The 54,759-nt window shown below is 59.9% G+C and carries 57 protein-coding genes and 1 riboswitch (1 of these 58 only partly in view); of the genes, 27 read left to right on the forward strand and 30 right to left on the reverse strand.

Translation table 11 applies throughout. The features are described from left to right. The 5 genes from AC13RM_RS20930 to AC13RM_RS20950 all read left to right on the forward strand — a co-directional run. Positions 1-844: branched-chain amino acid ABC transporter permease (locus AC13RM_RS20930; protein WP_488555489.1), on the forward strand; the 844-nt coding region annotated here is incomplete at its 5' end. Then, complete coding sequence (locus AC13RM_RS20935) at positions 841-1,878, forward strand: branched-chain amino acid ABC transporter permease (RefSeq protein ID WP_488555490.1); 1,038 nt, start codon at positions 841-843, stop codon at positions 1,876-1,878. The genes AC13RM_RS20930 and AC13RM_RS20935, both read left to right, overlap by 4 nt. Then, a complete protein-coding gene (locus tag AC13RM_RS20940) occupies positions 1,875-2,579 on the forward strand; it encodes an ABC transporter ATP-binding protein (protein WP_374819942.1) in 705 nt (234 codons plus the stop codon). Before AC13RM_RS20935 ends, AC13RM_RS20940 begins: the two co-directional genes overlap by 4 nt. A 1-nt stretch (position 2,580) precedes the next feature. Continuing rightward, entirely contained in the window at positions 2,581-3,297 is a 717-nt protein-coding gene (locus AC13RM_RS20945; RefSeq protein WP_374819940.1) for an ABC transporter ATP-binding protein, read from the forward strand. 37 nt (positions 3,298-3,334) lie between these two features. Continuing rightward, a complete protein-coding gene (locus AC13RM_RS20950) occupies positions 3,335-4,279 on the forward strand; it encodes an AraC-like ligand-binding domain-containing protein (RefSeq protein WP_374819938.1) in 945 nt (314 codons plus the stop codon). Positions 4,280-4,321: 42 nt separating this feature from the next. Here AC13RM_RS20950 and AC13RM_RS20955 read toward each other — a convergent pair whose 3' ends face one another. The 16 genes from AC13RM_RS20955 to AC13RM_RS21030 all read right to left on the reverse strand — a co-directional run bounded on the left by AC13RM_RS20955 (position 4,322) and on the right by AC13RM_RS21030 (position 19,898). Next, positions 4,322-4,711 (reverse strand): nuclear transport factor 2 family protein, encoded by a 390-nt coding sequence (locus AC13RM_RS20955; protein WP_374819936.1) that lies wholly within the window; start codon positions 4,709-4,711, stop codon positions 4,322-4,324. Between the two features lie 7 nt (positions 4,712-4,718). Continuing rightward, positions 4,719-5,498, reverse strand: coding sequence for a MoaF C-terminal domain-containing protein (locus tag AC13RM_RS20960; RefSeq protein ID WP_374819934.1), 780 nt, complete (start codon positions 5,496-5,498; stop codon positions 4,719-4,721). Positions 5,499-5,513: 15 nt separating this feature from the next. Continuing rightward, complete coding sequence (locus AC13RM_RS20965) at positions 5,514-6,302, reverse strand: SDR family NAD(P)-dependent oxidoreductase (protein ID WP_374819932.1); 789 nt, start codon at positions 6,300-6,302, stop codon at positions 5,514-5,516. 164 nt (positions 6,303-6,466) lie between these two features. Continuing rightward, complete coding sequence (gene hpaI, locus AC13RM_RS20970) at positions 6,467-7,273, reverse strand: 4-hydroxy-2-oxoheptanedioate aldolase (RefSeq protein WP_374819930.1); 807 nt, start codon at positions 7,271-7,273, stop codon at positions 6,467-6,469. Positions 7,274-7,284: 11 nt separating this feature from the next. Then, positions 7,285-8,088, reverse strand: a complete 804-nt coding sequence (gene hpaH / locus AC13RM_RS20975) for a 2-oxo-hept-4-ene-1,7-dioate hydratase (protein WP_113228678.1) — start codon at positions 8,086-8,088, stop codon at positions 7,285-7,287. Continuing rightward, on the reverse strand, positions 8,088-8,960 hold the full coding sequence (locus AC13RM_RS20980; RefSeq protein WP_374819928.1) for a fumarylacetoacetate hydrolase family protein: 873 nt from the start codon (positions 8,958-8,960) through the stop codon (positions 8,088-8,090). Before AC13RM_RS20980 ends, hpaH begins: the two co-directional genes overlap by 1 nt. Before the next feature lie 23 nt (positions 8,961-8,983). Beyond that, the gene (gene gabD / locus AC13RM_RS20985) at positions 8,984-10,438 is read right to left on the reverse strand and encodes an NADP-dependent succinate-semialdehyde dehydrogenase (RefSeq protein ID WP_374819926.1); all 1,455 of its coding nucleotides are present in this window, start codon (positions 10,436-10,438) and stop codon (positions 8,984-8,986) included. Positions 10,439-10,507: 69 nt separating this feature from the next. Next, the gene (gene hpaD / locus AC13RM_RS20990; protein WP_374819924.1) at positions 10,508-11,488 is read right to left on the reverse strand and encodes a 3,4-dihydroxyphenylacetate 2,3-dioxygenase; all 981 of its coding nucleotides are present in this window, start codon (positions 11,486-11,488) and stop codon (positions 10,508-10,510) included. A gap of 39 nt (positions 11,489-11,527) precedes the next feature. After that, a complete protein-coding gene (gene hpaE / locus AC13RM_RS20995) occupies positions 11,528-13,045 on the reverse strand; it encodes a 5-carboxymethyl-2-hydroxymuconate semialdehyde dehydrogenase (protein WP_488555491.1) in 1,518 nt (505 codons plus the stop codon). Positions 13,046-13,086: 41 nt separating this feature from the next. Further along, the gene (locus AC13RM_RS21000) at positions 13,087-13,473 is read right to left on the reverse strand and encodes a 5-carboxymethyl-2-hydroxymuconate isomerase (RefSeq protein ID WP_488555492.1); all 387 of its coding nucleotides are present in this window, start codon (positions 13,471-13,473) and stop codon (positions 13,087-13,089) included. 54 nt (positions 13,474-13,527) lie between these two features. Continuing rightward, on the reverse strand, positions 13,528-14,547 hold the full coding sequence (locus AC13RM_RS21005) for a phosphotransferase (protein ID WP_488555493.1): 1,020 nt from the start codon (positions 14,545-14,547) through the stop codon (positions 13,528-13,530). 6 nt (positions 14,548-14,553) lie between these two features. Further along, entirely contained in the window at positions 14,554-15,837 is a 1,284-nt protein-coding gene (locus tag AC13RM_RS21010; protein WP_488555494.1) for an aspartate aminotransferase family protein, read from the reverse strand. A gap of 2 nt (positions 15,838-15,839) precedes the next feature. Continuing rightward, positions 15,840-17,195, reverse strand: a complete 1,356-nt coding sequence (locus tag AC13RM_RS21015) for an aminotransferase class III-fold pyridoxal phosphate-dependent enzyme (protein ID WP_488555495.1) — start codon at positions 17,193-17,195, stop codon at positions 15,840-15,842. A gap of 17 nt (positions 17,196-17,212) precedes the next feature. Next, positions 17,213-17,863: an HAD family hydrolase gene (locus tag AC13RM_RS21020; RefSeq protein ID WP_488555496.1), complete on the reverse strand. Its 651-nt coding sequence runs from the start codon at positions 17,861-17,863 to the stop codon at positions 17,213-17,215. After that, positions 17,860-19,113: a Tm-1-like ATP-binding domain-containing protein gene (locus AC13RM_RS21025; protein WP_488555497.1), complete on the reverse strand. Its 1,254-nt coding sequence runs from the start codon at positions 19,111-19,113 to the stop codon at positions 17,860-17,862. The genes AC13RM_RS21020 and AC13RM_RS21025 overlap by 4 nt, the downstream gene beginning before the upstream one ends. Continuing rightward, positions 19,113-19,898, reverse strand: coding sequence for an IclR family transcriptional regulator (locus AC13RM_RS21030; RefSeq protein ID WP_488555498.1), 786 nt, complete (start codon positions 19,896-19,898; stop codon positions 19,113-19,115). Before AC13RM_RS21030 ends, AC13RM_RS21025 begins: the two co-directional genes overlap by 1 nt. 318 nt (positions 19,899-20,216) lie before the next feature. On the opposite strand from AC13RM_RS21030, the gene AC13RM_RS21035 reads away from it, so the two are divergent. After that, on the forward strand, positions 20,217-21,671 hold the full coding sequence (locus AC13RM_RS21035) for an APC family permease (RefSeq protein WP_488555499.1): 1,455 nt from the start codon (positions 20,217-20,219) through the stop codon (positions 21,669-21,671). Between the two features lie 56 nt (positions 21,672-21,727). Then, positions 21,728-23,206, forward strand: coding sequence for an aldehyde dehydrogenase (locus AC13RM_RS21040; protein WP_488555500.1), 1,479 nt, complete (start codon positions 21,728-21,730; stop codon positions 23,204-23,206). An 88-nt stretch (positions 23,207-23,294) separates the two neighbouring features. Here the strand turns inward: AC13RM_RS21040 and AC13RM_RS21045 are convergent, their stop codons facing one another. Then, entirely contained in the window at positions 23,295-23,807 is a 513-nt protein-coding gene (locus tag AC13RM_RS21045; RefSeq protein ID WP_015342805.1) for a flavin reductase, read from the reverse strand. Positions 23,808-23,817: 10 nt separating this feature from the next. Further along, positions 23,818-25,380, reverse strand: coding sequence for a 4-hydroxyphenylacetate 3-hydroxylase N-terminal domain-containing protein (locus AC13RM_RS21050; RefSeq protein ID WP_374819903.1), 1,563 nt, complete (start codon positions 25,378-25,380; stop codon positions 23,818-23,820). Between the two features lie 95 nt (positions 25,381-25,475). Here AC13RM_RS21050 and AC13RM_RS21055 point away from each other — a divergent pair, with 95 nt between their 5' ends. After that, a complete protein-coding gene (locus tag AC13RM_RS21055) occupies positions 25,476-26,369 on the forward strand; it encodes a helix-turn-helix domain-containing protein (RefSeq protein ID WP_374819901.1) in 894 nt (297 codons plus the stop codon). A 42-nt stretch (positions 26,370-26,411) separates the two neighbouring features. Here the strand turns inward: AC13RM_RS21055 and AC13RM_RS21060 are convergent, their stop codons facing one another. Next, positions 26,412-27,239, reverse strand: a complete 828-nt coding sequence (locus AC13RM_RS21060; protein WP_374819899.1) for a helix-turn-helix transcriptional regulator — start codon at positions 27,237-27,239, stop codon at positions 26,412-26,414. Positions 27,240-27,336: 97 nt separating this feature from the next. On the opposite strand from AC13RM_RS21060, the gene AC13RM_RS21065 reads away from it, so the two are divergent. Beyond that, the gene (locus AC13RM_RS21065; protein ID WP_374819897.1) at positions 27,337-28,266 is read left to right on the forward strand and encodes a phytanoyl-CoA dioxygenase family protein; all 930 of its coding nucleotides are present in this window, start codon (positions 27,337-27,339) and stop codon (positions 28,264-28,266) included. A 1-nt stretch (position 28,267) separates the two neighbouring features. Here AC13RM_RS21065 and AC13RM_RS21070 read toward each other — a convergent pair whose 3' ends face one another. Continuing rightward, complete coding sequence (locus AC13RM_RS21070) at positions 28,268-28,900, reverse strand: putative nucleotide-diphospho-sugar transferase (protein ID WP_374819895.1); 633 nt, start codon at positions 28,898-28,900, stop codon at positions 28,268-28,270. Between AC13RM_RS21070 and AC13RM_RS21075 the strand changes: the two genes are divergently transcribed. The 3 genes from AC13RM_RS21075 to AC13RM_RS21085 all read left to right on the forward strand — a co-directional run bounded on the left by AC13RM_RS21075 (position 28,892) and on the right by AC13RM_RS21085 (position 30,023). Beyond that, entirely contained in the window at positions 28,892-29,236 is a 345-nt protein-coding gene (locus AC13RM_RS21075) for a hypothetical protein (RefSeq protein ID WP_374819893.1), read from the forward strand. The two genes, AC13RM_RS21070 and AC13RM_RS21075, sit on opposite strands and share 9 nt — an antisense overlap. A gap of 9 nt (positions 29,237-29,245) precedes the next feature. Beyond that, positions 29,246-29,413: a hypothetical protein gene (locus tag AC13RM_RS21080; protein WP_167078018.1), complete on the forward strand. Its 168-nt coding sequence runs from the start codon at positions 29,246-29,248 to the stop codon at positions 29,411-29,413. A 385-nt stretch (positions 29,414-29,798) separates the two neighbouring features. Next, positions 29,799-30,023, forward strand: a complete 225-nt coding sequence (locus tag AC13RM_RS21085) for a hypothetical protein (RefSeq protein ID WP_113228697.1) — start codon at positions 29,799-29,801, stop codon at positions 30,021-30,023. Between the two features lie 72 nt (positions 30,024-30,095). Here AC13RM_RS21085 and AC13RM_RS21090 read toward each other — a convergent pair whose 3' ends face one another. Beyond that, positions 30,096-30,575, reverse strand: coding sequence for a pyridoxamine 5'-phosphate oxidase family protein (locus AC13RM_RS21090; protein ID WP_113228698.1), 480 nt, complete (start codon positions 30,573-30,575; stop codon positions 30,096-30,098). 60 nt (positions 30,576-30,635) lie between these two features. Continuing rightward, the gene (locus AC13RM_RS21095) at positions 30,636-30,902 is read right to left on the reverse strand and encodes a hypothetical protein (protein ID WP_113228699.1); all 267 of its coding nucleotides are present in this window, start codon (positions 30,900-30,902) and stop codon (positions 30,636-30,638) included. A 257-nt stretch (positions 30,903-31,159) separates the two neighbouring features. On the opposite strand from AC13RM_RS21095, the gene AC13RM_RS21100 reads away from it, so the two are divergent. The 3 genes from AC13RM_RS21100 (at position 31,160) to AC13RM_RS21110 (ending at position 33,361) form a co-directional block, all read left to right on the forward strand. Then, complete coding sequence (locus AC13RM_RS21100; protein ID WP_113228700.1) at positions 31,160-31,450, forward strand: hypothetical protein; 291 nt, start codon at positions 31,160-31,162, stop codon at positions 31,448-31,450. A 51-nt stretch (positions 31,451-31,501) separates the two neighbouring features. Next, the gene (locus tag AC13RM_RS21105; RefSeq protein WP_113228701.1) at positions 31,502-32,044 is read left to right on the forward strand and encodes a DUF1269 domain-containing protein; all 543 of its coding nucleotides are present in this window, start codon (positions 31,502-31,504) and stop codon (positions 32,042-32,044) included. A gap of 219 nt (positions 32,045-32,263) precedes the next feature. Continuing rightward, on the forward strand, positions 32,264-33,361 hold the full coding sequence (locus AC13RM_RS21110) for an FUSC family protein (RefSeq protein ID WP_113228702.1): 1,098 nt from the start codon (positions 32,264-32,266) through the stop codon (positions 33,359-33,361). A gap of 72 nt (positions 33,362-33,433) precedes the next feature. On the opposite strand, the gene AC13RM_RS21115 is transcribed toward AC13RM_RS21110, so the two are convergent. From AC13RM_RS21115 to AC13RM_RS21140, 6 genes are read right to left on the reverse strand one after another with little or no spacing between them, the layout of a single operon-like run. Then, entirely contained in the window at positions 33,434-34,537 is a 1,104-nt protein-coding gene (locus AC13RM_RS21115) for an ABC transporter ATP-binding protein (RefSeq protein WP_374819889.1), read from the reverse strand. Beyond that, entirely contained in the window at positions 34,537-36,645 is a 2,109-nt protein-coding gene (locus tag AC13RM_RS21120) for an ADP-ribosylglycohydrolase family protein (protein ID WP_488555501.1), read from the reverse strand. The genes AC13RM_RS21115 and AC13RM_RS21120 overlap by 1 nt, the downstream gene beginning before the upstream one ends. 32 nt (positions 36,646-36,677) lie before the next feature. Then, positions 36,678-37,511: a carbohydrate ABC transporter permease gene (locus AC13RM_RS21125; RefSeq protein ID WP_488555502.1), complete on the reverse strand. Its 834-nt coding sequence runs from the start codon at positions 37,509-37,511 to the stop codon at positions 36,678-36,680. After that, a complete protein-coding gene (locus AC13RM_RS21130; protein ID WP_488555503.1) occupies positions 37,508-38,353 on the reverse strand; it encodes a carbohydrate ABC transporter permease in 846 nt (281 codons plus the stop codon). The genes AC13RM_RS21125 and AC13RM_RS21130 overlap by 4 nt, the downstream gene beginning before the upstream one ends. Positions 38,354-38,404: 51 nt before the next feature. Then, positions 38,405-39,724: an ABC transporter substrate-binding protein gene (locus AC13RM_RS21135; RefSeq protein WP_488555504.1), complete on the reverse strand. Its 1,320-nt coding sequence runs from the start codon at positions 39,722-39,724 to the stop codon at positions 38,405-38,407. A gap of 24 nt (positions 39,725-39,748) precedes the next feature. Further along, positions 39,749-40,762 carry a LacI family DNA-binding transcriptional regulator gene (locus tag AC13RM_RS21140; RefSeq protein WP_488555505.1) on the reverse strand — a complete coding sequence of 338 codons (1,014 nt, stop codon included), beginning with the start codon at positions 40,760-40,762 and terminating at the stop codon, positions 39,749-39,751. A gap of 254 nt (positions 40,763-41,016) precedes the next feature. On the opposite strand from AC13RM_RS21140, the gene AC13RM_RS21145 reads away from it, so the two are divergent. Then, complete coding sequence (locus AC13RM_RS21145; protein WP_488555506.1) at positions 41,017-42,153, forward strand: acyltransferase family protein; 1,137 nt, start codon at positions 41,017-41,019, stop codon at positions 42,151-42,153. 209 nt (positions 42,154-42,362) lie between these two features. On the opposite strand, the gene AC13RM_RS21150 is transcribed toward AC13RM_RS21145, so the two are convergent. Continuing rightward, positions 42,363-43,601, reverse strand: a complete 1,239-nt coding sequence (locus AC13RM_RS21150; RefSeq protein ID WP_488555507.1) for a hypothetical protein — start codon at positions 43,599-43,601, stop codon at positions 42,363-42,365. Between the two features lie 159 nt (positions 43,602-43,760). Beyond that, positions 43,761-43,978: riboswitch (cobalamin riboswitch) on the forward strand. 246 nt (positions 43,979-44,224) lie between these two features. Between AC13RM_RS21150 and nrdH the strand changes: the two genes are divergently transcribed. The 4 genes from nrdH to nrdF are packed head-to-tail and all read left to right on the forward strand — an operon-like array spanning position 44,225 to position 48,046. Beyond that, a complete protein-coding gene (gene nrdH, locus AC13RM_RS21155; protein ID WP_095437442.1) occupies positions 44,225-44,446 on the forward strand; it encodes a glutaredoxin-like protein NrdH in 222 nt (73 codons plus the stop codon). A gap of 11 nt (positions 44,447-44,457) precedes the next feature. After that, positions 44,458-44,853, forward strand: a complete 396-nt coding sequence (gene nrdI / locus AC13RM_RS21160) for a class Ib ribonucleoside-diphosphate reductase assembly flavoprotein NrdI (RefSeq protein WP_488555508.1) — start codon at positions 44,458-44,460, stop codon at positions 44,851-44,853. 8 nt (positions 44,854-44,861) lie between these two features. After that, complete coding sequence (gene nrdE, locus AC13RM_RS21165; RefSeq protein ID WP_488555540.1) at positions 44,862-47,051, forward strand: class 1b ribonucleoside-diphosphate reductase subunit alpha; 2,190 nt, start codon at positions 44,862-44,864, stop codon at positions 47,049-47,051. A 20-nt stretch (positions 47,052-47,071) separates the two neighbouring features. Beyond that, complete coding sequence (nrdF, locus tag AC13RM_RS21170) at positions 47,072-48,046, forward strand: class 1b ribonucleoside-diphosphate reductase subunit beta (RefSeq protein WP_488555509.1); 975 nt, start codon at positions 47,072-47,074, stop codon at positions 48,044-48,046. A 162-nt stretch (positions 48,047-48,208) separates the two neighbouring features. Here nrdF and AC13RM_RS21175 read toward each other — a convergent pair whose 3' ends face one another. After that, positions 48,209-48,487 carry an HU family DNA-binding protein gene (locus AC13RM_RS21175; RefSeq protein WP_069609985.1) on the reverse strand — a complete coding sequence of 93 codons (279 nt, stop codon included), beginning with the start codon at positions 48,485-48,487 and terminating at the stop codon, positions 48,209-48,211. 351 nt (positions 48,488-48,838) lie between these two features. On the opposite strand from AC13RM_RS21175, the gene AC13RM_RS21180 reads away from it, so the two are divergent. The 7 genes from AC13RM_RS21180 to AC13RM_RS21210 form a co-directional block, all read left to right on the forward strand. Then, positions 48,839-49,060: a hypothetical protein gene (locus AC13RM_RS21180; RefSeq protein ID WP_285173784.1), complete on the forward strand. Its 222-nt coding sequence runs from the start codon at positions 48,839-48,841 to the stop codon at positions 49,058-49,060. A gap of 165 nt (positions 49,061-49,225) precedes the next feature. Beyond that, entirely contained in the window at positions 49,226-50,224 is a 999-nt protein-coding gene (locus AC13RM_RS21185) for a Tim44 domain-containing protein (RefSeq protein ID WP_285173785.1), read from the forward strand. A 194-nt stretch (positions 50,225-50,418) separates the two neighbouring features. Next, a complete protein-coding gene (locus tag AC13RM_RS21190) occupies positions 50,419-51,243 on the forward strand; it encodes a class I fructose-bisphosphate aldolase (protein ID WP_285173786.1) in 825 nt (274 codons plus the stop codon). Between the two features lie 21 nt (positions 51,244-51,264). After that, positions 51,265-52,422 (forward strand): Gfo/Idh/MocA family protein, encoded by a 1,158-nt coding sequence (locus tag AC13RM_RS21195; protein WP_285173787.1) that lies wholly within the window; start codon positions 51,265-51,267, stop codon positions 52,420-52,422. Then, positions 52,419-53,090 (forward strand): D-lyxose/D-mannose family sugar isomerase, encoded by a 672-nt coding sequence (locus AC13RM_RS21200; RefSeq protein ID WP_285173788.1) that lies wholly within the window; start codon positions 52,419-52,421, stop codon positions 53,088-53,090. The genes AC13RM_RS21195 and AC13RM_RS21200 overlap by 4 nt, the downstream gene beginning before the upstream one ends. After that, positions 53,090-54,148 carry a carbohydrate kinase family protein gene (locus AC13RM_RS21205; protein ID WP_488555510.1) on the forward strand — a complete coding sequence of 353 codons (1,059 nt, stop codon included), beginning with the start codon at positions 53,090-53,092 and terminating at the stop codon, positions 54,146-54,148. The genes AC13RM_RS21200 and AC13RM_RS21205 overlap by 1 nt, the downstream gene beginning before the upstream one ends. 99 nt (positions 54,149-54,247) lie before the next feature. Beyond that, on the forward strand, positions 54,248-54,759 hold the 5' portion of the coding sequence (locus AC13RM_RS21210; protein WP_440480318.1) for a zinc-dependent alcohol dehydrogenase family protein. Its footprint extends 499 nt past the window's final position; 512 of the gene's 1,011 nt are visible here — the first part of the coding sequence; its start codon is at positions 54,248-54,250; its stop codon lies beyond the right edge, outside the window.

The raw sequence follows: 54,759 nt of genomic DNA on the forward strand, positions 1-54,759 counted from the left end.
TTCCGGCCTGGGCATCGGCGCAGTCTATGCGCTCTCCGGCGTCGGTCTTGTCGTCCTGTTTCGAGCGACCGGCGTTCTCAACTTCGCATTCGGTGCCTTCGGCGCGATCGGTGCGCACTGCGCCTGGCAACTGCTGGAGTGGAAGATGCCGCTTGCCGCCGCCATCCTCGCCGCCGTTGCCGTCTCGACGGTGATCAGCTTTCTCTATGGCCGGATCTTCGCCCCCCTGCTATCGCATCGTGATATCGTCGTGCGCGCCGTTGGGACGCTGGCGCCGGCGCTGATTTTGATTGCGATCATGGGCGTCATCTGGGGTGAGCTGCCGCGCCGCCTGCAGTTCCCGACCGACCAGATGTTCGTTTCTCTCTTTGCCGTGCGCCTGACCTTCACGCGTATCATCGCCATCATTCTCGCCGTCGTCATGGTCATTGCCATCACGCTGCTTCTGACCCGCACGCGCCTTGGCTTGGATATGCGCGCCCTTGCCAATGATCGCGATCTCAGCGCGGTCCTCGGCGTGCGCATCCTTTATACGGAAACCGCTGCCTGGATCATGACCGGCATCTTCTCCGGTTTTGCCGGTCTTTTGTTGGCTGATCTCGTCCGGCTGCAAGGCACCTTTCTCACCTTGCTGGTGATCCCGGCGATCGCCGCGGCGATCCTCGGCCAGTTGCAGTCGCTCTGGCAAACGGCCGTTGCCGGCTTACTGATCGGCATCGCCGAGGCCGTGCTGACGCCCGTCGCCTGGATCTCGCCCTATCGAGCAGCAGCACCCTTCATCATCGCGCTTGTCGCGGTCACTATCTTGGGAGGCACCGCGAAAGTCGCGTTGAAGGACCGATGACCGTTCAGGAGCAAACAATCGCCCCAACAGCCGAGGGCATACCGATGGTGCGTCTGCCCAAGCAGCTTATTCATGTGCCTGTGACGATGGCGATCTTTTCTATCGTTGTTGCCTGCCTTGCCAATTCCTTCTGGCTCTCTGCAGCAACCTCCGCTGTCGCACTCTCTCTATCGGTCGCCGGGCTTGCCATCCTCTATGGTCAGCTCGGTCTCGTCTCGCTTTGCCAGTTCGCGCTTGTCGGCGTCGGCGGCTGGGTGACGCTTCGCGTCGGCCATGCCTTTCATCCGCCTTTTGAGCTTAGTCTGCTTGCCGGCGGTATCGTCGCTTCTGTGGTGGGATTGGCGTTCGGCGTGCCCGCCTTGCGCCTGCGCGGTCTTTATCTCGCGCTCGTGACGCTGATGTTGGCGGGCGCCTTCCAGATCGTTATCAGCGCCTGGGGTTTTCCGGATGGCGGTCCTGGCTTCCTGGGTCGGGCGGATGGTGCCGGCCGCGCCATGCTCGCAAGACCGGCAATCGCCGATGGCGAAGTCTCCTATTTCCTCTATGTCTGTGTCGTGGCAGCGATCGGCCTGCTGATCGCGCAATGGCACAAACTTGCCCGTCCCGGACGGGCGTGGGCGCTGATCCGCAAGGGCGAGACGGTTGCGGTTGCCAGCGGCGTCAATGTGCTGATCTACAAGGCTTGGGCCTTCGCGTTGAGCGGCTTTCTGGCCGGTCTCGCAGGTGGATTGCTCGCGGGCAATGTCGGTCAGCTCGACGGGCGTGCCTTCGGCGCCTTCGAGAGCCTCAACCTCTTCGCACTTGCCATCGTCGGCGGTGTCTTCAACTGGTACGGCGCCGTCATCGCCGGCCTGCTGCTGCGTGCCGTGCCGGCCCTCCTCACTGATCTCGGCATTGACGGCTATGTCACGATCGGGATCTTCGGCGTCGCCCTATTCCATGCGCTGGCGACCGCGCCTACGGGCATTGCCGGCCAAATATCTGCGCTGATCGCCTGGTTGAATGCGGCACTTTCCGGGGGGAAAGCGCGATGATCAAGATCGACAATCTTATCGTGCAGTTCGGCGGTATCAGGCCGATCAACGAGCTCAGCGCCGTGCTGACGGCGCCTATCGCCGGTCTCATCGGCCCGAATGGCGCAGGCAAGACCACGTTGCTCAATGTGCTCTCCGGCTTCGTGAAACCGATCCAGGGCTCGGTTTCCCTCGGCGAGCGACCTCTGCTGCCGATGATGCCGCTGCAGCGGGTGCGTGCGGGCTTGCGACGCTCATTCCAGACGGAGCAGGTGGTGGAGGATCTGACGGTTGCCGGCAATATTGCCGCGATCGCCGATCATGTCGTCGGCGCTGGGCATCATGCCTTTGCGGTCGAGCACGCGCTTGCCTTCGTTGGTCTCACTGAGGTTGCCGATCGGCTCGGCCAATCCCTCAATCTCTTCCAGCGCCGTCTCGTCGAGCTGGCAAAATGCGTTGTTGGCGAGCCGAAGCTTATCCTGCTCGATGAACCAGCCGCCGGCCTGACCGAAGACGAGGGCAAGGTTTTTCGTGAAATGGTGCTGCGTATCCCGGCGGAGTTCCGCGCACAGGTGCTGATCATCGACCATGATGTCGATCTCATCCGCTCCATGTGCAGCGAAACCATGGTGCTCGACTACGGCAAGCTTCTGGCGCTCGGCCCGACGCAGACCGTGCTGGCCGATCCCAATGTGCGACGCGCCTATCTAGGGGAGTTCTGATATGGACGCCACGTCGGAAATCAGCGTCGAGAATCTCGTCGTCGAGCGCGGCGGCAAGCGTGTTATTCATGACATTTCCTTTTCAGTCGCGGCTGGGAAGATCACGACGCTTCTCGGCGCCAATGGGGCGGGCAAGTCGAGCACAGTCATGGCTATGGCCGGCGTCCTGCCATGCGGCGGTTCGGTACGTCTTGGCGGTATCACGCTCGAAGGCTTCTCGCCCGACCGCATTCGTCGCGCCGGGCTTGCGCTCGTGCCGGAGGGACATCGCGTACTCGGCCAGCTTTCCGTCGAGGACAATATTCTCGTGGCCGCGCTGGAGGGATCGACGGCGGCTCGGCTAGAAGGGCTGGCCCATGCCTATGAGATATTTCCCGAGCTTTTGGAGCGTCGGCGCCAATCGGCATCGGACCTTTCCGGCGGCCAGAAGCAGATGGTGGCGATGGCGCAGGCCTTCGTCGCCAAGCCGCGCTTCATGATCGTCGACGAGCTGTCACTCGGCCTGGCGCCGGCCGTCGTCAAGCGGTTGGCCGAGGCATTGAAAATTGCCGCCGCGCGCGGCATCGGCGTTTTGTTGATCGAGCAGTTCGCCAATCTTGCACTCGATCTTGCGGACCAGGCTCTCGTGTTGGAACGCGGCCACCTGGTCTTTTCGGGCGCTGCCGCCACGCTCAAGGCCCAGCCGGACATTCTGCACGGCGCCTATCTGGCAAGCTGACGCGAAGGAAATATCTCACCTCTTGAGGACATCGATCATGGCCGCAGCACTTCACCGACATGTCGACAGCGCCAGGGGCCGAGCGTTCGCGGGGCTTGCGCGCGATCTCTTCGGCAATGTCCGGCTCGATTTCGGCACCGCGGATGAAGAAAAGAGCCGGATGATATCCGCCATGCTGGGCACATGCCGGCTGACGCGGCTGGAGGCGGACCGGCATGTCGTCTTCGGTGATTGTGTGACGGCAGCGCCGGAAGATCCTGACGCCATCAAGCTGATCGTGCAGACGGAGGGCAGCGCCTCGCTGACGCAGGGCGGCTTGCGCGCGCCCGTCTCGCGGAATGCAGTCGTCATCTACGATCCAAGCCGCCCCTATATGCTGACGAACAGCACGCCGGTCCGCCAGTTGCTGCTGCAATTGCCGCGCCACGCGCTGCCTCATGCGGTCGTCGAACGATTGGCGCAGCCCTTCACGGCCCGTGCCGAGCAGGACGGAATGTGCCGGATCCTTCTATCCCTGATGGACTCGACCATTCATGAGATCGATCATCTTGACGAGGCCCGGCGCTTGAGTGTCGGCCAGACCATGATCGGGCTCGTGCGCACCATGATTGGTGCCGACCTACAGCAGGCAAGGCCTGTCGCAAATCCACTCTATGTGCTGCTGCACCGGATCAAGGACTTCATCGAGATCAATCTCGAACGGCCGGACCTGACCGTCACCTTGATCGCGCGCCGTATGGGCTGCTCGGTGCGTTACGTCTACCGTGCATTTGAGGTCGAGCGCTTGACGCCCTCGGATTACATATGGGACCTGCGTGTGCAGAAGGCTGCGGCAAAGCTGCGGGAAGGCGGCGGTCATGCCGGAGAAATAGCCGAGATCGCGTTCGCACTCGGTTTTTCCTCCAGCGCGCATTTCTCGCGGGCCTTCCGCCATCGCTATGGCGTTTCGCCGTCGCAATGGCGCAAGGCCGGGATGTCCTAGGCGGACAAGGCGGCCCGGCCGGAGCCGAGCCGCCTCAATTGCTCATCGCATGGATTCAGCCACTCTCAGCGTATCGGTGAACTGCTCAAAACGCCGGATCTTGTCGTCTGCAACGCCCCAGACATGCACGACGCGGGCCTTGAAGGCTTTCCCGGTCTGCTTGTTTGTGCCGCTATAGTCCCCCACGCCAACGACCTCGTCACCGGCGTCGAGCAGACGTTCGAGCTTGAAGGTATATCCATCGAAGGCCTGTCCGAGCGCCTGGAAGACGTTCTTGAAGATTTCCTGCGGTCCGACATAGGTGCCGGCGCAGGGAAATCCGTCCATCTCGGTCCAGCGGCAATCGGGGGCGATGTCGGCAAGCATGCCATCCATGTCGCGGCGGTCATTGGCGTCGTAATGCGCCTTTACGATATCGAATGCTTTGCGCATGGGATCCTCACACTGGTTCCTGGCCGGGCAGATAATAGGTCATCGAGGCCTTGCGGATGAAGGCGCCGGCCGGGCTGTTCTGGATGCGCCCGTCGCCGGTGATGCCGAGGAACTTGCCGGTCGAGCGCATGTCGTTGAAATTGTAGAAGAAGGTGGATGCGACCGCGATCTTGAACTCGCGGAACGTAAATATGTAGAGATTGTCGTCGAACTTGTAGGTGGTGGTGAGGTCGACATCGCCGTGGCCGCGCTGCACGCCGACGAGGCATTGCCAGGCATAGCGCTGCGAGGAGAGATAGGTGTGCTCGTAGACGTGGTTGGGGCTATAAGTGAAGTGCGCCCTGAGCCCGATCAGGTCACGGCTCTCATGCGGTACCGGCCCGCTTGCGGCGCCACCTTCAATGACACCCGGCCGGAAGATCTGCGCGACCTGCGGCTCGCCGACGGAATCCTTCAGCTCGCGAACGACGGAGTAGATGGAAAGCACGCGGCGCGTTTCGGTGTTGAGGATCAGCGTCTCGGCTTCCTTGGGCCGGCCGGCAAAGATGATCTCGACGAAATAGGTCTTCGGCGCGACTTCGATCATCTCGGATAAATCGTTTCCGCTGTCCTTGGCATCCGACCATTTGACCTCGCCTTTGGCGAAGGCAAGCTCCAGGGTGCGGCCGTCGTCGAACGCGATCTTGTGAGACGTGCCGGTCAAAGCCTCCGTTGCGGGCAGTCGATTCGTATCGATGCCATAGGCGAATTCGTCATAGGTTTTCCAGTCCTTAGGATTCTGGTTCATCGGTCTTCCTCTCAGTTATTCTACAAAGGCCAGTGTCGGCAGGTCGACGGTGCCGGCACCGCCGTCGACGGTCAGGACCGCGCCGTTGATCATCGATGCTTCGCCCGAGGCGAGGAAGCAGACGGCACTGGCGACATCTTCGGCGGTCGCGGGGCGGCCAAGCGGCACGTCCTTGGTGACGAGCGCATAGGCTTCCTCGATGCTCTTCAGTTTGTACTTCTCGACGATGAATTCCATCTGCTCGTCCGCCATCGCGGTCGTGACCCAGCCGGGGCAGACGGTGTTGGTGCGCACGCCCTTGCGGCCGTAATCGCGCGCCAGCGATTTCGCAAGCCCGATGCAGCCATGCTTCATCGTGACGTAGCCAGCCGCATCCGGACCGGCAAAAAGCCCGGCGATCGAGGCGAGAACGACGATATTTCCCTGGTTCTTGATGAGATGCGGTAGGGATTCGCGAGCGCTGACGAAGGCGGTGTTGAGGTTGAGACGGACGGCGAGATCCCACGTCTCGTCCGACATGCTGACCGTCGGCCCGACGCCATGGCCGCCGGCATTGGCAATGAGAATGTCGAGGCCGCCATAGATATCGACAACCTTCTCGACGGCGCCCTTCATCGCTGCACCATCGGCGGCATCGGCCGCGACGATGGTCGCGCCGATTTCATCGGCAACACTTCTCAGCGGCTCGGGACGACGGCCGATGAGCGCGACATTGCCGCCCTCCTGCCGGATGCGGCGCGCAACTGCCGCGCCGATGCCCGTACCGCCGCCGGTAATCAGAGCGGTCTTGTTCTTGAAACGCATGTTCCCTCCTCTTCGCTTTCGGGTTCATCATGACCGATGCTTGCAGAGGCGTCGCGTCCAGCTGTGCAGTCCGTTTTGACTGAGCGTGCACAAGGCTTTGTCTACGCCGAAATCTGCGTGATGAGGCGCAAGGTCAAGCGATGCCGGGAGGGCGGCGTCGGCGCTCAATAGACCTTGACGTCTTGAGGCGGCTTGGCGGCATCCGCCTTCTTGAAATCGTCAAGGAGCTTGACCGTGGCATTGGCAAGCAGGGTGACGTCGTTGCCGATCGCGACGAAGGTGGCGCCAAGCTCGAGATAGCGTTTTGCCAGCGAGAGATCGCCGATCAAAATGCCGGCGGCCTTGCCATGCGACTGGATTTTTGCGAGCGCCTTTTCGACTTCTGCCTGCACTTCAGGGGCACCCGGCTTGCCGAGATAGCCCATGTCGGCCGCGAGATCGGATGGTCCGATAAAGACGCCGTCAACTCCTTCGGTCGAGGCGATGTCGTCGAGCGCCGCAAGTCCGGCGCGGCTTTCCACCTGCAGAAGCAAGCAGATCTCGTCATTGGCCGTAGCAAGGTAGTCCGGAATGCGGTTGAAGGCGGAGGCGCGGGCAAGGGCTGCGCCGACGCCGCGCACGCCATGCGGTGGGTACCGAACAGCCTTGACCATGGTCTCGGCCATCTCTTTGCTGTCGACCATCGGGATGAGCAGGGTCTGCGCGCCGATGTCGAGCATCTGCTTGATGATCCAGGTCTCGCCGATCGGCGGACGGATCACCGCATGGCTAGCCGCGCCCTTCATCGCCTGCAGCTGCGAGACGAGAAGCGGCACGTCGTTCGGTGCATGCTCGGCATCAAGCAGCAACCAGTCGTAGCCGGCGCCGGCGCAGATTTCGACCGTGTAGGCATTAGCGAGCGCTTGCCAGAGGCCGATCTGCGTCCGCTCTTCCTTCAGGGCCTGTTTGAAGAGATTTTTGGGCGCCGGCATGGTTCACTCCTTCATGCAAAGAACAGGCTGACCGATCCGTAAGGGCCAAAATCGGCGTTGATCGTATCGCCATGCCGCGCCTCGATCGGGCGGATGAACGAACCGGCAAGCACGATCTGGCCGGCTTCGATGCCATCGCCATATTGCGATAGGCGATTGGCAAGCCAGGCGATGCCGCGTGCGGGCTGGTTGAGCACGCCCGCGCCAAGGCCCGTTTCCTCGACCTCGGCATTGCGGCTGACGATCGCACCCATCCAGCGCATGTCGATCTCACCGGGCCGCACGGCGCGGCCGCCGGTGACGATGCCGGCATTGGCGGCATTATCGGAGATGGTATCGACGATGGTGCGCGCCTTTTTCGTGTCGGGATCGACGCGAAGGATGCGCGTGTCGAGGATTTCAAGGGCCGGTGTCACATAGTCGGTGGCATTCAGCACATCGAAGATCGAAACGTTCGGGCCCTTGAGCGGCGCCTTCATGACGAAGGCGATCTCGGCCTCGATGCGCGGCTGAATGAAGCGGTCGGCCGGCACGGTCGCGCCGTCTTCGAAGACCATGTCGTCGAAGAGCACGCCGGAATCCGGGATGTTGATGTTGAGGGCATATTGCATTGCCTTCGATGTCAGCCCGATCTTCCAGCCGATCGGCTTGCGGCCGCTCGCGATCTTCTTTTTGACCCAGGCGCCTTGAACGGCATAGGAATCGTCCATCGTCATCTGGGGATGCTTGAGGGAGAGGAGTCCGGTCTGGACGCGCGTCCGCTCTGCTTGATCTAGGCTTTCGGCCGCAGCCTGGATTTCATCTTGCGACAGCATCAGCGCACCTCGTCGGCAATGGTATTTTTCAGGATGCCGAGGCCATCGGCTTCGACCTCGACGACATCGCCCGGCTCTAGCCAGATCGGCGGATCGAAGCGGGCGCCGGCGCCCGTCGGCGTGCCCGTGACGATGACGTCGCCGGGAACGAGCGTAGTGAAGGTGGAGATGTAGTTGATGATCTTGCGGAAGGAGAAGATCATTCGGCTGGTGCGGTCGCTCTGGCGCACTTCGCCATTGACGCGGGTCGTGAGCACTATGTCTTCAAGCTGGGCCGCATCCGTGAAGGGGATCAGCCACGGACCGATCGAGCCGGTATTATCGAAGTTCTTGCCCTGGGTGACGTTGAATTTCGCGTGACGCACCCAGTCGCGGATCGTGCCCTCGTTGCAGAGCGACAGGGCCGCGATATGAGAGAAGGCGTCGGCCTCGGTGATCCGGCGGCCAACCTTGCCGATGACGATGACGACCTCGCCTTCATAATCGAGCTGCGGGCTTTCCGGTGGACGGATCAGGGGCTGATCATGCCCGGTGAACGACCGCGGAAAGCGGATGAAAAGCGAGGGATTGGAAGGGGCAGCCTGCCCATCCTTATATTCCTCATTGCGGTCGGGGAAATTGACCCCGACGCAAATGATCTTTTCCGGCGCCGGAATGGGAATCTGGAAGCGAACCTCGTCGAGCGTAAAATCCGGCTTCAACGTCTTGGCTTCCTCCGCAAGTTCAACGAGGCGACCGGCCTCGATCACTTCGCGCAGCGTCGGCCATGTCGCGCCATGTCGCGCAGAGAGGTCGACGACACCGCCGTCGACCGCAAGCCCGTAGCCATGACGGCCGTTTCTCGAAAAGGATAGGAATCTGGGATGGGTCATGCTTTCACGGCCTTCTCTTGACCTCAGACGACGCCGCCGAGGCAGACATATTTGATTTCGGTGAATTCCTCGATGCCGTAGCGCGAACCCTCACGGCCGAGGCCGGAAAGCTTGACGCCGCCGAACGGCGCTTCGGCCGTCGAGATCAGGCCGGTATTGACGCCAACCATGCCGTATTCCAGGGCTTCGGCAACGCGGAAGACGCGCGCGAGATCCTTGGAATAGAAATAGGAGGCAAGGCCGAACTCGGTGTCATTGGCCTGTGCAATGACATCGGCCTCGTCCTTGAAGCGGAAGAGGGGAGCGACCGGCCCGAAGGTCTCTTCCTTGGCGACGGCCATGGCAGGGGTCACGTCGGCAAGCACCGTCGCCTCATAGAAGCGTCCGCCGAGCTGATGGCGATGCCCGCCAGCAACGATACGGCCGCCCTTGGAAAGGGCATCGGCGACATGCTCTTCGACCTTGGCGAGGGCGGCCTCATCGATCAGTGGGCCGAGATTGATGCCTTCGTCGAAGCCATTGCCTGTTTTCAGCGAACCAACAGCCTTGGAGAGCTTCTCGGCAAAGGCATCATAGACGCCATCCTGCACGTAGAGACGATTGGCGCAGACGCAGGTCTGGCCATTGTTGCGGAACTTGGCGATCATCGCGCCTTCAACGGCGGCATCGAGATCGGCATCGTCGAACACGATGAAGGGCGCGTTGCCGCCGAGCTCCAGCCCGAGTTTCTTGATGGTCGGCGCGCTCTGCTTATAGAGCTCGGCGCCTACTTCGGTCGAGCCGGTGAAGGTGAGCTTGCGCACGACAGGGCTTGCGGTCATCTCGCCGCCGATGGCACGGGCCGAGCCTGTCAGCACGCTGAAAAGGCCTTTGGGCAGGCCGGCGCGTTCGGCAAGGATCGCAATCGCAATCGCCGAAAACGGCGTCTGCGAGGCGGGCTTTAGCACCATGGCGCAGCCGGCGGCAAAGGCCGGGCCGGCCTTGCGGGTGATCATCGCATTCGGGAAATTCCAGGGCGTGATCGCCGCGACGACGCCGATCGGCTGCTTCATGACCAGAATGCGCTTGTCCTTCTGATGGCCGGGAATGATGTCGCCATAGACGCGGCGGGCTGCCTCGGCAAACCATTCGACGAAGCTTGCGCCATAGGCGATCTCGCCCTTGGCTTCCGGCAGCGGCTTACCCTGTTCGGCCGTCAGGATGCGTCCGAGATCGTCCTGATTTTCCATCATCAGCTCGAACCAGCGGCGCAAGATGCCGGAGCGCTCCTTGGCGGTGCGGCCGGCCCATTCCTTCTGCGCGGCTTCGGCTGCGGCAATCGCCTTCTTGGTCTCGGCGGCGCCCAGATTGGGAACGAGGCCGATGATCTCGCCCGTTGCTGGGTTGTCGACCTTGATCGCATTGGATGGATCGGCCTCGATCCACTCGCCGCCGACCAATGCGGCCTGCCGGAACAATGTTGCGTCTTTCAAATTCATGACGGACTCCTCGCGCTTTCGAACGTTGATGAGGAGCGGGCGTTTTTCGCCCGCTCTCAAGGGTAACGCTTAAGGCGCGATAATCGGCTGTGCCTTCAAGTCGGGCTCGGCCACTTCCGCACCGGCAAACAGGCTACCATGTTCGAACCAGGATTTGGGAGCCGGTGCACCCCACAATGTCTGACGCTGCGGGTCCTTGAGATCCCACTTGATCGGCTCCAGATCGGGATCGACGGTTTGATAGTCCGAGCAATAGATTTCGATTCGGTGGCCATCCGGATCGAGAATATAGAGGAAGAAGGCGTTGGAGATGCCGTGGCGTCCGGGACCGCGCTCGATATTGGCGACCCAGCCGGTTGTCGCCATCAGGTCGAGCAGGTCGATGATGTTGAGCGGCGTCGGCACCCAGAAGGCAGTGTGGTGCAGGCGCGGGCCACGGCCGTTGGTGAAAGCGATGTCGTGGACGCCGCCTTTGCGATGCGTCCAGGCAGCCCAGAGGCGGCCGGTCTCCTCGTCCTCGGTATATTCGGTCACGCGGAAGCCGAGCTCGTTATAGAAGGCGACGCTCTCGTCGACATTGGTCGAGAAGCAATTGAAGTGGTCGATGCGCAGCGGCTTCACGCCCTTGTAGAGCGCGTATTTCTGGTGGATCGGCGGCAGGCGGTCCATCTTCGAATAGAATTCAAGAGGAATGCCATGCGGGTCGCGCGTGCGGAAGGTGCGCGCCTGGTAGGGGCGCTCGATCCATTCGACCGGCAGGTCCTTGCCCTTGAAGAAATACGCCGCCTTGTCGAGATCCTCTTCGCTGAAGACCTTGAAGCCGAGATCGCGGGCTTCGGCCCTGTCGGATTTCTTCAGCACGATGCAGTGGTGACCGCGCTCCTCCATCGCCCTGAGATAGATCGTATCAGCCGTTTCATCCGTCACCTGCAGGCCGAGCGTATCGACATAGAAGGCACGGGACTTGGCAAGATCGGTGACGCCAAATTCGATATGGCTGAGGCGAACGATGTTGAAGGGCGGATAGAGATTAGGTTTCGGCAGGCGCATTTGTTCCTCCTCTTATGCGTACTTATAGATATTGGCGGCTCAGCCGCCGAGTTTCTGGATGGCGTGCGGCTTGGTGGCGAAAGCGATGTTCTTGGTTTCCATGTAGAAATCGAAGGACCAGTCGCCGCCGTCGCGGCCGATGCCGGAGTTCTTGACCCCACCGAAGGGTGTCGGCAGATGGCGGACGTTTTCCGAGTTCACCCAGATCATGCCGGCTTCGAGGTGATCGGTGAAACGGAAGGCCCGGGTGACGTCCGAGGTCCAGAGATAGCCGGTCAGGCCGTATTGCACGTCGTTGGCAAGCGCCAGCGCGTCGGCTTCGTCCTTGAAGGGGATGGCGGTCAGCACTGGCCCGAAGATTTCTTCCTGGGCGATGCGCATCCGGTTGTTGGCGCCGGTGAAGAGTGTAGGCGAGACATAGCAGCCACCGCCAGGACCGTTGAGTTTCTCGCCGCCGGCAGCAAGGGTCGCACCTTCGGAACGGCCGATCTGAATATATTCGAGTACCTTCTTTTCATGCACGGGATGGACGAGCGGGCCGACGACGGTTTCCGGATCAAGAGGATGGCCGACCTTGATGCGTTTCGCCTTCTCGGCGACGATCGCGGTGAACTTGTCGTAGACGCTTTCCTCGACCAGCAGGCGCGAGGACGAAGTGCAGCGCTCGCCGTTCAGCGAATAGATCATGAAGACGGCGGCGTCGGCAGCGCGCTCGAGATCGGCATCGGCAAAGACGATGACCGGGTTCTTGCCGCCAAGCTCGAAATGCACCCGCTTCAGCGTATCGGCGCCCTGTTTCATGATCATCGAGCCGGTGCGGCTTTCGCCGACGAAACCGATCGCCTTGATCAGGGGATGTTCCGTGAGAGCCTTACCGGCGTCTTCGCCCAGACCGTTGACGAGATTCCATACCCCCTTCGGGAGACCAGCGTCTTCGGCGATCTCCACCAGCAGGCGGGCCGTCAACGGTGAGAATTCTGCCGGCTTGTGAACAATGGTGCAGCCCGCAGCGAGAGCCGGCGCGATCTTCCAGGTCGACAGCATGAAGGGCGTGTTCCAGGGCGTGATGATGCCGACCGGGCCGATCGGCACGCGTGTCGTCAGGTTCATTTGGCCTTCGGCGCGCAGCGCCTTGCCATCACGGGCTTCTGGGGCGCGATCGGCGAAGAAGCGGAAGTTTTCCGCGCCGCGCAGGGCGGCCTTGGCCATGAATTTCAGGGACTGTCCGGTATCCATGCATTCGACGAAGGCGATTTCTTCGGCGCGGGCCACGATCGCATCGGCGATCTTATGCAGGAGCTTCTTGCGCGCTTCACCCGGCATCGCTGCCCACTCGGCGAAGGCAGCCTTTGCGGCCTTTGCGGCGCGATCGATATCGGCTGTCTTGCCGTGAGCGACGGTGGCGAGAGGCTTCAGATCGACAGGCGAGATGGTCTCGAAGGTCGAACCGTCATCGGCTGGAACATCCTCTCCATTGATGCGGTTGAGAACGCCGCGATCCTTGAAACGGGCGAGAAAGCCTTCCGCCTTTGCGATGTTTTCCTGCAGTTTGGACATCGTCTATTCCTTTGGTGTTATGTCGTCCCGCGAAGGGAATGTCACTTGCCGCGCAGCCGCGGGTGGATGGCGTTCTTCTTCCAGCTGAGTTCGGCATCGATCTCGCGGATCTCAAGCGAAAGGGCGAAATGCGGCGTCTCGAAAAGCGGGCCGAGAACATCGATCGCCGCGGCGAAGATTGCTTCGCCAGTGCGTTTCTTTTCGTCCTCCGTGCGGCCTTTACCGATGCGGAAGTTCAGATCGACGAAAGCGTTTTCTGGTAGCATGTCGGCGATGGCATAGTGATCGGCGCGAAAGGCGCGCACCCGCACAGCCCCGACCTCGAAAAGCCCGGTGTCGAGAACTGTCTTCAGCAGCCGCTCGCAGAGCGCGCCGATATCGGCGCGGCCCTCCAGATTGGCCGAATATTCGATGGCGAGATGCGGCATCAAGTCCTCCCGAGACCTCAATTACTTAACACGTTAATAAATATCTCGCGGATGTCAAGCGACAAAGTCGAGCCGTCTTGCCATCTCCAGACTCTCGTGGACGTAACGCGACAGACGTTCGACATTGTCCGGAATTTCCGGACGTTCCGCGAGCCATCCAATATATGTAAGGTTCCTCAGCACCATGAATAGGGGCAGGGCCGCCAGAGCCGCTTCGGAGAGCGCGCGCCGGCTGCGATAGCCTGATATCAGCGCTTTCTCGATCACTGGATAGGCGGGTTCGTTACGGTTCTTGAGCAGGGTGGTCGCAAGATCGAACAGGCGGAAGCCGTGTCCCGCATCGTCGAAATCGATGAAGGCGACATTGCTGTCGGCTCCCGTCAGAAAGATGTTTTCTCGCACGAGATCGGCATGGATCAGCCCATAGTCGAGGCTTTGGCTGCCCGCATTCGCGAGGGTACGGCGCAGCTCGTGGCGTAATGCCGAGAGGGCGATAGTGCTCTCAGATGAAAGGCCGCGACAATCCCAGAAGCGGCCCCAGAGCGGCGTTTCGCCGACCAGCCCATCAATGTCCCAAACCGGGCGGCGAAAACGTTCCGGTGGTTTCCACGCATCGGCAAGCGCGTGCATGGTGGCCATGTTCTGTCCGATACGGAAGAAGATTGCTTCCTGCATTTCAATCGATTGGGAAAGGGGCGTACCACTTTGGCCAAGCGGCACGCCATCGATCCAGCTCACCACGTCGGCATACTGTTCAGAAAAATGCCTGTTGGCCGGCAGTCGGATGAGGCTGTGCTTTCTGCTTGTCGGCACAGGGCTCGGCACATCCAGGCCGCCGTGCTTGAGGGCGGCCATGAAGTGCAGTTCCGAGCGCAGGCTCGTTTCGTCATGATAGCCTGGCCGATGCAGCCGGAGCGCGGCGAACTGTCCGTCTTCCAGCGTGATGCGGAAGACGGCATTCTCCCGATATTTCATCAGGATAGGTTCATGGGCCTGCACCGGCCAATGGTCGAGTGCCTCCAGCGCACGTTTCTGAAGCGCGCCGCGGATGGTCTGTGGCAACGGATCGGCCATATTGCCTCACAGGCCAGTTAATACGTCGTCGAAGATCGACAACATGAAGTCGGCATTGTCCCGGGTGAATGGCATGGGCGGGCGGATCTTCGTGGCGCATTGGTGAATGCCGATCTTGCCCATGAGCACGCCGCGCTCGCGCATGGCATTGATGATCCGGGTCGCCTCGGCAGTGCCCGGTTCCTTCGTCTGCCTGTCCAGCACGAATTCCGTACCCATGAAGAGGCCGCTGCCGCGCACATCGCCGATGATCGAGTGCTTCTCGGTCAGCTGCTTGAAGGCGTCGCGCGTGTATTCGCCGACATTGCGGGCATTCTCGACGAGGTTTTCTTCCTCGATGACATCGAGCACGGCCATGGCCGCAGCGCAGGAGACCGGATTGCCGCCGAAGGTGTTGAAATAGCGGAATGCCTTGCGGAAGGTGTTTATCGTATCGACATTGGCAATGACGCCGCCGACCGGATGGCCATTCGCCATCGGCTTGCCGAGCGTGACGATATCGGGAACGATGCCGGCGTGCTGGTGACCCCACATATGCGTGCCGGTGCGGCCGAAACCGGGCTGCACTTCGTCGGTAATGACGAGGCCGCCGGCCTTGCGGACAGCAGCAACCGTTTTGTCGAGAAAACCCGGCGGCAGATCCGGAAAGCCTTCGTTGGCGAAGAACGGATCGATGATGATGGCCGAAAAGCCATGCGGGCTATCCTGAAGCGAGGAGATCGCCTTTTCGACTTCTGCCGCGAAGGCCGTGGCAAAGGCGTCGCCGCCTTCACCGCCAAGCGGACGGTAGCTGTCAGGTGCCGGTATGTGGCGAACATGGCCGCCGAAGCCGCCAACGGGCGGCATGCGGGTCGACAGCTGCGACACGGCGGTCGTGTTGCCATGATAGGTGTGGTTCGTGGCGATGACGCCGGTCTTGCCGGTCACAGCCTGCGCCATGCGCAGGGCCACGTCGTTCGCTTCACTGCCGGTGCAGGTCAGGATCGCCGCGTTGAGGCTCTTGTCGAAGGTTGCCGTCAGCCGCTCGACGTAATCAAGTATGCCTCCGTGCAGATAGCGCGTATGCGTGTTCAGCGTCGAGGCCTGCCGCGCGATCGCTTCCACCACGCGTGGATGGCAATGGCCGACATGTGGCACATTGTTGTAACAATCGAGATATTTGCGGCCGTCGGCGTCCCAGAGCCAGACGCCTTCCCCGCGCACGAGATGCACGGGGTCGTCGTAGAAGAGAGACATGTTCCGGCCCAAAAGCCGTTCGCGGCGCGCGATAAGGGTTGCGTTGTCGGACATGATCAGCCTCTCGCTGCAGTGAGGCCGGCGTCAAGCGCGGTTAGCATGGTCTGGACATTCTCGGCCGTCACGATCAGCGGCGGCGACATGATGACATTGGTGCCCGAGGTGCGGACGAGAACGCCGGCGTCATAGGTGGCGTCCTGCACCTTTTGGATCACATCCTTGGCGGCGCCGCTCTTCTTGGCGCGGTCGCTGACGAGTTCTAGGGCACACATCAGGCCCCTGCCACGCACATCGCCCACCAGCTCATGCTTATCCTGCAGCTTCTTCAGGCCGGCAAGCAGCTCTTCGCCACGGGCGGCGGCGTTGTCGGCGACGTTGAGTCGCTTGGTTTCCTTCAAGGTGGCAAGGGCTGCGGCGGCACCAACCGGATGGCCGGAATAGGTGTAGCCGTGGCCGATGCTGCCGAGCGGCCCCTTATTGCTTTCGAAGACCTGCGCCACCTTGTCGGAGATCATGACAGCGCCGAAGGGGAAATAGCCGTTGGTGATCGCCTTGGCCGTCGACATCATGTCCGGCTGCACGCCCCAGAGGCGCGATCCAGTCCAGGCGCCGGTGCGCCCGAAAGCGGTAATGACCTCGTCAGCGATCAGCAGGATGCCGTGCCGGTCGCAAATCTCGCGCATCAGCGGCAGGAAGGTCTCGTGCGGAACGATGACGCCGCCGGCGCCGAGTACCGGCTCGACGATCAGCGCGGCGATGGTATCGGCACCCTGGAAAGCGATTTCATCCTCGAAAAGCCTACCAATGGCAGCCGCGATTTCCGCGCCGTCGGTGGTGTTGAACGGATTGCGGTAGGTGAAGGGAGCGGGCAGGTGGAAGACGCCTGGAAGCAGCGGCTCGTAGTTGCGGCGGAAGTTCTGGTTGCCGTTGACCGAGGCGCCGCCGAAATGCGTGCCGTGATAGCCCTTCTTCAGCGCGACGAACTTGGTGCGCTCCGGTTGGCCGTTGACCTTGTGGTACTGGCGCGCCAGCCGCAGGCAGGTCTCGACCGAATCCGAGCCGCCGGAGGTGAAGAAGGAACGGCTGAGCCCATCCGGCTTGAACCATTCGGCAAGCTCATAGGATAGTTCGATCAGCGGTGAGTTGGTCGTGCCACGGAAGGTCGAATAGTAGGGCAGCTCATCGAGCTGGTCGCGGATGGCCTTCTTCACCGGCTCGCAGGAATAGCCGAGATTGACGTTCCAGAGGCCGCCGACGGCATCAAGTACCTTCTGGCCGTGAATATCGACGATTTCGACGCCTTCGCCGGAATTGATGATGCGGGGCGGATTGGCCTGCATCTCGGCTGGATGGGCCATCGGGTGCCACAGGTGGCGTGCGTTATTTTCGATGATGAAATTGGTCTCACGCATGTCAAATTCCTCTTGGTTCAAAGCCCCAGCATCGCAAGTGCGCGGGCATAGCTTTCGGCAGGGCGGGTCACGTCGAAATGCACGTGAGGCAGGTTCACGGCTTCGGCGCCCTCGATGTTCTTTTTCTGGTCGTCGACGAAGATGCAGGCCTCGCGTGGCAGGTTGAGCTCGGAAAGGACGAGCTCGTAAGCGCGGGGATCCGGCTTCAGGATCTTCGTGTAGGTGGCGTCGACGATAACGTCGAAGAGCTCGATCAGCGGAAAACGCTGGCGGAACTCAACGCCATAGAAAAGGTCGAGTTCGTTCGACAGGATCGCCAGCTTGAGGCCAGCCTCCTTGGCGCGCAGGATGGCGTCGCGCGCTTCCGGCCGTAGAACCAGTTGCGGCTCAGCGCCGCGCGCCCGACGCACGAAGGTCTGCATGTCGGTCCAGTTTTCACCAACCAGCTTGCCGACTTCGCCGGCTCGGGTCAGCCAGTAGTCCCGTTCGGTGATCTCGCGATTCTGCATTGCGACCCAAAGCGGATCCGTCGCTGTGTCGAACGGGCCGAGCCAGGTCAGCGATCCCTTGGGAAGGCCAAGCGTACGCTCAGTGACGTCATGCGTTTCGAACAAGGTGCGCGTAACGACACCACCAAAGTCGAGGATAAGTGCGCGGTCTTGGGTCATGGCCGTCCCTCAGGAATAACACCTTCGGCGACCCATCGATCGAAGATGGCAAGGGCGGCGGTGGAGAAGGCGGGCGCATTGATATGGGCGTCAACTTCGTGAAGAGTGACAGAGGGCGGAACGGCGCGGCGCATCTCATCGATGAAGGCGTCGAGGCCCTCGGGGTCATGCAGCGGCTCCTCCGGCTTATCCCATTCCTGTAACCCTTCGGTCGGCAGCAGGAAGGCGACTTTCGCTTCGGCGCGCTGCAATTTCTGTCCGATCAGCCGCGCGACTTCGCGTCGGCCTTCAGGCGATGTCGTCACCGATCCGATCAGCCGGTTATGGGCGTGATAGGGACGATCCGCAAAAATCGCTGGCAAGTCCTGCCACGCCTGAAGATCGACCATGTCGACCGCACCGGGTGCGACGATCTGCGGAATGCCGGCGCGTCCTGCGTTTTCGAGCCTGTCCGGTCCGGAGGTAACGACGCTGTTATAATGATGATTGCTGACTTCCTGGATGCAGAAGTCGAAGACGGCGGCAAAGCCCCCCTTTGCAGCGATTGCTTCATAAGCACGCCCGCCCATGCCGGTCGAATGGAATACGGCAACGTCGTAACCGCGCTTTTCCAGTTCGGGCCGCAGATATTTCATATATTTGAGGCAGGACGAGCCGAGCGACGTCATGCCGACGAGGGGCCGCTCCCGATCGGGCTTGGTGCCGTGCTTGGCTGCGCCGACGACCGCGCCGCAGGCCTGTGAGAGCACGGAGCGGCAGATGCTGTTAAGGCCGTAGAGACCGCCAGCCCAAAGAATCATCATCAGGTCGGGCGCAATGCGTTCGGGCGGAATGAGATGGGAGTAGGCAATGGTCGAAACTACGAATTTCGGGACGCCGAGCGGCAGGACGGCAGCGACATCGAGCGCCAGATCCGTGCCCATGGAGCCGCCGAGCACGATGATGCCGTCGACCAGTCCATCTTCATAGAGGCGGAGGGTCAGGGCCGATGCGCCCTTTGCCATAGCAGCCATCGCGCTATTTTCATCGCCGCTTTCGGTGATGGCTTTGATTGTTGTTGCGGCAGCCTTCGCAATGTCATGCTTGGAATAATCAGGGCTGTAAGGTGGATCGCCGAGAATGCTCACATCCATCATGACCGGCTGGCCGCCGGCTTGCCGGATGACGGATGCCATGAATTGCAGTTCGTCGCATTTGGTGTCACCGGTTCCGATGACGAGTATCCGTGGTGAGGGAGCCTCCGGGCTCATCAATCCGTCCTCCTGAGTTTCGCAATGGTTCCCGTGGGTCTTTCCGACCCGTAGTATTTTTCTGAGATCGCGTTGGCTGCGGTGGCGGCCTGTGCGCCGAATTCGTGAATGGCGGCCGTGTTGGTGCGCGAGAACGGAGCGGCGATCGCCACACAGCCAATCGGTCGGCCGCCTGGCGTGCGCACCGGCGCGGCGGTGCTGATGACGCCGGCCTCCAGGCCCTGGTCAATGATGGAAAAACCCCTTGCTGCGGTTTCAGCGAGCATCTTACGCAGCAATTGGGGATCGGTGACGGTGTGATCGGTAAATTTCTCGAGCGGCTTTTTAAGCGCTGCGTCGATTTCTGCCCGTGGACAGAAGGCCAGAAAGGCGAGGCCTGATGCCGTCGCATGGAAGGGAAGGAGGCTGCCGACATCGACGATGATGCGGTGCGCGCGTGGCGAATCCTCCACGTGAATGGTCGAGAGCTGTCCGCCTGAGAACTCAGAGAGATGAACAGTCTCGGTCGAGGCTTCGGCAAGCGCCTTGACGAAAGGAATTGCGATCCGGAGGAAAGGAAAGCGCGCTTCCCGGATACGGGCGAGGCGAACGGGCGCCGAGCCGATGCGGTAGCGGCGCGTGTCCTGATCCTGCTCGACGAAGCCGTGTTTTTCCAGCTCCACGAGAAAGCGTCGTGCCGTCGCCTTGTCTAGCGCGCACAGGCGGGCGATGTCGGTCAGACCCGCCTCCTTGTCCAGCCGTGACAGGGTATCCAGCAATGCCAGCGCCTTTCCGATCGTGCTCATCATTCCTCCTCTTGGGTTGGTCAGGTTCTGATTCTGTGCGTCCAGCCTCGGCTTCCCGTCAAATCAGCTTGCTGACCCTGCGCCGCGACACGATAGCAGCGACCCAAGATACTTAACATGCGAAATAACTTGACAGAGGCCGGCAATGTTTGCAAGTCTATATTTGAAGCTGTGGTTCAAATAATGAACCATAAGCGCTGGCGGCGGCTAAATCAACAAAAGCATAAGCCCCGCTCGTCAGTCCGGTTTTTGGTGGAGGTCGCACGCGTGCAATCGCGGCGATGATCGGATGTTCTTAAACAAGGGGAACGAACGCAGATGAACACGCAAAATTCGCAAGGTGCCGCTGAAAACCAGCTGCGCAAAAACAGTCTCGGCGTCGGTGCCGTGACCTTCCTCGTCGTTTCGGCTGCCGCGCCGCTGACGGCTGTTGCCGGCGGCGTGCCGCTTTCGATGATGCTCGGCAACGGGCCAGGTATACCGCTTACTTTTCTGCTGGTGACGGGTATTCTGCTGCTGTTTGCGGTCGGTTACGTCGCCATGGCCCGCCATATAAGAAATGCCGGCGCCTTCTATGCCTATACGGCCCAGGGCCTTGGCGGCCTCATGGGCGGTGCTGCCGCGCTCATCGCCATTCTCGCCTACAATGCCATGCAGGTCGGCGTCCTCGGGCTTTTCGGGGCGGCGACCAAGGGCTTTTTTGCCGAGCAGATCGGCCTCGATCTTCCCTGGTGGGTCTGGAGCTTCATCGGCATCGCCTTCGTTGCCGTCTTCGGCTATCGGCGTGTGGATCTCTCGGCCAAGGTACTGACGGTGCTCGTCATTCTCGAATATCTGGTCGTCCTCGTCATCGATGCCGCGATCTTCGTCAAGGGCGGCGATGCTGGTCTTTCCGCAGTACCTTTCACGCCGACCGCCTTCTGGAGCGGGACGCCCGCCATCGGCCTCCTGTTCTGCTTTGCCGCCTTCATCGGCTTCGAAGCGACGACCATTTACAGCGAAGAAGCTCGCGAACCGGAAAAGACCGTACCGCGCGCGACCTATATTTCCGTTCTCATCATCGGCCTGTTCTATATGCTGACTTCCTGGCTGATGGTAACTGGCGCCGGCGTCGACAAGCTTGTTCCGACGCTGCAGGGCCTTGCCGATCCCACGACCTTCCTCTTCGGCCTTGCCGAGCGCTATGTCGGCCACTGGATTACCGTCGTGATGAGCGTGCTCTTCATCACCAGCCTGTTTGCCGGCATCCTTGCCTTCCACAATGGCGTGGCGCGCTACATGTATGTCGCCGGCCGCGAAGGCCTTCTGCCAAAGTCGGTGGGCGTCACGCATCCGGTCTTCCAGAGCCCGCATGTCGGCTCGATCATTCAGACCGTTATCGCCGTGCTCGTCGTCGCGCTCTTTGCGGTGACGGGGCAGGATCCGGTGCTGGCGCTGTTCTCCTGGCTCACCAATGTTGCGACGCTCGCAATTATCCTGCTGATGGCGTTCACCGCCTTCTCGATCGTCGTGTTCTTCAGCCGCAATCCCGGGCTTGAGCGCAATGTGCTTGCTATCAAGGTGCTGCCGATCGTGACGGGTCTCATCCTTCTGGCGCTCGTCTATTATATCTCGGCGAATTTCGGCGCGATTGCCGGCGCCAACGGCGTGCTTGCGGTAGTCTTGCCGGGCCTGGTGCTGATAGCAGGGATCATCGGGTTCATCGCGGCGGCTCGCCTGAAGTCGGCCGATGCGGCAGGCTATGCCCGCCTCGGCGCGGGCCAGGAAGCCTGAACCAGTTCCAATCATGGTGGCGGGAAAACCCCGCCACCTCTTTGTGAGAGAATGAGATGCAGGACAAGATCGACCAGCTCCGGACATTATCCGTTTCCCCGCAGGAATTGTTCATTGCAGGCGCCTGGCGCCAGCCGGTCAGCGGCGCAGCGATGGATGTCATTTCGCCAATCGACGGAACAAAGCTGACCACGATCGCCGCTGCGGGCACGGAGGATGTCGATCTCGCGGTCAAGGCCGCACGGCAGGCTTTCGAAAAGGGCAGTTGGTCGAAAGCGGCACCGGGCGAACGCAAGAAGGTACTGCTGAAGATTGCCGAACTGATCGAGAAGAACGCGCTCGAATTGGCCGTGCTCGGGGTGCGCGACAACGGCACTGAAATTTCGATGGCGCTGAAGGCCGAGCCTGGCAGCGCCGCCAGCACGTTCCGTTACTATGCCGAGGCAATCGACAAGATTTATGGCGAGATCGCGCCGACGGCTCATAATATTCTCGGTCTCGTCCACCGCGAGGCCATCGGCGTCGTTGCCGCCATCGTGCCGTGGAATTTCCCGATGATGATCGGGGCTTGGAAGATCGCGCCGGCACTTGCCGCAGGCAATTCCGTCGTGCTGAAGCCCGCCGAGGGTGCATCGCTGACGCTGTTGAAGCTTGCCGAGATTTGCGCCGAAGCGGGATTGCCCGAAGGCGTGCTCAACGTCGTTACAGGCCGCGGCTCGGTCTGCGGCGAGGCGCTCGGATTGCACATGGATATCGATGTGCTCGCTTTCACCGGCTCGGGTCCTGTCGGACGGCGGCTTCTGGAATATTCGGCGCGCTCGAATTTGAAGCGCGTCTACCTGGAACTGGGCGGCAAGTCGCCGAACATCGTCTTTGCCGATGCGCCCGATCTCGATCAGGCGGCCAAGGTCTCGGCCTATGGCATTTTCCGTAATTCCGGCCAGGTCTGTGTTGCCGGTTCCCGGCTGCTTGTGGAGAAGTCGATTCATGAGGCTTTCTCCGAGAAGGTAGCCCGTATCGCGGAGGCCATGAAGGTCGGCGATCCGCTGCAGTTGATGACGGAAGCGGGAGCTATTTCCAGCGAGATCCAGCTGAAGAAAGATCTTGGCTACGTCTCGCAGGCGGTTTCGGAGGGCGCGTCTCTGCGCACTGGCGGCTCGCGTATTCTGGAAGAGACGGGCGGTTATTATATGCGGCCCGCCGTATTCGACGTTACGCCATCCATGACCCTGGCGCGGGAAGAGGTCTTCGGGCCGATCCTGTCGATCATTGCCTTCGAGACGGAAGCGCAAGCACTTGAGATCGCCAATGCCTCGGAATACGGCCTTGCCTCGGCCGTCTGGACCTCGAACCTGTCGCGCGCCCATCGGATGGTGCGGGGCATCCGCGCCGGCGTGGTGCATGTCAACACCTATGGCGGCGCCGATAACAGCGTGCCACTCGGCGGCGTCAAGCAATCCGGCAATGGTCATGACAAATCGCTGCATGCGCTCGACAAGTATGTCGATCTGAAAACGGCTTGGATTCAGCTCTGACGGATTGCTTACTCATGCAAACAGGGTGCCGCATTATCATCGGCACCCTGTTTTCGTTTCTCGTGATCGTTAGCCATCCATGCGGCCCCTAGCCGCCGAAGCTGCCCGTCTGGGTCGGCACATGCACATAGTTGCGGTCGAAATAGAGCAGCGCGTGCCCGTCCTTGCGGCTGCGGATATCCATCACTTCACCGATGAAGATATGGTGTGTGCCGACAAGGCGCGCTTCGGTCAGGCGGCAATCGAAGGAGACGATGGCATCGGAAAGTGCCTGGCTGCCGGAGCGGAAGTTGATCCATTCCGCTGCGGCGTAGCGCTCCTCCATGTCGGCGCGCTGGCCGGCGAAATAGCCGGCCAGTTCCTTGTGCTCCTGCGTCAGGACATTGACGCAGAAGCGGCGATTATCGAGGAAGAGGCTTGTTTGCGCCGAGCGGCTGTTCATGCAGACCAGCAGTGTCGGCGGCTCGTCGGTGACGCTGCACATGGCCGTCGCGGTAAAGCCGCCACGGCCAGCGGGGCCGTTGGTGGTGATGACATTGACCGGTGCGCAGACCCTGGCCATGGCGTTGCGAAATTCGGTTTTCGAGAGTTGCTCCTCCATGGCAACGTCCTCACTCGGCGGCGTTGCGAGCAGGGGAGGTGTCACCGAGGGGTGGCAGCCAGGTGTCTCCGGTCCAGCCGTTCTCGTCGTAATCGCTCATGCACTGATCGACGAGCGCTTCCATTTCCTTCAGCCGCCCGCCGCGCTCGGCGCCCTTCAGCACCTGCAGGCGAACTTCCTCCGGCGCGCCGGCGTAGTTGAGCTCGTAAAGAGCGTGGCGTCCGCCGAATTCGGTGCCGGTGGCGTCCCAGAGCAGCTTCATGATCTTGATGCGTTCGATATGGCCCATGTCGTTGGAACCGCGCACATATTGGGCGAGATAGCGGTCGATCTCCGGATTGCCGAAATCCTTGGCCGAAGAGGGCAGATAGATCAGCCCCGACGCGATGACCTTGCGTACGGTTTCGATGACGCGCGGATAGGCCTCCGACATGAAGGTGCGATAGGAGAGGGCGGCTTCCATGTTCGGCAGTACCGCGCCATTGGCCCAGGGCTGCGGATTATAGGCCATGGCGTTGGAAAACGACCAGAACATATGGCGAAGCGCGATGATTTCGCCGAGTGCCGCCTGGTTGCCGCGGAAGGCATCGCCGCCGGTCGCGCGCAATGCCTTGGCGAGCAGCCCGGCGATGAAGTCGAGCTTCACGGCGAACCGCGTGCAGCCCTGGAAGCAATAGCCATGCATGAAGCCCGAGGCCGGGTGAAACGAGAGGATCTTTGCCGCATCACGCAGCACGAGCACGTCCTCCCAGGGCACGAAGACATTATCGAGCACGAGGATCGCGTCGTTTTCGTCGAAGCGTGACGACAGCGGATAGTCGAAGGGATGTCCCACCGTATTGGCTGTTTGCTCATAGGAGACACGGCAGAACATCTTGATCCCAGGCGCATTCATCGGAACGATGAACATGACAGAGAGAGACGGGTCTTCCGTGACGGTCGCCGAGCTCTGGGCAAGGAAATTATAGTGGGTCAGTGCTGAGGATGTCGCCACCACCTTGGCACCGGAGACATAGATGCCGGCATCGGTTTCCTTGGTGATGTGGACGAAGACGTCCTTAACGGCATCGGCCGGCTTGTGGCGGTCGATCGGCGGATTGACGATCGCGTGGTTCATGAAGAGCACGGATTCCTGCGCCCGCTTGTGCCAGGAAAGCGCATTGTCCTTGAACGGCCCATACCAGTCGGCATTGGCGCCGAGTGTGTTCATGAGCGCGGCCTTGTAATCGGCCGTGCGGCCCATCCAACCATAGGACATGCGGGCCCAATCGGCGATGGCGCCCTGCTGAGCGACAAGCTCTGCGGAAGATTTTGCCACCCGGAAGTATTTGTGGGTATAGCCGCCCGAACCGGTATCGGTCGGGGAAGTCAGGCGATCCTTGGTTTTTTCGTCGTGCAGCGCGTCGTACATGCGGGCGAGCGAGCGGACGGAATTGCGCATGGCTGGGTGCGCAGTCACATCGGCGATGCGCTCGCCATTGATATAGACTTCCCGGCCGTCGCGCAGGCTTTCCAGATATTCGGCGCCAGTAAACGGACGGGTCTTGTCGCTGCGGTGATCTTCAGCTCGCATCTCGTATTCCTCCCTTGAGATCATGATCAATGCTACGTCCGGATTCCCGTCGCGACCATGGACAAAGGGAGCAATTCGCTGGTACTTTTTCCGGCATGTCGCAGAAGAACGAGATCCCGAATTTCTTTGTCTATGGCGTGCCGAGCCGGGCGCTGGATGTCGGATTCCTGCATGTGGAAACGGTCATGGACCGTAAAACGCTGCATTTCGGGCATGTCTCATCCCATAAACACCCGCTGATGGGGCAGATCACCTATTGGTACAAGGGCGGTGGTCGCTACCGGATCGAGGATCGGACTTGGAATTTTTCCGCTCCGACGATCAGCTTCGTACCGAGCAACATCATTCATGGATTCGATGTCGATGATCAGTCCGATGCCATCGTCGTTTCGGTATCGGACGACACTTTAAAAGCTTTGGCGCCCCAGGTGGATCTCAGCCTTGACGTGCCGACCTTTCTGACGGCGCGGCCGGACGATCCTTCCTGGCAAAAGGTCGATACCCTGCTGCAAATGGTCAGCGCCGAGTATCGCGAGCGCGGTGGCCAGAGCGAAAAGGTCATGCTCGGTCTGATCGGCGTGGTGCTGTCGCTGATGAACCGGCTTGGCGGCAGCGCGGCGCTGCCATCGGCCTCGCCGACCGTGGCGCTTGCCCTAGCACTGCGCAGCGCCGTCGACCAGCATTACAAGAGCGATTGGCCGGTCGGTGACTATGTCGACCTGCTCGCCACAACGCCGCATCTGCTCGACAAGGCGGCGCGCGAGGTATTCGGGCACAGCGTCAAGGAGATGCTTTTGGACCGGCGGCTACTGGAAGCCAAGCGCCTGCTGATGTTCACCATCCGCTCCGTCGAGGATATCGGCCGCGAAGTGGGTTTTGAAGATCCCGCCTATTTCTCGCGCTTTTTCCGCAAGCGGGTGGGGGAGGCGCCGGCGGCCTGGCGGCGCCGGAATTTGGAGCGGGAGCCATCAGATAATGATGCGGCGTAGCAAGGGGTGGTCGTTGCGACATGTCCGACATATCTTGATCGATCAGCTTCTCCGGTAGCGGGCGCGGAATTCGCGCGGCGTACAGCTTTCGCGCTCATGGAATAGCCGGGAGAAGTAGAACGGATCATCGAATCCGACTTTCGAGGCGATGATCTCGATCTTGTCGTCCGTCATCGTCAGCAACTCCTTGGCACGGTCCATGCGCACACGAAGCTGAAAGCCCTTTGGCGGGAGCCCGACTTCCGCCGTGATTTTTCGGCGCAGCGTGGCGGGAGACATGCCGTATTCAGCGGCAAAAGCTGTCATATCAAGGGATTGTGTCGCTCTTTGGCGAAGCGCCTCGATGATTTCGCCGATATCCGAGCCTTGCTGAGGGGAGGGAACGGCCCGGCTCGCCTGCCGGGCAGCCAGAATGACGATCTGATGGAGAGCGCAAGCGGCAGTGGCTCTCGACAGGTTGGTATCTTCGATAAGGTCGTCGTGGATAGTGCCGAAGAGACGCTGCACATTGTCGAGATTGCGCAAGGTAATGAGCGGATTCTGCTCGCTGATAAGGCTAAGGCGCAGAAAGTCGCGCGCGAGGGAGCCTTCGAAAAGCGCCCATCGCTCGCTCCAGCCTTCAGCATCGGGGCCGTAGGAGTGCTGGCGGTTCGGGAAGAGCCAGAAGAGCGCCGGGCCTTTCACGCTTCTGCGGCCGCCGGCATCCGTTTCGAGAAAGCCTTGGCCGTTCTCGACGAGAACCACAGCATAGCTCGGCAACTTCCGCGCCCTGACTGCATGCATGGCATGCTGCCTGCCGCTGCCCGTGACCGCCAGCCCTCCGGCGGCCGCAAGTGGCGATCGGTAAATAGCATGTGTCGCCGGTTTCATGATGAGCGAAAAGTCCAGTATCCCTTTTGTCCATGTAGTGAACCATCACTGACTGCTAGATTCAACGGGCAATCAATTCAAACCCTGGGCGAGTGAAATGTCGATTCCCTTGCAGACCGTGCCCTCCGGCGAGAGTGCGCTCAATCTTGTTGCCAATGGAAAGGTTCTCTCCACTGCGCCCCATCGGCTCGGTTATCTCACCCCGACCGATCCGGGCATCGGTGTCGAGGCAATCCGCATGCTTTACGAGGAGAACGGCTATGTGTGGCTCAAGGGATTTCTGCCGCGCAAGGACGTGATCGAATTTCGAGGCTGGGTCTTCGGCCATATGGCGAAGACAGGGCTGATTGCGGAAGGAACGGACCCGAGGGACGGGATATCCTCTGCTTCGGCGCCGGAAGGCAAGGAGGTCGATCGTTGCCTGATGTCTCTCGTACGCTCGGTCGCCTACGAGGGTTTTTGCGCGCAGCCGCGTCTTTCGCGCTTCATGGACGAATTCCTCTCGGGCATCTCCTATCTGCACAAGCGCAAGATCATGCGCCATGTGCGGCCGGGAACGACGACGGCGACACCAGCCCATTACGATCTGGTCTATCTTCGCGGCGGCACCAGCCGGATCGTGACGGCATGGATACCGATCGGCGATATCCCGATCAAAATGGGCGGGCTGACCTATCTGGAGGGATCGCATGCGATCGGTGCCCGGATGGAGCACGAGTTCAGCGAAAAGAACAGAGATCTCAGTCCTGAGGAACGCGTGAGCGCCTATAATCGAAATATGACGGAGGGTGGCTGGGTTTCGAAGGATCTGCCCGACATGGCAGAACGCTTCGATACGCGCTGGCTGGTCGCTGACTATGAGGCAGGCGACATCATGCTCCATTCACCATTCATGATACACGCCTCGACCACCAATCAGGACAGGCAGCACAGACTGCGCCTGTCCACGGACATTCGCTATCAGAACGTCGAGGATGAGATCGATGCACGATGGAATAACCATTGGACGCTCGGCGACATGCTGTGATTCAGGTTTGATTCTGTTGCAGGCCCGTTCGAAGCGGCCCCCAATTGTCATCCTTTAGCACGCGTTCGATTTCCTCGACACGATCGCGACGGCGCTTCAGCCGTTTGCCGATGCGGCCAAACCAGCGTTTGCGCTTGGTCGCTTCGCGGCTCGCCTGTAGCTGCTCGATGAAGACGTCGCCGACAGATCCATTTTCGACCCGATCGAATATCCAGCAGAAAGAGGCAGGCAATTTAGCCACCTTGAATTGCGGCTTCGGGCTTGCTGCATCCTCGGTGATGATTTCCTCCAGAACGACCTGATCCCACGCGTCGGGCTTTGCAAGGCATCCTTGCCGCCAGCGCTCGATGAGCTGCGCCGCGCCAGGCGTATCGTTGACGAGAATGGTCGCGCTGATAAGGCGTTCATCGCCTTCGTAATAGACGGCAATGTCGCATTCGAGTTTACGAAGTTCCGGCCAGGGATTGCGGTGGAAGACAGCATCGACGTCGACATAAAGCAAAGGTCCGCGCAGCCTCGCCCGTTCTCGCAGCAAAAAGCCGGGTTTAAGCCCGGCATTCAGCACCCAGCTGCCGGCGCTTGGCACTGCCGTTGCGTATACCTTTAGCCCGATCCGCTCCGCGGAATGGGCCATCCGCTCTTTTTCCTGTTCGTAAAAACTGCCCTCGGTAAAAAATGCCACAATCGGGCCGTCGGCGGCTGTTGCCTGGGATGTGCGTTCGGCCAGATCCCGTTTGGCTGGGAAGGGGACGATCAATGCACGCTGCTGCGGGCTCCAGGGACGAATTTTATTGAGGATATTCAAGAAGGCACCTTCGGGATTTGTGAGCTTCAATCTAATTTCCGCCACCCTGAAGCGTTGCGGACAAGATTGAGAGTTTGGATGAATGGAGCATTTTGTCTGGCCGACGACGGAAACGTCACATCGCTGCGTTCGTACCGGATTGGCAAACCGTTTGATCTTCGCTAATCGATTGTCATGTCCGATAATGTCATCAAGTTTGAACGCCGTCCGAAGCCGAAACCGCCGAGACAAACGCCTCCTTGGCTCAAGCGTTTGTTGGTGATCCTGGCCGTCATTGCATTTTTCGTAGCAGCCTTTGCTTATTTCACGCTGAAGAACGGCGCAGCTGGCCCAACATTCTGACCAGCTCGAGACTTATGCGATTTTGGGTCGATTGTTCGATCAGCTATGGGAGGGCGGTGCTTTGATTTGCGCGCTTTGCGGCTGCATTATGGCCTTCAGGGCCCTGACTTGACACGAGCGGGCAGTCTCCGCGCAACGACGTTTTGATCGCACGCATTTTCGAGACCGGTCGTCCTAGCTTTCCGTGGAAAGCCGTTGAGCTTGGACGCGGTCATCTCCCGGCAAGATTTTCTTTTGCGGGTGATGGAGAGGTTTAGTTTGATATTTCAATTTATTAACGGAAATATTTTGCCTCATTGAGGCCTGGTCGCGGGTGGAAGTTCATCCTCAAGTTTCTATATTTCAGGGATGTTCATGGTCTGACAAACAGGAAGAGGAGCAGGACATGACGTTGACCTCGCAAGACGTCACCACCGTACTTGGCCCTGTAGACGAGACCCTTATCGCTGATATTGTTGCGACAGGCGCAACGCCAACGGAGCTGTCCGAGGCGTGGGCCTGGGTCAACAGCGATGAGGCTTTGATCGGCGAAGGCCGCCATCTGCCGGATGGCAAGGTGGCAGCGCTGGTGGAACTGCTTTCCGCCGATGACGAGGAATGGGAAGAATAGCAATTCGCGCCCTTCTCAGGGCTTGATGCAAGCCATGCCGCCACATATGCGCGGCATGGCTGGGTTTAAAGGTTATAGCTCGACTTTAACGTTGTCGCCCATGTCGGGTCTGGAATTCGAGACCGCGGCGGCCGCCATTTTGATGTAGCTGATGATGCTGCCGGGGCTATCCCAATATTCGGCGAAGACAGGCGTCACCTTCAAAACGCGGATTGAGGGATCGTCGGCACTGTCCCACCAGGCCCTGGCGCCCGTGGACCAGAGATCCCTGACGCGTTCGCGGTCGTTGCTGACTTCAGCAGTGCCGGAGATCGAAACATATTTCTGACCCCGGGTGTCGGCGAAGGCGAGGCAGACATTCGGCCAACGGGCGATCTCCTCATCCTTGTGGCCCGCAACATCCGTCAGGAAATAAATCGCATTTTCAATCGGTTCGGGATGCGCAGCCATCGGCCGTGCGCGCAGGCTTCCAGATATTTGCGTGGTCAGCATGCAAAAGCCGATCTTGTCGACCAGCTCCCAAACGCGGGCGTTCTCATCGGTGTCCGTCATGGCTGTCTCCTGTTCTTGATTGCAAAAGGATGGAGCGGGTGAAATCATCTCGATGAAGCCCTACGGCTGCTCGCGGGTTCCCGGTGCAGCCTCGCGCTCCTCAGCGTCTTCGAGATCGCTCTTTACGACGAAGGCATCACCGTGCTGGCGCACGGCCTCCTTCTCCGCTTTGATATTGGGCAGGTCGTCGGGAGTGCGCTCCTTGACGTGCTCCGACGCCGCGTCGATCTCGCCTTTGGTTTGGTCGGCCGGAACGGATCCGATGCCGTGATGCGTGGCGTCATGCTCGGTCCTGGCCTTGCCTTTGTCTCGTCGCGTGTCCGTCATGTCGATCTCCCTATGCGTCGCGTCATGTCGAATGCAGCACGGCCGAGAGCTTTCCGCGTGAAAAGGCGGCCGGGCCATATCGATCAAACCGTATGGCAGCCGCATTGTTCCGTATCGACCGCGACGTGATGACAAGGTTTCGCGGCCCGTGGGGTGGGCAGAAGGGAACCTTGAACCCGAATTTGCGTCTTCCTACGTGAGTAGCAGTCGAGGCTTTATGAGCTCGGCTGCAATCACGTCTGTTAGGAGTGACCAAAATGGAAGATAGAACCAGAACCATCGAAGACCTCAGCGTCGAAGAGCGCGAGGAAATCCTCATTGACGCCGCCCGGACGCTGGAGGGCAACGCACGCGAGGCTCTCGTCGAAGGCAATCAGCAATTTGCGGCGCTTTCCACCAATATGGCGGAAGCGATCCGCGTCTATGCCGACGAACTTGCTCGCGACGATCCCGAACAGGCGGAAGAGTTGCTGCAGCAGGCTGTCGCAATGATCTCGCAGTTCAATGCTACTCATCCTTACCGGTTGATCAGCACGGCTGTTCACTAGTCGGCCCGATGCCCTACTTCTTGCCTCGATAACACGACCCGGAGGATTTCGATGTCAGAACTCATAGTGCTTGGTTTCGATGATGCCGATAAGGCGGATGCTATCCTTAACCGTCTTGTTCAGCTCGAGAAGGAATATCTGATCGATCTGGAAGATGCCGTTATCGCCGTTCGTGACGAGTCCGGTAAGGTCCGTCTCAAGCAGAGCGTCAATCTGACCGCCGCCGGTGCCGCAAGCGGCGGCCTTTCGGGTGCGTTGTGGGGTTCGCTCGTTGGCCTGATCTTCCTCAATCCTCTTGCGGGCCTGGTGGTCGGCGGTGCGATCGGTGCCGGCTCCGGTGCTCTTGCCGGATCGATGGCCGATTACGGCATCGATGACGGCCTCATCGAGAAGCTCGCCGAAACCATTCCGGTGCATAGTTCCGCACTCTTCCTGCTGATCCGCAAGGTTCAGCCCGAGAAGGTCCTCGCCGAATTCAAGGGCGAGCATGCGCGGCTGTTGCGCACCTCGCTTTCACCGGATCAGGAAGCACGGCTGCGACAGGTTCTCGTTGAGGAGACCTCGCCGACGTCTGCGGCGTCCGCCACGGTTTGAGCGTAAAATCCGATCCGTAACCGTCGGTCAAAGCCGTGCTTCCGTAGAGGGGCATGGCGAGACACTGGGTGATTTGCCATTATTCGCTCTCCTTCCATATCAGGCCGAATACTGCCATTGTAAGTCGCGGATTCGTCCCGCGATTGGCGTTGCAGCGGGGGGAGGGGCAAGACCCTAACGGCCATTGTCAGCATACGTTTTCAGACCAAAAGTTGCGCGATGACAGAGCCCGTGTCGCCTCAAAGCCAGCCCCCGCCCAAGCCCAGCATATCGCTGATCCAGACCAAGCGCGCCGCTGTGCAGGCACTACGGGTCATGATCGCCTGCACGATTACCTATGCCGTTTCCCAGCTTCTACACCTTCAGCAAGGCTATTGGGCCGTCTTCACTGTGTTGATCGTCATGCAGGCATCTGTCGGCGCGACGGCCGGCATGGCGGTCGACCGTCTGGTGGCGACTGTCGCCGGAGCTATGCTTGGAGGGGCGGCGGTGTTCGTCACACCGCCCGAGCCGCTTACTGTCGGGATCGCGCTCATCTGTGTCGTTGGCTTTTCGAGCTTTGTGGCGGCACGCGTCCCTCGCCTGCGCAATGCCGGGTTGACGGCGGCGATCGTCATGCTGACCCACTCCGCCAACGTCCCTGTCGAAATTTTCGTGATCGACCGCATCGCCGAAATTACCCTGGGCGGTGTCGTAGGCGTGCTCGCCAGCCTCTTCATCCTGCCGACGCGTTCGCGAACCATCGTGCTCGATCGTTTCGGATCGGCCCTCGATGTTATGGCGCGGATATTGCGCACTCTGGCAACCGCAGTCGAAAAAGGCGAGCCCGTCTCGGCTTCAGAAGCCAATATCGCGCTGCGTCAATCGCTGATGGCAACCGAAACGCTTTTGACCGATGCCCAGCGCGAGCGCGCCTTATGGTTGACGAAGCATGGGATTTCAGAAGCCATTCCTCGCTCCCTCTGGCGCATTCGCAACGACATGACCTATGTCAGCCATATCGTGGAAACGCCCTTCCCACCAGCGATCGTCGAAGCGATCGGGCCACAGGCAGGGCGGGTGCTGGAGGCACAGGCTCGCTTCGCGGAAGCATGTGGCCAGGCGCTGCGTGCGGGCGGCGAGATCGATCCCAAGCTGCTCTCGGCCGGAGATGAGGCCTTCGAAGCCGCTTTCAGCGCTCTGCAGAATTCGACAGAGGCCCAATCGATGGGCTTCAGCGAAACCGGCCGTCTGTTTGGCCTTGATTTCACCTTGCGCCGGATGCGGCAGAATTTTCTCGATCTTGCCGACCGGATCCGCGAAAGCGACGTCAAATGAAGGGATCAGCACGGCATGACGGCCCGTTCTTCATCGATCGCCGGCTCCGTGTAGTCTCATCCGAAAGCCGTGTCACGAATGCTGCAGGTTTCGCTCGACGGCCTTTTCGGTTAGCCGGCGTCCGCCCGCATCGAACAGGCAGATCCGTTCTGTCCGCGGCTGCAGCCAAATCGTCTCTTCCGGTTCGATATTGAGCCGGTCATGGAAGACGGTGACGATTGTCTGCCCGCCCACGGTCGCCGTTATATGCGTCTCGGAACCAAGGGGCTCGACGACCACCACGCGCGCGGGAATTCCGACATTTGCGGGCGAAAGGGTGAAATATTCCGGCCGGATGCCGTAAACGCCTTCCACGCCGGAAACCCTGGGTGCATTGTCGGGCAGGGGCAGCAGGATGCCGTCATTGGTCTTGAAGACAGGCTTTCCGCCATCAGTGTCGAAGCGTCCATTCAGCAGGTTCATGGCAGGCGAGCCGATGAACGCGGCAACGAAAGTGCTTTGCGGGTTGTCGTAAAGCTCGAGCGGCTTACCGATCTGCTCGATATGGCCGCCGTTCATGACGACGATGCGGTCGGCCATGGTCATGGCTTCGACCTGGTCGTGGGTGACGTAGATGGTCGTCGTTGCCAGGCGCCGGTGCAGGCTCTTGATCTCGGCGCGCATGGCGACGCGCAGCTTCGCGTCCAGATTGGACAGAGGTTCGTCGAACAGGAAGACCTGCGGATTGCGGACGATCGAGCGGCCCATGGCGACGCGCTGGCGCTGGCCGCCGGAAAGCTGTCGGGGATAGCGCCCGAGAAGATCGGTGAGGCCGAGAATCTGTGCGGCATGTGCCACGCGCTTCTGCTTTTCCTCCTTGGCGGCTCCGGCAAGTGTCAGCGAGAAGGCCATGTTTTCGGCGACCGTCATATGCGGGTAGAGCGCATAATTCTGGAAGACCATGGATATGTCGCGTTCTTTGGGCGGCAGGTTGTTGACGACGCGTCCGCCGATGCTGATCGTGCCGCCGGTAATGTCTTCAAGGCCGGCGATTATTCTGAGCAGGGTTGACTTGCCGCAGCCCGAGGGGCCTACAAGGACGACGAATTCGCCGTCGGTAATGTCGGCCGAGACGCCGTGGAGAACCTCCACGGCGCCATAGGCCTTGCGTGCCTTATCGATGGTGACCGTTGCCATCATACTCCTCCGATCCGGATCTCGTTCGACGACAAGGCGCCTTCATGAATGAGAAGGCCGACGCCGCCGTCACGGAAGGCATCGGCGGCGGTATCTTCAGCCGTCACCGAAATACCGTCGGCCTCGAAGGTGATGCGTGCACCCTGCGCCGAGACCTTCATGGCGATATGCTTGTCGAACTCGATCTTGAAGGCGGTTTCGGCAAGGACCTTGGTGTCCTCGTCGCGCACCTTGACGATCTGCATCTTGCCGTCGCGCGTCACGCGGGCGCCATAGTAGCGGCGCAGGCCCTGAGCGCGGATGGCAAAGCCGCCGTAATTGCCGAGATGGATCATCACCTGACCTGAGGCCTGGTAGTCGGTCCATTGGCGCGTGCCATGAATGATGATGCCTTCGCCTCGGTTCTGCGCGATGCGGAAGGCGGCCGGAAAGCGCTTGGAGAAGAAGCTTGCGCCATTCACCCAGGCCATGCGCCAGAAATCCCCATCGCCAGCAGGGCGCTTGAGCGTGAGCTTTGGTGCACCGTCCCAACGGAGATAGTCGACGAACAGGCGGCCATCGGCACGCTTACCGGTGCCGGTTATGGCGATGCCGATCTCTGCGATCGGCTGGCCGTCGGTCTCGGGAAGGGTCCATTCGAGAGTGGCTTCCGAGCCGGGCTCGATGACAACCGCAGCCGAGTCGATGTCGCTCAACTGGTCGCGCTCGTCATAGACGCGGATACGCAAACGCGTTTCGATCGCTCCCCGGTTCTGCTGGTCGGCCTTGACGCGGGCCTTCACTTTCTGACCGGGATAGACGAGCGGTGTCGCCATCAGGTCGTAGGTGCGCATGTCGAGCATTTCGCGCGGCGAGAAGGTCGGCGTCGTCACCACGGCGCGTTGCGCCGGGCCAAGGGCTTCGTAATCGATCGTCAGCGCGCGGCCGCTCTCGAATTCGGTGTTGCCGACACGCACGCCACCTGCCGCGTCGAGACCTGTCAGCGGTCGGAAGCCCTGTTGGCTGCCGGGGAGCGAGAAGTGAAATTGCGCCCCGTTCTTTGGGGCCTCGAGCGACTGTTGCCCGGCAAGCTGAAGACCGAGATTGGTCAAGAAATAGGCCTGACGCACGGCATCGTTGATGGAATTGCCGCCGTCGGCAGAAGAGATCAGCATGCGGTCGGCGATAGGGCCGCGGAAGTCCGGCCCTTCGGCAAGCCCATCAAGGCCATTCATGATGCCGAGCAGGCAGCCGACGTTGCCGGCGTTGCAATCCGTATCCCAGCCCGACGTGTTGACGATCATCTGCGCCTTCTGGAAATCGTCCGGCGCATAGAGCACCGTCATGATCATCAGCGCGTGATTGGGCATGATATGGCAGTTGCCGGGATATTTGTCGTAGCCGTAATTGTCCTGGATCTTCTGGCGCGTGTCGCGCCAATCGGGATGAGCCTTGTGCCAGGCCCTGATGTCAGCAATCAGCTTGGCGATCTGGCTGTCGCTCGGGATCTGCTTCAGCCCGGTATCGATCAGGTGGTCGATGTCTGATGCGACGAAAGCTTCGGCCTCCATCGCCGCCCACAGCATGGCTGCATAGACGGACTCGCCATCATGGCTGACCTTGCCGGCCTGTTCTGCGAGCTTGGCCGCGAGTTCCGGCTGGCCGGGGGCGACCATCGCCCATCCGTCGATGAAGATCTGGGCGCCGATCTGCTCGGCAACGCCCTGGCCATTGGTGGCGATCGAGCCGGAATGCGGGGCCGGCACACCCTTCTTGAGATTGAGCCAGGCCGTGTGTTCGGTGGAGTTGCCATTGCCGCCCCACCAGAGAATCGAGCGCTCCTCGACGATATAGTTGAGCCAGGCCTTGCCGATTTCTTCAGCCGAGAGGCTCGGCTTGATGCCGTAATCTTCCAGCGCGCGGATGAAGGTGAAGGTGCCGGCGACATCGTCGTCGGTGACGACGAGCGGTTGGTTCAGGCGCTCATGCACGTAGTATTCGATCGGGCCGAGTTCTTCCATGATCTTCTGGTATGTCCATCCCTCGAAAGGACGGCCAAGATAGACACCGATGAGCTTGCCCAGGACCCCGGCATAGACACGTTCGAGATAGTCGTTTGGAAGCTGCATTGCTCACTCCATAGATTGTTTGAAAAAATCGCTCAGCCTTTGACGGAGCCGCCGGCCATGCCCTCGATGAAGCGCTTCTGCATGAAGACGAAAAGCGAGACGACAGGCACGACGATGATGAGCGCTGCGGCCATGATCTCACCCCAATCGGAGCTGTACTGGCCGGACAGCAGGAAGAAGGCGATGACGGCCGTCATGTTCTCTTGCTTCTGCAGGAAGGTCGTGGCGATCAGGAACTCATTCCACGAATTCAGACCGATGATCAGCGCCACGGTGAGGATGCCCGGCGAGACGATTGGCAGCATCACCCGCCAGAAGACCTGCCAATGCGTGGCGCCGTCGACGATCGCTGCTTCCTCAAGCTCCTTTGGAACCGCCAGGAAATAGGTTCTGAGCAGCATCACGGCAAAGGGGCTGTAGAGCGCGGTGTAGATCAGCGCCACGCCGAAGATGTTGTTGATGAGCCCGAGCTTCGCGAAGCCGAAATAGAGCGGGAAGATGTAGAGCTGGATCGGTGCGGTCGTCGTTGCCAGCAGATAGAAGGTGAAGATCTTCCAGCTTTTGATCTTGCGGCGCGCGATGACATAGGCGGTCAGCGACGATGTCGTGCAGACCAGCACGATTGTCGTGCAGGACACGATCAGCGAGTTGATGAAGGTCTGCGAGAATTTCGCGTGGTTCCAGGCATTGGCAAAATTCTGCCAGCGGATGGGCTGCGGCAGGCCGAGTGGGTTCTGCACGATCTGAGCCGCCGGCTTCAGCGAGTTCAGCACTAGAAGCGCGATCGGGAAGAGGGCGACGAAAGCGAATATGCCGAGAAGGATATAGCAGACCCAGAGAGTCAGGCGGCTTTCCACGAGCCTCATTGTTCGCCCTCCCTGATCTGGATGCGCACGTAGAAGAAGGTGCCCACCAGCCCGAACAGGCTGATGACGAGGGCTGCGGCGGCCGCCTGCCCGACGTTCAGATCATAAAAGGCTTTGCGATAGGCGAGTGTCGAAAGCAGTTCGCTCGAAAAGGCTGGGCCGCCTTGGGTCAGGATGTAGACGAAATCGAAGGCGAGGAACGACCAGATCACGGTCATGATCATCATCAGCGTAATCGTCGGCCGGATGCCGGGAAGCAGCACATAGCGCATCATCTGGAAATAGGTCGCGCCTTCGATGCGGGCGGCTTCGATCTGCTCCTGCGGCACCTGCCGCAGTGCGGCGAAAAAGATGACGCAGAGAAAGCCCCACCAGTGCCACAGGTCGACTGTTGCGACGCCGAAGAGTGCGATCGGTGGCTGGGTCAGCGGATTGGAGATCGGCAGCCCGTATTTCTTGAGGAGGCCGAAGACGCCGGTCACGGGGCTATAGATCATCCCCTGCCAGATGCGGGCCGTGATTGCGGTCGCGATGACGACAGGCAGGAAGTAGACGACCTGGAAGAAATTGCTGCCGCGTCGCACGATCAGCAGCATCGAGGCAGCAAGGAGCCCCATGAGGATTGGCATCGTCAGGAAGACGACCGTCCAGACGATGTTGTTGCCGAGCGCCAGCCAGAAGACGCGGTCGTCGGCAAGCGCGCGGAAATTGTCGAGACCCGCAAAGGTGGGCGGGGAAATGCCGTCCCAATTGCAGAAGGCGAGTGCCACCGTCAGCAAAGCAGGGACGAGGACGATGATGATATTAATGATCATCGTCGGAACGAGATAGAGTCGGTGCATAATATCCTCCGGACGAGGACGGCGCTTTCAACGCCGTCCTGCGGCGGCTTTTCAGACGCGGGGCGGGACCGCCGGCGCCTTGCCGGCGTCACGTTCCTGCTTGAAGGTCTCGTCAAGCTTCTTCAAGAAGTCGGCCGATTTCGTTTTCTTGAGCCAGACTTCTTCCATGCCGCTAACCAGATAGGTGTCCGTGGCCGGCGGCAGGAAGGTCCAGGTCGTGTAGCCGTATTTGCCGGCGGCGACTGCGCCTGCCAGCTGCTTCATTGCGTCCTCGTAAAGAGGCAGGACCTTATCGGAGAGTTTGACCTTGGAGAGATCGGCCAGCGGCAGGTTCCATTCGCCCTGCCAGACGGAGTTCATCTTGCTGTAGTAGTCGTCCGTGAACATGTAATCGAGAACGGCAGCGGCGCCATCGGCATTGCCCGACTTGGCGTTGATCGACAGCGTCGAGCCGATGCCGAGCGCGAAGATCGGATCGCCTTTCTCGCTCGGGAAGCCGACGAAACCGGGGTCCGCATTGTTCTGCGGGAAATAGGTCTGGACGTTGGTGAAGTTCCAGGTGCCGGTTGGCGCCATACCGGCCTGGCCGCTGGCGATCTGCGCAAAGGCCTGCTCGAGCGTCAGCGAGAAATAGTTGTCGCCGAAATATCCCTTGTCCCACCACTCCGCGAGCTTGTCGATCGAGTGGACGAAGGCGGGATCGGTCCATGGGATGGCGCCGGTCAGCGCCTTGTAGACATTCTCTGGTCCCGCAATCGAGTTGAAGGCGATCGAGACATAATGCTCGTTGGCAGGGCGCCAGTCGGCATTGCCGGCGCCAAACGGGGTCAGACCCTTGGCTTTCATTTCGTCAGCAAGCGCCTCGAAATCTGATATCGTCGCTGGCACTTTCCATTTGTTCTGGTCGAACAAGGTCTTGTTGTAGAAGAGGCCGAGCGTTTCGTATGTCTTTGCGAGCGCATAAAGCTTGCCGTTGTAGCGGCCGAGATCGAGGAAGAGCGGCAGCAGACGCTCGTTCCATCCATATTTCTTGGCGTAGTCGTCAAGCGGCATAAGCTGACCAGCCTGTGCCATTGCAGCGACATAACTCGGGCCAGCTGTGAAGACGACATCGGGGCCGGTGCCGGCCAGCATCGCGACGCGCAGCTGCTTGTCGAGATCCGAGCCGCGGAAATCGATGCTCAGGAGGTCTTCGGGATGCGCCGCATTGAACGGGTCGATCAGAATGTTCTTGAGGTTATCCTGGTTCTCCGGCGAAGCGGATTCATACCAGAAGGATATGGGCTTCTGATCCGCCGCGAATGCGAAGCGGGATATAAGCGGCAGGGCAGCCACGCCAAGGCCGGCTTTCAAAACTGTACGTCTGTGCATCGGTTTTCTCCTCCCGATTTGATTTTATTCGTTGCTCGTCGAACCCCTGACGATGAGATCGAAGGGCATTTCAACGGCAGTTCCAGCACCGGTTTTCTGTCCGCGAAGGCGATCCATCAGCGTCTGCGCGGCACGTTCTCCCATTTTCCATTGAAATTGCGCGACCGTCGTCAGCGTCGGGGTGACGAGCTTGGCGGCGGAAATATCGTCGAAACCGACGACGGCGATATCCTGGGGAATGCGGATGCCGTGTTCACGCAGCGACTGCATCACCCCGATCGCCATCAGGTCGTTTGCGGCAAAGATGGCGGTCGGGCTGAAATCACCCCCAAGAATGCTATCGGCCGCGCGCATGCCGCCCATCTCGGAAAATTCGTCATCAATGACGACGTGATCGGGATGGCCGAGTTTTGAGAGCGCCGTACGATAGCCTTCGATACGATGGGCCTGCGGACCGCCGCGACCGGCGACGAGCGCGATGCGCTTATGACCGAGGCCCAACAGATATTCCGTCACCGTCTGCGCCGCTGCCCTGCTGTCGACATAGATGTCGTCGATCGGGATTTCGCCACCGCGCTTTTTGGATGATTCAATTCTCACTATGGGAACGCCGGCCTCGACCAAGGGATTGAAATCCTTGGCCTTCAGCGTGAAGAAGACGCCGACCACGCCATCGACACGGCCCTGTCGGGCCCAATCGAGAAAATGACGTTCGCGCTCGGGCGTCCCGTCCGTGTTGACCGTGATCACATCGTAGTTCTGGCCGTCGGCGATCAACTGAATACCGCGAATCAAAGACGGATAGAACGGATTGGTGATGTCGGGCACGATGCAGGCGATGGTCATTGTGCGGCTCGTCTTGAGCGCTTGCGCAAAACGGTTAGGGACGTAGCCGAGGTCCTTTGCCGCCTTCGTGATGCGTGCCCACGTCTCCGCCGGGATGGATGCTCCGCCGCCGCTCAGCACCATGGAAACGGTGGCCTGCGAGACCCCCGCAGCCCTTGCGACATCCTTTTGCGTTGCTCGTCCGTTTGTCATCGCTCGCGTACTTATACGTATTAGTTATACGTATCAATAGAATGCATGTTGCCTGCTGTCAAGCTGGCTCTCGGCGCACACAACCGGTTCGCTTGCCGGTGGAAATGATGTTTTGGGGAGAACCTCTTGGCGCGAAGCCAGCAGTTCGCAGCGAGGCGAACGGCTCGTTTTCACCGTCTTTTGAGGGCGGAATAGTGACGCCTATGGGCAATCCATTAACGGTTGTAATCTAAGCTCGCTAAATCATGGAAAGGATGTCTCGCCGACACGATTTGGATTTTGTCAGGGTGGCAGCATTTATGCTGCTGATCGTCTATCACGTCAGCCTGATATACAATTCAAGAACCTTTCTGCTGAAGGCGCCGGACAGCTCCTCCGCCTTCGATGTGATCCATCTACTGACGCATCCATGGCGAATGACGCTGCTGTTTTTTATCTCCGGCGCCGTGACGGGTATGCTGCTGGTGAAGCATCCTCCCGGCGCGTTAAGGAGTGCGCGCACAAAACAATTACTGATGCCTTTTCTGGCAGGTATGCTGTTTCTGATCCCGCCGCAGATATATGTATTTTTGAATGCCAAGATGGGAGTGCATATCAGCCTCTTGGAGGTCTTCTGGGATTATGTAACCTTGACTCCGGTTTCCTTGCCGGGCGGTGAGCAGACGCTGCTCGCCGGCATGCAGCATCTTTGGTATCTCCTGTATCTGTGGAGTTATACCGTGATCATCACGCTCGCGGTGGCGGTGTGGCCTTCTTTATTGACTTATATGGGAGATCGACTGGCTCCCTGGCTTACAGGCAAATGGGTACTGATAATGCCTGTCCTATTGTTCATTTTGCTGCGGCTCGTCTTGAGGCCGATTTTCCCTCCATCACTAGAGTTTTTGGCGGATTGGTACAATCACGCCGTTTATATGGCCGCGTTCCTGTTGGGAGCCGTGATGGCAACGCGCGACGACTGTTGGGATGCCATGGTCAGCATGCGGAGACCGGCATTGATTCTGACGACTCCTTGTGCGCTCGCCTTAGTGTTCCTGTTTCCCACCTTGCCGTCCAGCACTCCGGAGATGTGGCGACTGTCTGCAGGCAGAGTGCTTGGCGGTGCGTTCCAATGGTCGGCAATCGTCACCGTTCTCGGCTATGCGCGGATTTGGTGCAGGTCGGAAAATGCCGTGATCCGCTATCTCAATAGGGCGGTTCTCACCTACTACGTTCTCCACCAGACCGTTATGCTGCTGATCGCCTACGGATTGGATCGTATGGGACTCTTGTCCGCCGTGTCGTTTATCCCAATTGCCGTCGCCACTTTGGCAATCTGCGCTGTGGCTTACGAACTGAAGCTTCGTCTGGAGAGTGCCGCGAACGCAAAGTTTCGTCCGCACGCTGCCTGATATCAAGGGCGGTTTGGCAAGCCGGACTCTTATCGATCGCCAATTGTCGAGAGCTGGCCGAGCAGCCGGCTCCCATTGCGATGTTCAACAGTTAGCGATCGATGGCATCGCGCTTAAAACATGGCGCTCAAAACAGGTGGCGGTAGTCAGATACTGACTACCAACGATCAATGATCCGAATCGGATCGCAATCTCTACACCTCAGGCTCTCAATGCACCGCTCCCGATCCGCCGGCCGCAACGATCGCAAAGGGCTGCCCCTCGACGGGAATGCTGCTGACTTCCATCAGTGATTGGTTATCGACCATACGCACGAGGCCGTGGCGCGGATCGGTAATGGCGATGAGATTGCCGGCGATCGCCAGACGAGGCCGCGGGTCGCGCCAGTGACCGTCCTTGCTGTAAGGTTCGGTAACGGTCTCGGATTTCACGATCGCGCCTTTCACGACATCAATAAGATGCAGATTGCCGTCCTCGGTGAGAATGTAGGCGATCTGCGGCTTTGCCGGATCGAGTATGAAATCGACCCGTCGTGTCGGCAGTTCGATCAGCTTGTAGGGTTGGTCAGAATTGTCCGGATCGATCAATACGACGTTCTGCTCACCATAATTGCCGAGGAAGAATTGCATGGACGTGCCGCCGAGCAATGTCGAGACCTTGCCCTTTGGCAAGGAAGAGCCATAGGCGAGCATCTCCACCTTTGGGCCGTCGATACCGCCGGGGCGAGCGATCAGGACACCTTCCTCGCAGCCGAAGGCAATCAGCCGGGCGGAAGTCGCTTCCCCATGAAGCCCTGTGCAGCGCTTGATATCACCGACCTGCTCTCCCGTTCGGTTCAACACGCGCAAGCCGAGGCGCGGCGGCAACTCGCCTTCCTTCACGGAAGCCTCCATATTCGGCACCGACACGAGAAGATGGTCGCCCATCGGAACGGCAACGCCGTGGTGGGCGGCGATGGTCCGGAATGAACGAATATCGGGTTTGCCTTCGGCAAGGCCATTTTCGGACAGGAGATCGAACTTGTCGTCGCGGTCGTAGAAGATCGCGACATTGTTGCCGTGCGTCACCACGTGCCCAGGCTTTTCGCCCTTGATCGATGCTGGAAGCAGTTTCGGATCGGAAAGCTCGATGTCGCGATGTTCGCCGTGATCGGAGAGGGATATGCCGGTCGCAATCGCGTGGACCACATTCTTTTCGCCTTGCACGGCAAATATGGTGCGGCCGGATTGACTGAGAGACAGGGAGGCATAGCCGTCAAGATCGAACCGGCCGATTTCCTTGCCACTTGAGGCATCGATCGCGCGGACGATCGGCAGGCTGTGATCGGCGACGAATAGTCGCCAGCTTTCCGTCTCCTTTTCGTCGTCGGCAAACGATGAGAAGGGAAGCAGCAAGGCGCAAGCCAAGGATGAGGCTGCAAGGAGGATACCAGAGCTTGTGTTCGGCATGAAGGGTCCTTTATGTAATAACATTACATGTGCACCGTAATGAAGTAACGCTGCATCTGTCCAGCCCCTGTGCACGCGGCAGGCGGGATTGTCGGAATTCATCAACATCGAAATTGGCTTGAGGCCATCGAAGCAGTTGACGCAATTTTAACTGAAGATACTATATATAGTGTTCGAGGTTCTTCTGATTCGCAAGAATTGGAGGCTAAGACGGGAATCCGGTCGGCGAACATGATGATCGCCAAGCCGGAGCTGCCCCCGCAACTGTGAGCGGTGAGCATTCGTTCGATGACGTCACTGAGACCGTGTGTCTTGGGAAGGCAAGACGAATGTTATGACCCGCGAGCCAGGAGACCTGCCTTGAGCATTGACGTCCACGGGCGGGGTGTCCGGCTGGCGAGCGATGGTCCATGCGGCATAATGGCCGCCCTCGCTTCCTCGAAGATCCCGCTGATAACTTCGGGGTGAAGTCCATGTTCCTGAGTATCTATAGTCGCCCGCGCGAGTGACGGCCGCTTAAATGCGTCCGGCCGCCGGCTAGGTTTGCTCCACTTTTCACCCGCCGAGCGGGCATCATCCGATGCCCGAGCGATTTTCCGTGCCCATCCATACGAGGATATCTCATGAGCATCACCGTCTACAGCAAGCCCGCCTGCGTCCAGTGCACAGCCACGACCCGCGCGCTTGATCGCCAAGGCATCGACTACACCATCGTCGACGTATCGACCGATGCCGCCGCCTATGAGCTGGTGCAGGGTCTCGGCTATCGCCAGGTTCCGGTTGTCGTCGCCGGGGAGTTGCATTGGGCCGGCTTCCGTCCCGACATGATCAGCGCTCTCGCTTAAGGAGCCGGGCGGTGGGCGAGATCGTCTATTTCTCCAGCCGGTCGGAAAATACCCATCGCTTCGTTACGAAGCTCGCATTGCCGGCTGCTCGTATCCCGCTTGCCGCGGGAGACGAATTTCGAACGACCTCGCCCTATGTCCTGATCGTCCCGACCTATTGCGGCGACGGTGGCAAAGGGGCCGTGCCCAAGCAGGTGATCCGCTTCCTCAACGATGCGGGCAACCGTTCGAACATCCGCGGGGTCATCGCCGCGGGCAACAGCAACTTCGGCGCGACCTACGGGATCGCCGGCGACATCATCTCTGCCAAATGCCAGGTGCCGTATCTCTATCGGTTCGAACTTCTGGGCACGGATGAGGATGTCGCCAATGTCAGACAGGGATTGGAACGATTTTGGATACGCTAAGCTCTTCTTTGTTGCGGGACGCGGGCGAAAAACCGCAGAGCACTTTTTCTGCTACCACGAATGATCGGCCAGCCAAGGCGGCGGAACCAGCATTGGATTATCACGCACTGAACGCCATGCTGAACCTCTATGACGAGCACGGAAAGATCCAGCTCGACAAGGATCGTATGGCGGCCAAGCAATACTTCCTCCAGCACGTCAATCAGAACACGGTCTTCTTCCATAACCTCAGGGAAAAGCTCGATTATCTGGTGAGGGAAGGCTACTACGAGCAGGAGGTGCTGGATCAGTATTCCTTCAATTTCGTGCGCGATCTCTTCGATCACGCCTATGCGAAGAAATTCCGTTTTCCGACCTTCCTCGGCGCCTTTAAATACTACACCAGCTACACGCTGAAGACCTTTGACGGAAAGCGCTATCTTGAGCGTTATGAAGACCGCATCTGCATGGTCGCGCTGACGCTGGCGCAGGGCAGCGAGCAGATTGCGCGCGATCTGGTCGACGAGATCATTTCTGGACGCTTCCAGCCGGCAACGCCGACCTTTCTCAATGCCGGCAAAAAGCAGCGTGGTGAGCTGGTCTCCTGCTTCCTGCTGCGTGTCGAAGACAATATGGAATCGATCGGCCGCGCCATTAACTCGGCACTGCAGCTTTCGAAACGCGGCGGTGGCGTGGCGCTATCGCTCACCAACATCCGTGAGGCCGGTGCGCCGATCAAGCATATCGAGAACCAGTCGTCCGGCATCATTCCCGTCATGAAGCTGCTGGAAGACTCCTTTTCCTACGCCAACCAGCTTGGGGCGCGGCAGGGCGCGGGCGCTGTCTATCTCAACGCTCACCATCCCGACATCATGCGCTTCCTCGATACCAAGCGCGAAAATGCCGACGAGAAGATCCGCATCAAGACACTGTCGCTCGGCGTGGTCATTCCGGACATTACTTTCGAGCTCGCGAAGAACAACGAGGATATGTACCTATTCTCGCCCTATGATGTGGAGCGCGTTTATGGCGTGCCATTTACCGAGATTTCGGTGACGGAGAAGTATCGCGAGATGGTGGCCGACAGCCGCATCCGCAAGAAGAAGATCAAGGCGCGCGAATTCTTCCAGGTGATCGCCGAAATCCAGTTCGAAAGCGGCTATCCCTACATCATGTTCGAGGACACGGTGAACCGCGCCAATCCGGTTGCCGGCCGCATCACCATGAGCAATCTCTGCTCGGAAATCCTGCAGGTCAGCGAATCCAGCGCATACAACGATGACCTGTCCTACAAGCATATGGGCAGGGACATCTCCTGCAATCTCGGTTCTCTGAATATTGCTGCCGCAATGGACAGCCCGGATTTCGGCAAGACGATCGAAATGTCGATCCGTGCGCTGACGGCCGTCTCGGACATGAGCCATATCTCCTCCGTACCCTCGATCGAGAAGGGCAATGACGAAAGCCATGCGATCGGCCTCGGCCAGATGAACCTGCACGGCTATCTCGCCCGCGAGCGCATTTTCTACGGTTCGGAAGAAGGCGTCGACTTCACCAACATCTATTTCTACACGGTCACCTACCACGCCATTCGCGCCTCGAACCTGCTTGCTGTCGAGCGCGGCCAAAGCTTCAAGGGCTTCGAGAATTCGAAATACGCTTCCGGTGAATATTTCGACAAATACACGAACCAGGAATGGAAGCCGGCGACCGAGCGCGTCGCGGAAATCTTCGAAACCGCCGGCATCGCCGTCCCGACGCAGGAAGATTGGTGCGCGTTGAAAAGAGCTGTTATGGAGGGCGGGCTCTATAACCAGAACCTGCAGGCCGTGCCGCCGACAGGCTCGATCTCCTATATCAACCACTCGACCTCCTCGATCCATCCGATTGTCTCGAAGATCGAGATTCGCAAGGAAGGCAAGATCGGCCGCGTCTATTATCCGGCCGCCTTCATGACCAACGACAATCTCGACTATTACCAGGATGCTTACGAGATCGGGCCGGAAAAGATCATCGACACCTATGCTGCGGCCACCCAGCATGTCGACCAAGGCCTGTCGCTGACGCTGTTCTTCCGCGATACCGCGACAACGCGCGATATCAACAAGGCGCAGATCTACGCCTGGAAGAAGGGTATCAAGACTATCTATTACATCCGCCTTCGTCAGATGGCGCTCGAAGGCACGCAGGTTCAGGGCTGCGTTTCCTGCACGCTCTGAACGTTTGAGGGACGATGAAAATGAATATGCAATTCAAGCCGGCAAGCCGCGTTCGCGCCATCAATTGGAACCGCATCGAGGACGACAAGGATCTTGAGGTCTGGAACCGTCTGACCGGCAATTTCTGGCTGCCGGAGAAGGTGCCCTTGTCGAACGACATCCAATCCTGGGCGACACTCAAGCCTGAGGAGCAGCAGCTCACCATCCGCGTCTTCACCGGATTGACCTTGCTCGACACGATCCAGAACGGTGTCGGTTCGGTCGAGCTGATGGCCGATGCCGCGACCCCGCATGAAGAGGCTGTGCTGTCGAACATTTCCTTCATGGAAGCCGTGCATGCACGTTCCTACTCGTCGATCTTCACGACGCTCTGCCTGACGCCGGACGTGGACGACGCCTATCGCTGGTCTGAGGAGAACGAATTCCTGCAGCGCAAGTCGGCGCTGATCATGGAGCAATATGCGTCCGGCGATCCGCTGAAGAAAAAGGTTGCCAGCGTTTTCCTCGAGAGCTTCCTGTTCTATTCCGGCTTCTACCTGCCGATGTTCTGGTCGAGCCGCGCCAAGCTCACCAACACCGCCGACATGATCCGTCTCATCATCCGTGATGAAGCCGTGCATGGCTATTACATCGGCTACAAGTTCCAGCGCGGGCAGGAGCGGCTTTCGGACGGGCAGCGCCAGGAAATCAAGGATTTCGCCTTCGATCTGCTGTTGGAGCTTTATGACAACGAGGCCAAATATACCGAAGCGCTCTATGACGGCGTCGGCCTGACCGAAGACGTCAAGAAGTTCCTGCACTACAACGCCAACAAGGCCCTGATGAATCTCGGCTATGAGGCGCTTTTTCCGGCCGAAGCCTGCAAGGTCAACCCGGCCATCCTTTCGGCGCTGTCGCCGAATGCGGATGAGAACCACGACTTTTTCTCCGGCTCCGGCTCGTCCTATGTCATCGGCAAGGCCGTTGCCACGGAGGATGAGGACTGGAATTTCTGAGGATCGAGCTTGGCGCAGCTCAAGCCGTTCGAGCCGTCGCCTTGGAAACGGTGCCCTGACGGCAGCCGTCGCTGAGCGGCGCTCATCTCCGCTTGGAAACACAAACGGCCGGCTCTAACAAATAGAGCCGGCCATTGATCCCTCGGACCTTAACGATCCGGATTACTTGTTGAGCGCATCCTTCAGCGCCTTTGCCGGCGTGAAGGCGAGCTTCTTCGATGCGGCAACCTTGATGGTTGCGCCCGTGCCCGGATTGCGTGCTTCGCGCGCCGGCGTATCCTTGACTTTGAACTTGCCAAAGCCCGGGATCGAGGTTTCGGCGCCGGATGTTGCGGCTCCGGTAATGGCTGCAAAGACGGCTTCGACAATCGCCTTGCTCTGGACTTTGGTAAGCTTGTGGTCTGCAGCGATCTTGTCTGCGATTTCATTGGTGGTGGTCATGAGGCTTCCCCCGCATTGATGACGCTGGAATCATTTCCATTGACGATGTCCATTGTCACCTGGAGTCGGGGCCGGAAAGGCCGAGAATGCCTGTATTTCCACAGGTTCCGACGCATCGAGGCCATTTTGAACGCTTTCCGCAAGCGTTTTTCCAGTCATGGGCTCGGTCGGGCGGCCGATGGGAGAGCGCTCCATGCTACCGCAGACGCCTGCGAATCTGCTGAAAGGGCCGGAATCAGAGCTTCAGCGCCCTCTTCGCCATCCGGATGCGAGCGGTAACGGGTCATTGAAACTGGCCTTTTGCCCGACAGGTCTATAGAGGCTTGGCTGTGATAAATGATGGGACGGACAATGGAACACGAGATCAAGATAGGTAACCGCGGCGATTTCGGGCTTTGGGCCATCGAGATCGCAAAGCAGATCATCAGCGACGAGGGCTTTGAACTGGCGAGAGCGGCACGGGACGGCACTGAGGATGATGTCCGCGCGGCCGGTAACGCGCTTGGCCAGGCGATTACCAATGCGATGATGGAAGTCTATGACGGTTTGACCGAAGGAGCGGATGAAGATTAGGATCGTCTTCGAGGGTTGTGGCAATCATCCGCGTGCTTGCGCGGCCGGCTTGCTCTGGATTGAAATCTGAAAGTTGCACCAACTTAAAATCGCAGCCTTACAATCAGGAACAGGCATCCCCATATAGGGGCGGATTAGTCTTTCTGCCCTATGACAGGAGAGCCAATGTTCAGTGCAGTACCGCGTTTTGCCAAGATCGCAGCCATCGTCGTCCTTGCCGCCGCTTCTTCCGTAGCGACCTTTGACGCCGCCGATGCGCGTCGGGCTGGATCCAGCGGCTTTGGAAGCCGTGGGACGCGTACCTTTGATACCCCGGCCATAACGCGGACGGCGCCCACGCAGGCTGCCCCGATCGATCGGTCGATGACGCAGCGGCCGCAGCAGCAGACCACGACCCAGCCGCCGCTCGGCGCGCCGCAGCGTCCAGGCCTTTTCGGCGGCTTCGGTGGGTCGATGATCGGCGGCCTGATCGCCGGCGGTCTACTGGGCATGATGCTCGGTCATGGTTTTGGCGGCGGCATCGGCTTCCTCGGCATGCTGCTGCAGATCGGCCTGATCGTGCTGCTCATCAGCTTTGCCATGCGATTCTTCGCAAACCGCCAGCGCACGCAATATGCAGCAACGGGATCTGGGTCGTCCTACAATATGAACCCCATGAACAATGCGGGTGCTTCCCCGCGTCCTTCCTTCTCCATCCCGTCTATCGGCGGCGGAGCGGCAGCTGCGCCGAAAGCGCGCCAAGCCAATGACGAGATCGGGCTGCAGCAGGCCGATCTCGATCGCTTCGAGCACCTTCTGACAGAAATCCAGTCGGCCTATGGCAAGGAAGATTATGCCACGCTGCGCCGGCTGACCACGCCGGAAGCCATGTCCTACCTCGCCGAAGAACTTGGGGAAAACGCGACCAGCGGCGTGCGCAACAGCGTTTCCGACGTGCGCCTGCTGCAAGGCGATATCGCCGAGGCCTGGCGCGAGGACAATGCCGAATATGCGACGCTTGCCATGCGCTATTCGAGTATCGACGCGATGGTCGATCGCACGACCGGGAAAGTCGTCGACGGCGACGACCGCAACCCCTCGGAAACGACGGAACTCTGGACCTTCGTGCGCAAGCCGGGTTCGGACTGGATGCTGTCAGCAATCCAGGGAACGGAACTGCACTGACCTGCGCAGCTTCCGCAAGGAACCGCTTCGCGAGGGATCGGGGCGGCTGGTCATATCCATAAACTGATTGTCCTCATCCTTTAAACCTGAAGGCGTCGGGCGGGTGCCGAGGACGGCGCGGCATTCGCCTTGACTCGCCAAATCAGTCCTCTAATGTACCGATGTGGAAACGTTACCACATCGGGAGGAAACAGATGAAATCCGCGCGGCTCAACCGCCTGTTCGGCGTGTCCGGAAATTGCTTCGACGTCGCCATCGATCATGGCATGTTCAATGAACGGACCTTTCTCGCCGGCATCGAGGACATGCGCACGGCGATCAAGGTCATTGCCGATGCTGCGCCCGATGCCATTCAGCTTCCGCCAGGCACTGCACCCATTCTGCAGGCAATTCCCGGCAAAAATCGTCCGACTCTGGTGCTGCGGACCGATATCGCCAACATTTACGGCAATCCGCTGCCCTCGGCACTGTTTTCCGAGATGATCGACCGGGGCGTGGAGCAGGCGGTGGCACTTGATGCCGCTTGCGTCGTCGTCAATCTTTTGATGCTGCCGGACCAGCCCGAAGTCTACCGCGCCTGCGTGCGCAACGTGAACAGCCTCAAGCGCGAGTGCGAGATTTACGGCATGCCGCTGATGGTCGAGCCGCTGGTCATGCAGGATAATTCCAAGGGTGCCTATATGGTCGATGGCGCGATCGACAAGATCCTGCCGCTGGTGCGTCAGGCTGCCGAACTCGGCGCCGACATCATCAAGGCCGACCCCTGTGACAATGTTCAGGACTACCACCGCGTCATCGAGATCGCGCAAGGTTTGCCCGTACTGGTGCGCGGCGGCGGACGCGTCTCGGATCAGGAAATCCTTTTGCGCACAAAGCAGTTGATGGAGCAGGGCGCCCGCGGCATCGTCTATGGTCGCAACGTTATCCAGCACAGCAATCCCGCTGGCATGACGCGCGCCCTGATGGCGATTGTCCATGAGGAGGCTTCGGTCGAAGACGCCTCGCGGCATCTCGCCTGACGCATCGTGGGAGGAGGAAACATGAAGAAGGTATTCCGCTTCGGCGTCATCGGCTGTGGCCTGATGGGGCGCGAATTCGCAAGCGCTGCGGCGCGCTGGCTGCATCTTGCCGACATGAGGGCGTGGCCGGAAATCGTTGCCGTCTGCGATACCAATGCGGTACTGCTGGACTGGTTCAAGGATAATGTTCCGTCGGTCCGACAGTTCACCAGCGACTATAAGGAGTTGCTGGCCAATCCGGATGTCGACGCCGTCTATTGCGCCGTGCCGCATGTGCTGCACCAGCAGTTCTATGTCGACATTCTGAAGGCCGGAAAGCATCTGCTCGGCGAAAAGCCGTTTGGCATGGATGCGGCACAGAACCGCGAGATCATGGCGGTTCTCGCCGAGAACCCGAAGCTTCTGGTTCGCTGCTCGTCGGAAATGCCCTTCTTTCCTGGGGCACAGAAGGTCCTCGCGCTCGCTGAAAGCGGCGAGATGGGCGATATTCTCGAGGTCGAGGCCGGCTTTCTGCATTCGTCCGACATTGACAGGCAAAAGCCGATCAACTGGAAGCGCATGGCCGATATCAATGGCGATTATGGCTGCATGGGCGATCTCGGTATGCATGTGCTGCATGTGCCCCTGCGGCTGGGCTGGCGCCCGCAGACGCTGCATGCGCAACTGGTCAAGAAGATCACCGAGCGCCCGGATGGCAAGGGCGGCATGGTGCCGTGCACGACCTGGGACAATGCGACGATCAATACCCGCGTCAGCGCGGGCGGCCAGGATTTTCCGATGGTACTGAAGACCTGGCGGATCGCACCGGGGGAGGCCAATACCTGGTATATTCGCATCCTCGGCATGAAGAAGAGTGCCTTCTTCACCACCAAGTCGCCGCGGCAATGGCAGTGGATGGACTATAATGGCGGTGCACAAGCCTGGAGCACCGAGGACCTTGGATACGGCTCGCTCTTCCCGGCAATTACCGGCAAGATCTTCGAATTCGGCTTCGCGGATGCCATACAGCAAATGTGGGCGGCCTTCATCGACGAGCTGGCGGGTGGAAACGCCAACGGCTTTACCTGTGCCACTCCGGCAGAAGCGCAGGCTCATCACGCTGTACTGACGGCGGCACTGAAATCCGGCCGCGAAAATATCGTCGTGCCGGTCGATTACGAAGGAGCGACCGCCCGATGAAGCGCTCCGAAATCAATGAAGCACTCAGGTGTGCAGACAAAACCCTAGACCATTGGCGCTGGTCTCTGCCGGAATGGGGATATTGGACCGCGGCGGATTTCACCGCCAATCCGGAAGCGGCTCGCTATCTGCGCGCCCATCAATTGGGATGGGACGTCACAGATTTCGGCTCCGGCCGCTTTGCCGAATGCGGCCTCGTACTCTTCTGCCTGCGCAACGGCATCGTCGGTGTCGAAGGCGAGCGGACCTATGCCGAAAAGCTGCTTTTCGTCGAGGAAGGGCAGGTCACGCCGACCCATCGCCACAAGGCGAAGATGGAGGATATCATCAACAGGGCCGGCGGCGATCTCGTCATCGAATTCGCTGCGACCGACGCCGAGGGCAATGTGCTGCAGGATGACGTGACCGTCCCGGTCGACGGCGTGCCGACGAAGCTTGCCGCATGGGAGCCGTTGGTGCTTTCTCCTGGCCAGAGCGTAACGATCCGAACGGGGCTTTATCATCGCTTCTATGGCCGAAAGGGCGGCGGGCCGGTCTTCGTCGGCGAAGTCAGTCAGGTCAACGACGACAACAGCGATAATTACTTTCTGGAGCCAATCGGGCGCTTCGCCGCGATCGAGGAGGATGAACCGCCTCTCAGGCCCCTGTGGAACGAGGCAGGTGGCTGATGCGGACCGGGGAGGAGGTTCGCGCTAGCGAAAAGAAAGACAAGGGAGGCATCGTTTGTGCCGGAAACTTCATTGTAGACCGTGTCCATACGCTGTCCTATTGGCCCGAGCAGGGTAATCTTGCCTATATTCAGCATCAGGATGTGGGCGTTGGCGGGGGGGCCGCCAATGTCGTCACCGATCTCGCCTCGCTCGGCTTTCCTGCAAAGCTTGCCGCCGCCGGCTGCATCGGCACGGATATCGATGGCGGGATCGTCAAGACGCGACTTCAAGACGCGGGTATTGATGCAAGCGGTCTGCGGGAGCTTGCCGACCGCGCAACAGCCCACACCCATGTCATGAATGTGCCGGGGCAGAACCGCACCTTCTTCTATCATGGTGGTGCCAATGATGCGGTGACGGACGCGCTGGTTTCGCCTGCCGTCTTTGCAGATGCCGGTTACCGGCTGTTCTATCTCGGTTATCTGATGCTTCTGCCCGGTCTCGACGGGATTGATGCGGAGGGCCGATCGGGCGCATCGCGCCTGCTCGAAGCAGCGCGCAATGCCGGCCTTACAACTTGCGTCGATTTCGTCTCCAGCGAGGACCCGCAATTTGCGGCCAAGGTCGGTGCGGCGCTGCCATACTGCGATTACCTTATCATCAATGAAATCGAAGCAGGGCGGGCAACCGGCGTGACCGTACGGAGCGCGGAAGGGGAGTTGAACGAGGCCGCACTTCTGACAGCCGGCGAACGGTTGCTGGCTGCAGGCGTTGCAAAGGGTGCAATCATTCACGCCCCGGAAATCTGCTTCTGGTTTGCGCCGGGCGCAAAGCCTATTATCTCACGCCCCCGACCTGTCGAGCCGACCGATATTGTCAGCACTGTCGGCGCGGGCGATGCTTTCTGCGCCGCTGTGCTTTACGGTCTGCATGAAGATTGGCCCGTCGAGCGCATCTGCGCTGTTGCACATGCCGCCGCCGCCCGTTGCCTTGGAGGAGCGACCGCGACGGACGGCATCCCTGACATGGCGGCACTTCTGGAGGATGTGAAGGAAATGCAACCCGTCCGTGCCTAGTGCCGGCTGCAGAGCGGCAACGCGCATCATTGAGTGCTATAGTGCCGATGGGAGCGGCGCGACAGCGAAAGAATCAAACCTTATGCTTGGAGGAGGCGAATGAGGGCAGTCCGTTTGGAAGCGATCGGCGATATGACCATGCGCATGGTCGAGAAGCCGAGCGTCGGGCCGGGAGAGATCATCGTCCGGGTGCTCGCCGCCGGCATCTGTGGGTCCGATCGGCACATGTACAAGGGCGAATATCCGACGGCGATCCCGGTGACCTTGGGCCACGAGTTTTGCGGCCTCGTCGAAGAGGTGGGTGAGGGTGTTTCGTCCTTTGTGGGCGGGGAACTCGTAACGGTCGATCCGAATATTGCCTGCGGTACCTGCCCTGCCTGCCGGCGCGGGCGGCCGAATCTCTGCGCCAATTTGAAGGCTATCGGTGTGACACGGGATGGCGGCTTTGCCGATTATGTCGCGGTTCCCTGTGGCCAGGCGTTTACGCTGCCTGCGGATCTTGATCCCGTCCATGGAGCCTTTTGCGAGCCGCTCGCCTGCTGCATTCATGCCATCGACAAGGCGAAGATCCGCCCGGGCGACAGCGTCGCCATATTGGGCGGTGGCGTCAT

It is taken from the genome of Martinezella sp. CNPSo 3732, from assembly GCF_057784515.1.

What these genes read in the sequence shown, in the direction of transcription:
- AC13RM_RS20935 (WP_488555490.1), top strand. Translation starts at nt 841, where the DNA reads ATGACCGTTCAGGAGCAAACAATCGCCCCAACAGCCGAGGGCATACCG.
- AC13RM_RS20940 (WP_374819942.1), top strand. Translation starts at nt 1,875, where the DNA reads ATGATCAAGATCGACAATCTTATCGTGCAGTTCGGCGGTATCAGGCCG.
- AC13RM_RS20945 (WP_374819940.1), top strand. Translation starts at nt 2,581, where the DNA reads ATGGACGCCACGTCGGAAATCAGCGTCGAGAATCTCGTCGTCGAGCGC.
- AC13RM_RS20950 (WP_374819938.1), top strand. Translation starts at nt 3,335, where the DNA reads ATGGCCGCAGCACTTCACCGACATGTCGACAGCGCCAGGGGCCGAGCG.
- AC13RM_RS20955 (WP_374819936.1), bottom strand. Translation starts at nt 4,711, where the DNA reads ATGCGCAAAGCATTCGATATCGTAAAGGCGCATTACGACGCCAATGAC.
- AC13RM_RS20960 (WP_374819934.1), bottom strand. Translation starts at nt 5,498, where the DNA reads ATGAACCAGAATCCTAAGGACTGGAAAACCTATGACGAATTCGCCTAT.
- AC13RM_RS20965 (WP_374819932.1), bottom strand. Translation starts at nt 6,302, where the DNA reads ATGCGTTTCAAGAACAAGACCGCTCTGATTACCGGCGGCGGTACGGGC.
- hpaI (WP_374819930.1), bottom strand. Translation starts at nt 7,273, where the DNA reads ATGCCGGCGCCCAAAAATCTCTTCAAACAGGCCCTGAAGGAAGAGCGG.
- hpaH (WP_113228678.1), bottom strand. Translation starts at nt 8,088, where the DNA reads ATGCTGTCGCAAGATGAAATCCAGGCTGCGGCCGAAAGCCTAGATCAA.
- AC13RM_RS20980 (WP_374819928.1), bottom strand. Translation starts at nt 8,960, where the DNA reads ATGACCCATCCCAGATTCCTATCCTTTTCGAGAAACGGCCGTCATGGC.
- gabD (WP_374819926.1), bottom strand. Translation starts at nt 10,438, where the DNA reads ATGAATTTGAAAGACGCAACATTGTTCCGGCAGGCCGCATTGGTCGGC.
- hpaD (WP_374819924.1), bottom strand. Translation starts at nt 11,488, where the DNA reads ATGCGCCTGCCGAAACCTAATCTCTATCCGCCCTTCAACATCGTTCGC.
- hpaE (WP_488555491.1), bottom strand. Translation starts at nt 13,045, where the DNA reads ATGTCCAAACTGCAGGAAAACATCGCAAAGGCGGAAGGCTTTCTCGCC.
- AC13RM_RS21000 (WP_488555492.1), bottom strand. Translation starts at nt 13,473, where the DNA reads ATGCCGCATCTCGCCATCGAATATTCGGCCAATCTGGAGGGCCGCGCC.
- AC13RM_RS21005 (WP_488555493.1), bottom strand. Translation starts at nt 14,547, where the DNA reads ATGGCCGATCCGTTGCCACAGACCATCCGCGGCGCGCTTCAGAAACGT.
- AC13RM_RS21010 (WP_488555494.1), bottom strand. Translation starts at nt 15,837, where the DNA reads ATGTCCGACAACGCAACCCTTATCGCGCGCCGCGAACGGCTTTTGGGC.
- AC13RM_RS21015 (WP_488555495.1), bottom strand. Translation starts at nt 17,195, where the DNA reads ATGCGTGAGACCAATTTCATCATCGAAAATAACGCACGCCACCTGTGG.
- AC13RM_RS21020 (WP_488555496.1), bottom strand. Translation starts at nt 17,863, where the DNA reads ATGACCCAAGACCGCGCACTTATCCTCGACTTTGGTGGTGTCGTTACG.
- AC13RM_RS21025 (WP_488555497.1), bottom strand. Translation starts at nt 19,113, where the DNA reads ATGAGCCCGGAGGCTCCCTCACCACGGATACTCGTCATCGGAACCGGT.
- AC13RM_RS21030 (WP_488555498.1), bottom strand. Translation starts at nt 19,898, where the DNA reads ATGAGCACGATCGGAAAGGCGCTGGCATTGCTGGATACCCTGTCACGG.
- AC13RM_RS21035 (WP_488555499.1), top strand. Translation starts at nt 20,217, where the DNA reads ATGAACACGCAAAATTCGCAAGGTGCCGCTGAAAACCAGCTGCGCAAA.
- AC13RM_RS21040 (WP_488555500.1), top strand. Translation starts at nt 21,728, where the DNA reads ATGCAGGACAAGATCGACCAGCTCCGGACATTATCCGTTTCCCCGCAG.
- AC13RM_RS21045 (WP_015342805.1), bottom strand. Translation starts at nt 23,807, where the DNA reads ATGGAGGAGCAACTCTCGAAAACCGAATTTCGCAACGCCATGGCCAGG.
- AC13RM_RS21050 (WP_374819903.1), bottom strand. Translation starts at nt 25,380, where the DNA reads ATGCGAGCTGAAGATCACCGCAGCGACAAGACCCGTCCGTTTACTGGC.
- AC13RM_RS21055 (WP_374819901.1), top strand. Translation starts at nt 25,476, where the DNA reads ATGTCGCAGAAGAACGAGATCCCGAATTTCTTTGTCTATGGCGTGCCG.
- AC13RM_RS21060 (WP_374819899.1), bottom strand. Translation starts at nt 27,239, where the DNA reads ATGAAACCGGCGACACATGCTATTTACCGATCGCCACTTGCGGCCGCC.
- AC13RM_RS21065 (WP_374819897.1), top strand. Translation starts at nt 27,337, where the DNA reads ATGTCGATTCCCTTGCAGACCGTGCCCTCCGGCGAGAGTGCGCTCAAT.
- AC13RM_RS21075 (WP_374819893.1), top strand. Translation starts at nt 28,892, where the DNA reads ATGGGCCATCCGCTCTTTTTCCTGTTCGTAAAAACTGCCCTCGGTAAA.
- AC13RM_RS21070 (WP_374819895.1), bottom strand. Translation starts at nt 28,900, where the DNA reads ATGGCCCATTCCGCGGAGCGGATCGGGCTAAAGGTATACGCAACGGCA.
- AC13RM_RS21080 (WP_167078018.1), top strand. Translation starts at nt 29,246, where the DNA reads ATGTCCGATAATGTCATCAAGTTTGAACGCCGTCCGAAGCCGAAACCG.
- AC13RM_RS21085 (WP_113228697.1), top strand. Translation starts at nt 29,799, where the DNA reads ATGACGTTGACCTCGCAAGACGTCACCACCGTACTTGGCCCTGTAGAC.
- AC13RM_RS21090 (WP_113228698.1), bottom strand. Translation starts at nt 30,575, where the DNA reads ATGACGGACACCGATGAGAACGCCCGCGTTTGGGAGCTGGTCGACAAG.
- AC13RM_RS21095 (WP_113228699.1), bottom strand. Translation starts at nt 30,902, where the DNA reads ATGACGGACACGCGACGAGACAAAGGCAAGGCCAGGACCGAGCATGAC.
- AC13RM_RS21100 (WP_113228700.1), top strand. Translation starts at nt 31,160, where the DNA reads ATGGAAGATAGAACCAGAACCATCGAAGACCTCAGCGTCGAAGAGCGC.
- AC13RM_RS21105 (WP_113228701.1), top strand. Translation starts at nt 31,502, where the DNA reads ATGTCAGAACTCATAGTGCTTGGTTTCGATGATGCCGATAAGGCGGAT.
- AC13RM_RS21110 (WP_113228702.1), top strand. Translation starts at nt 32,264, where the DNA reads ATGACAGAGCCCGTGTCGCCTCAAAGCCAGCCCCCGCCCAAGCCCAGC.
- AC13RM_RS21115 (WP_374819889.1), bottom strand. Translation starts at nt 34,537, where the DNA reads ATGGCAACGGTCACCATCGATAAGGCACGCAAGGCCTATGGCGCCGTG.
- AC13RM_RS21120 (WP_488555501.1), bottom strand. Translation starts at nt 36,645, where the DNA reads ATGCAGCTTCCAAACGACTATCTCGAACGTGTCTATGCCGGGGTCCTG.
- AC13RM_RS21125 (WP_488555502.1), bottom strand. Translation starts at nt 37,511, where the DNA reads ATGAGGCTCGTGGAAAGCCGCCTGACTCTCTGGGTCTGCTATATCCTT.
- AC13RM_RS21130 (WP_488555503.1), bottom strand. Translation starts at nt 38,353, where the DNA reads ATGCACCGACTCTATCTCGTTCCGACGATGATCATTAATATCATCATC.
- AC13RM_RS21135 (WP_488555504.1), bottom strand. Translation starts at nt 39,724, where the DNA reads ATGCACAGACGTACAGTTTTGAAAGCCGGCCTTGGCGTGGCTGCCCTG.
- AC13RM_RS21140 (WP_488555505.1), bottom strand. Translation starts at nt 40,762, where the DNA reads ATGACAAACGGACGAGCAACGCAAAAGGATGTCGCAAGGGCTGCGGGG.
- AC13RM_RS21145 (WP_488555506.1), top strand. Translation starts at nt 41,017, where the DNA reads ATGTCTCGCCGACACGATTTGGATTTTGTCAGGGTGGCAGCATTTATG.
- AC13RM_RS21150 (WP_488555507.1), bottom strand. Translation starts at nt 43,601, where the DNA reads ATGCCGAACACAAGCTCTGGTATCCTCCTTGCAGCCTCATCCTTGGCT.
- nrdH (WP_095437442.1), top strand. Translation starts at nt 44,225, where the DNA reads ATGAGCATCACCGTCTACAGCAAGCCCGCCTGCGTCCAGTGCACAGCC.
- nrdF (WP_488555509.1), top strand. Translation starts at nt 47,072, where the DNA reads ATGAATATGCAATTCAAGCCGGCAAGCCGCGTTCGCGCCATCAATTGG.
- AC13RM_RS21175 (WP_069609985.1), bottom strand. Translation starts at nt 48,487, where the DNA reads ATGACCACCACCAATGAAATCGCAGACAAGATCGCTGCAGACCACAAG.
- AC13RM_RS21180 (WP_285173784.1), top strand. Translation starts at nt 48,839, where the DNA reads ATGGAACACGAGATCAAGATAGGTAACCGCGGCGATTTCGGGCTTTGG.
- AC13RM_RS21185 (WP_285173785.1), top strand. Translation starts at nt 49,226, where the DNA reads ATGTTCAGTGCAGTACCGCGTTTTGCCAAGATCGCAGCCATCGTCGTC.
- AC13RM_RS21190 (WP_285173786.1), top strand. Translation starts at nt 50,419, where the DNA reads ATGAAATCCGCGCGGCTCAACCGCCTGTTCGGCGTGTCCGGAAATTGC.
- AC13RM_RS21195 (WP_285173787.1), top strand. Translation starts at nt 51,265, where the DNA reads ATGAAGAAGGTATTCCGCTTCGGCGTCATCGGCTGTGGCCTGATGGGG.
- AC13RM_RS21200 (WP_285173788.1), top strand. Translation starts at nt 52,419, where the DNA reads ATGAAGCGCTCCGAAATCAATGAAGCACTCAGGTGTGCAGACAAAACC.
- AC13RM_RS21205 (WP_488555510.1), top strand. Translation starts at nt 53,090, where the DNA reads ATGCGGACCGGGGAGGAGGTTCGCGCTAGCGAAAAGAAAGACAAGGGA.